At 62.9% G+C, this 57,671-nt stretch carries 55 protein-coding genes (2 of these 55 only partly in view); 17 read left to right on the top strand and 38 right to left on the bottom strand.

The features are described from left to right. From AC1VON_RS29050 to AC1VON_RS29040, 3 genes are all read right to left on the bottom strand, one after another. Positions 1-649, bottom strand: partial view of an ABC transporter ATP-binding protein gene (locus AC1VON_RS29050; protein ID WP_483125739.1) — the 5' portion only. It extends 305 nt beyond the left edge of the window; only the first 649 of its 954 coding nucleotides appear in the window; it begins with the start codon at positions 647-649; the stop codon falls past the left edge of the window. Beyond that, a complete protein-coding gene (locus AC1VON_RS29045; RefSeq protein ID WP_483125738.1) occupies positions 646-1,572 on the bottom strand; it encodes an ABC transporter ATP-binding protein in 927 nt (308 codons plus the stop codon). Before AC1VON_RS29045 ends, AC1VON_RS29050 begins: the two co-directional genes overlap by 4 nt. Before the next feature lie 241 nt (positions 1,573-1,813). Beyond that, the gene (locus AC1VON_RS29040; protein ID WP_483125737.1) at positions 1,814-2,779 is read right to left on the bottom strand and encodes a LysR substrate-binding domain-containing protein; all 966 of its coding nucleotides are present in this window, start codon (positions 2,777-2,779) and stop codon (positions 1,814-1,816) included. Between the two features lie 207 nt (positions 2,780-2,986). On the opposite strand from AC1VON_RS29040, the gene AC1VON_RS29035 reads away from it, so the two are divergent. From AC1VON_RS29035 to AC1VON_RS29015, 5 genes are all read left to right on the top strand, one after another. Then, positions 2,987-4,825 (top strand): ABC transporter substrate-binding protein, encoded by a 1,839-nt coding sequence (locus tag AC1VON_RS29035; RefSeq protein ID WP_246740934.1) that lies wholly within the window; start codon positions 2,987-2,989, stop codon positions 4,823-4,825. A gap of 71 nt (positions 4,826-4,896) precedes the next feature. Further along, the gene (locus tag AC1VON_RS29030) at positions 4,897-5,934 is read left to right on the top strand and encodes an ABC transporter permease (RefSeq protein WP_483125736.1); all 1,038 of its coding nucleotides are present in this window, start codon (positions 4,897-4,899) and stop codon (positions 5,932-5,934) included. Then, positions 5,931-6,803 carry an ABC transporter permease gene (locus AC1VON_RS29025; protein ID WP_056570727.1) on the top strand — a complete coding sequence of 291 codons (873 nt, stop codon included), beginning with the start codon at positions 5,931-5,933 and terminating at the stop codon, positions 6,801-6,803. The genes AC1VON_RS29030 and AC1VON_RS29025 overlap by 4 nt, the downstream gene beginning before the upstream one ends. A gap of 74 nt (positions 6,804-6,877) precedes the next feature. Then, positions 6,878-8,491: a serine hydrolase domain-containing protein gene (locus AC1VON_RS29020; RefSeq protein WP_483125735.1), complete on the top strand. Its 1,614-nt coding sequence runs from the start codon at positions 6,878-6,880 to the stop codon at positions 8,489-8,491. 110 nt (positions 8,492-8,601) lie between these two features. Continuing rightward, positions 8,602-9,399, top strand: coding sequence for a M55 family metallopeptidase (locus tag AC1VON_RS29015; protein WP_483125734.1), 798 nt, complete (start codon positions 8,602-8,604; stop codon positions 9,397-9,399). A 234-nt stretch (positions 9,400-9,633) separates the two neighbouring features. On the opposite strand, the gene AC1VON_RS29010 is transcribed toward AC1VON_RS29015, so the two are convergent. Continuing rightward, positions 9,634-10,893 carry an amino acid deaminase gene (locus AC1VON_RS29010; RefSeq protein WP_483125733.1) on the bottom strand — a complete coding sequence of 420 codons (1,260 nt, stop codon included), beginning with the start codon at positions 10,891-10,893 and terminating at the stop codon, positions 9,634-9,636. A gap of 151 nt (positions 10,894-11,044) precedes the next feature. On the opposite strand from AC1VON_RS29010, the gene AC1VON_RS29005 reads away from it, so the two are divergent. After that, positions 11,045-12,514, top strand: coding sequence for a M81 family metallopeptidase (locus AC1VON_RS29005; RefSeq protein WP_483125732.1), 1,470 nt, complete (start codon positions 11,045-11,047; stop codon positions 12,512-12,514). On the opposite strand, the gene AC1VON_RS29000 is transcribed toward AC1VON_RS29005, so the two are convergent. The 6 genes from AC1VON_RS29000 to AC1VON_RS28975 form a co-directional block, all read right to left on the bottom strand. Beyond that, on the bottom strand, positions 12,511-13,521 hold the full coding sequence (locus tag AC1VON_RS29000) for an ABC transporter ATP-binding protein (protein WP_483125731.1): 1,011 nt from the start codon (positions 13,519-13,521) through the stop codon (positions 12,511-12,513). The two genes, AC1VON_RS29005 and AC1VON_RS29000, sit on opposite strands and share 4 nt — an antisense overlap. Further along, entirely contained in the window at positions 13,518-14,513 is a 996-nt protein-coding gene (locus tag AC1VON_RS28995; RefSeq protein WP_483125730.1) for an ABC transporter ATP-binding protein, read from the bottom strand. Before AC1VON_RS28995 ends, AC1VON_RS29000 begins: the two co-directional genes overlap by 4 nt. Then, positions 14,510-15,394, bottom strand: a complete 885-nt coding sequence (ddpC, locus tag AC1VON_RS28990; protein WP_140774318.1) for a D,D-dipeptide ABC transporter permease — start codon at positions 15,392-15,394, stop codon at positions 14,510-14,512. The genes AC1VON_RS28995 and ddpC overlap by 4 nt, the downstream gene beginning before the upstream one ends. After that, entirely contained in the window at positions 15,394-16,410 is a 1,017-nt protein-coding gene (locus tag AC1VON_RS28985; protein WP_202326445.1) for an ABC transporter permease, read from the bottom strand. The genes ddpC and AC1VON_RS28985 overlap by 1 nt, the downstream gene beginning before the upstream one ends. Positions 16,411-16,427: 17 nt before the next feature. Further along, entirely contained in the window at positions 16,428-17,975 is a 1,548-nt protein-coding gene (locus tag AC1VON_RS28980; RefSeq protein ID WP_172349219.1) for an ABC transporter substrate-binding protein, read from the bottom strand. A gap of 127 nt (positions 17,976-18,102) precedes the next feature. After that, positions 18,103-18,771 (bottom strand): helix-turn-helix domain-containing protein, encoded by a 669-nt coding sequence (locus AC1VON_RS28975; protein ID WP_172349220.1) that lies wholly within the window; start codon positions 18,769-18,771, stop codon positions 18,103-18,105. A 12-nt stretch (positions 18,772-18,783) separates the two neighbouring features. On the opposite strand from AC1VON_RS28975, the gene AC1VON_RS28970 reads away from it, so the two are divergent. Next, positions 18,784-19,944 carry an NAD(P)/FAD-dependent oxidoreductase gene (locus AC1VON_RS28970; RefSeq protein ID WP_483125729.1) on the top strand — a complete coding sequence of 387 codons (1,161 nt, stop codon included), beginning with the start codon at positions 18,784-18,786 and terminating at the stop codon, positions 19,942-19,944. Positions 19,945-20,051: 107 nt separating this feature from the next. Next, positions 20,052-21,068 (top strand): D-cysteate sulfo-lyase, encoded by a 1,017-nt coding sequence (cuyA, locus tag AC1VON_RS28965; protein WP_483125728.1) that lies wholly within the window; start codon positions 20,052-20,054, stop codon positions 21,066-21,068. A 37-nt stretch (positions 21,069-21,105) separates the two neighbouring features. Here the strand turns inward: cuyA and AC1VON_RS28960 are convergent, their stop codons facing one another. From AC1VON_RS28960 to AC1VON_RS28875, 18 genes are all read right to left on the bottom strand, one after another. After that, on the bottom strand, positions 21,106-21,585 hold the full coding sequence (locus tag AC1VON_RS28960) for a hypothetical protein (protein WP_483125727.1): 480 nt from the start codon (positions 21,583-21,585) through the stop codon (positions 21,106-21,108). 141 nt (positions 21,586-21,726) lie between these two features. Next, complete coding sequence (locus tag AC1VON_RS28955) at positions 21,727-23,331, bottom strand: acyl-CoA synthetase (protein ID WP_483125726.1); 1,605 nt, start codon at positions 23,329-23,331, stop codon at positions 21,727-21,729. Then, a complete protein-coding gene (locus tag AC1VON_RS28950) occupies positions 23,328-24,497 on the bottom strand; it encodes an acetyl-CoA acetyltransferase (RefSeq protein ID WP_483125725.1) in 1,170 nt (389 codons plus the stop codon). Before AC1VON_RS28950 ends, AC1VON_RS28955 begins: the two co-directional genes overlap by 4 nt. Positions 24,498-24,576: 79 nt before the next feature. After that, the gene (locus tag AC1VON_RS28945; protein ID WP_483125724.1) at positions 24,577-25,941 is read right to left on the bottom strand and encodes an aminotransferase family protein; all 1,365 of its coding nucleotides are present in this window, start codon (positions 25,939-25,941) and stop codon (positions 24,577-24,579) included. A gap of 39 nt (positions 25,942-25,980) precedes the next feature. Continuing rightward, positions 25,981-26,790, bottom strand: coding sequence for a TetR/AcrR family transcriptional regulator (locus AC1VON_RS28940; protein WP_483125723.1), 810 nt, complete (start codon positions 26,788-26,790; stop codon positions 25,981-25,983). Positions 26,791-26,801: 11 nt separating this feature from the next. Beyond that, a complete protein-coding gene (locus tag AC1VON_RS28935; protein ID WP_483125722.1) occupies positions 26,802-27,653 on the bottom strand; it encodes an ABC transporter ATP-binding protein in 852 nt (283 codons plus the stop codon). Continuing rightward, the gene (locus AC1VON_RS28930) at positions 27,634-28,584 is read right to left on the bottom strand and encodes an ABC transporter permease (protein WP_483125721.1); all 951 of its coding nucleotides are present in this window, start codon (positions 28,582-28,584) and stop codon (positions 27,634-27,636) included. The genes AC1VON_RS28935 and AC1VON_RS28930 overlap by 20 nt, the downstream gene beginning before the upstream one ends. Positions 28,585-28,595: 11 nt before the next feature. After that, positions 28,596-29,561 (bottom strand): ABC transporter substrate-binding protein, encoded by a 966-nt coding sequence (locus AC1VON_RS28925; RefSeq protein ID WP_483125720.1) that lies wholly within the window; start codon positions 29,559-29,561, stop codon positions 28,596-28,598. A 532-nt stretch (positions 29,562-30,093) separates the two neighbouring features. Continuing rightward, positions 30,094-30,888, bottom strand: a complete 795-nt coding sequence (locus AC1VON_RS28920) for an SDR family oxidoreductase (protein WP_483126392.1) — start codon at positions 30,886-30,888, stop codon at positions 30,094-30,096. Between the two features lie 2 nt (positions 30,889-30,890). Next, on the bottom strand, positions 30,891-31,778 hold the full coding sequence (lsrF, locus tag AC1VON_RS28915; RefSeq protein WP_483125719.1) for a 3-hydroxy-5-phosphonooxypentane-2,4-dione thiolase: 888 nt from the start codon (positions 31,776-31,778) through the stop codon (positions 30,891-30,893). A gap of 30 nt (positions 31,779-31,808) precedes the next feature. Next, entirely contained in the window at positions 31,809-32,444 is a 636-nt protein-coding gene (gene dhaL / locus AC1VON_RS28910) for a dihydroxyacetone kinase subunit DhaL (protein ID WP_483125718.1), read from the bottom strand. Positions 32,445-32,449: 5 nt separating this feature from the next. Continuing rightward, complete coding sequence (locus AC1VON_RS28905; protein WP_056570756.1) at positions 32,450-33,403, bottom strand: dihydroxyacetone kinase subunit DhaK; 954 nt, start codon at positions 33,401-33,403, stop codon at positions 32,450-32,452. 43 nt (positions 33,404-33,446) lie between these two features. Next, positions 33,447-33,650, bottom strand: coding sequence for a hypothetical protein (locus AC1VON_RS28900; RefSeq protein WP_172349226.1), 204 nt, complete (start codon positions 33,648-33,650; stop codon positions 33,447-33,449). After that, positions 33,650-34,756, bottom strand: a complete 1,107-nt coding sequence (locus AC1VON_RS28895) for an ABC transporter ATP-binding protein (protein ID WP_483125717.1) — start codon at positions 34,754-34,756, stop codon at positions 33,650-33,652. The genes AC1VON_RS28900 and AC1VON_RS28895 overlap by 1 nt, the downstream gene beginning before the upstream one ends. Then, positions 34,753-35,841 (bottom strand): ABC transporter ATP-binding protein, encoded by a 1,089-nt coding sequence (locus tag AC1VON_RS28890; RefSeq protein WP_483125716.1) that lies wholly within the window; start codon positions 35,839-35,841, stop codon positions 34,753-34,755. Before AC1VON_RS28890 ends, AC1VON_RS28895 begins: the two co-directional genes overlap by 4 nt. Then, a complete protein-coding gene (locus AC1VON_RS28885) occupies positions 35,841-36,791 on the bottom strand; it encodes a carbohydrate ABC transporter permease (protein ID WP_483125715.1) in 951 nt (316 codons plus the stop codon). Before AC1VON_RS28885 ends, AC1VON_RS28890 begins: the two co-directional genes overlap by 1 nt. A gap of 3 nt (positions 36,792-36,794) precedes the next feature. After that, positions 36,795-37,667: a carbohydrate ABC transporter permease gene (locus tag AC1VON_RS28880; protein WP_172349230.1), complete on the bottom strand. Its 873-nt coding sequence runs from the start codon at positions 37,665-37,667 to the stop codon at positions 36,795-36,797. A gap of 103 nt (positions 37,668-37,770) precedes the next feature. Further along, positions 37,771-39,180 (bottom strand): ABC transporter substrate-binding protein, encoded by a 1,410-nt coding sequence (locus AC1VON_RS28875; protein ID WP_172349231.1) that lies wholly within the window; start codon positions 39,178-39,180, stop codon positions 37,771-37,773. A 371-nt stretch (positions 39,181-39,551) separates the two neighbouring features. On the opposite strand from AC1VON_RS28875, the gene AC1VON_RS28870 reads away from it, so the two are divergent. The 8 genes from AC1VON_RS28870 (at position 39,552) to AC1VON_RS28835 (ending at position 47,720) form a co-directional block, all read left to right on the top strand. Beyond that, on the top strand, positions 39,552-40,337 hold the full coding sequence (locus AC1VON_RS28870) for a DeoR/GlpR family DNA-binding transcription regulator (protein WP_483125714.1): 786 nt from the start codon (positions 39,552-39,554) through the stop codon (positions 40,335-40,337). Between the two features lie 32 nt (positions 40,338-40,369). Continuing rightward, positions 40,370-41,167, top strand: a complete 798-nt coding sequence (locus AC1VON_RS28865; protein ID WP_483125713.1) for a class I fructose-bisphosphate aldolase — start codon at positions 40,370-40,372, stop codon at positions 41,165-41,167. Between the two features lie 113 nt (positions 41,168-41,280). Next, a complete protein-coding gene (locus AC1VON_RS28860) occupies positions 41,281-42,243 on the top strand; it encodes a LysR family transcriptional regulator (RefSeq protein ID WP_483125712.1) in 963 nt (320 codons plus the stop codon). Between the two features lie 120 nt (positions 42,244-42,363). Further along, on the top strand, positions 42,364-43,530 hold the full coding sequence (locus tag AC1VON_RS28855; RefSeq protein WP_172349235.1) for a CaiB/BaiF CoA transferase family protein: 1,167 nt from the start codon (positions 42,364-42,366) through the stop codon (positions 43,528-43,530). Continuing rightward, complete coding sequence (locus AC1VON_RS28850; RefSeq protein ID WP_483125711.1) at positions 43,527-44,861, top strand: MmgE/PrpD family protein; 1,335 nt, start codon at positions 43,527-43,529, stop codon at positions 44,859-44,861. Before AC1VON_RS28855 ends, AC1VON_RS28850 begins: the two co-directional genes overlap by 4 nt. Continuing rightward, positions 44,861-46,018 (top strand): acyl-CoA dehydrogenase family protein, encoded by a 1,158-nt coding sequence (locus AC1VON_RS28845; protein ID WP_172349237.1) that lies wholly within the window; start codon positions 44,861-44,863, stop codon positions 46,016-46,018. The genes AC1VON_RS28850 and AC1VON_RS28845 overlap by 1 nt, the downstream gene beginning before the upstream one ends. Before the next feature lie 11 nt (positions 46,019-46,029). Next, positions 46,030-46,893, top strand: coding sequence for an HTD2 family dehydratase (locus AC1VON_RS28840; protein WP_483125710.1), 864 nt, complete (start codon positions 46,030-46,032; stop codon positions 46,891-46,893). A gap of 38 nt (positions 46,894-46,931) precedes the next feature. Next, positions 46,932-47,720: an HpcH/HpaI aldolase/citrate lyase family protein gene (locus tag AC1VON_RS28835; protein WP_483126391.1), complete on the top strand. Its 789-nt coding sequence runs from the start codon at positions 46,932-46,934 to the stop codon at positions 47,718-47,720. 244 nt (positions 47,721-47,964) lie between these two features. Here the strand turns inward: AC1VON_RS28835 and AC1VON_RS28830 are convergent, their stop codons facing one another. The 9 genes from AC1VON_RS28830 to AC1VON_RS28790 are packed head-to-tail and all read right to left on the bottom strand — an operon-like array spanning position 47,965 to position 56,389. Next, on the bottom strand, positions 47,965-48,978 hold the full coding sequence (locus AC1VON_RS28830) for a zinc-binding dehydrogenase (protein ID WP_483125709.1): 1,014 nt from the start codon (positions 48,976-48,978) through the stop codon (positions 47,965-47,967). A 56-nt stretch (positions 48,979-49,034) separates the two neighbouring features. Beyond that, positions 49,035-50,603 carry a class I adenylate-forming enzyme family protein gene (locus AC1VON_RS28825; RefSeq protein ID WP_483125708.1) on the bottom strand — a complete coding sequence of 523 codons (1,569 nt, stop codon included), beginning with the start codon at positions 50,601-50,603 and terminating at the stop codon, positions 49,035-49,037. Between the two features lie 39 nt (positions 50,604-50,642). Continuing rightward, on the bottom strand, positions 50,643-51,269 hold the full coding sequence (locus AC1VON_RS28820) for a VOC family protein (RefSeq protein ID WP_483125707.1): 627 nt from the start codon (positions 51,267-51,269) through the stop codon (positions 50,643-50,645). A 14-nt stretch (positions 51,270-51,283) separates the two neighbouring features. Further along, positions 51,284-51,706, bottom strand: coding sequence for a PaaI family thioesterase (locus AC1VON_RS28815; RefSeq protein WP_483125706.1), 423 nt, complete (start codon positions 51,704-51,706; stop codon positions 51,284-51,286). Further along, positions 51,699-52,424, bottom strand: a complete 726-nt coding sequence (locus AC1VON_RS28810) for an ABC transporter ATP-binding protein (RefSeq protein ID WP_172349244.1) — start codon at positions 52,422-52,424, stop codon at positions 51,699-51,701. Before AC1VON_RS28810 ends, AC1VON_RS28815 begins: the two co-directional genes overlap by 8 nt. Further along, on the bottom strand, positions 52,421-53,209 hold the full coding sequence (locus AC1VON_RS28805; protein ID WP_483125705.1) for an ABC transporter ATP-binding protein: 789 nt from the start codon (positions 53,207-53,209) through the stop codon (positions 52,421-52,423). The genes AC1VON_RS28810 and AC1VON_RS28805 overlap by 4 nt, the downstream gene beginning before the upstream one ends. Next, a complete protein-coding gene (locus tag AC1VON_RS28800) occupies positions 53,206-54,132 on the bottom strand; it encodes a branched-chain amino acid ABC transporter permease (RefSeq protein WP_483125704.1) in 927 nt (308 codons plus the stop codon). Before AC1VON_RS28800 ends, AC1VON_RS28805 begins: the two co-directional genes overlap by 4 nt. After that, a complete protein-coding gene (locus tag AC1VON_RS28795) occupies positions 54,129-55,142 on the bottom strand; it encodes a branched-chain amino acid ABC transporter permease (RefSeq protein ID WP_172349247.1) in 1,014 nt (337 codons plus the stop codon). The genes AC1VON_RS28800 and AC1VON_RS28795 overlap by 4 nt, the downstream gene beginning before the upstream one ends. A 5-nt stretch (positions 55,143-55,147) precedes the next feature. Further along, positions 55,148-56,389, bottom strand: a complete 1,242-nt coding sequence (locus AC1VON_RS28790) for an ABC transporter substrate-binding protein (protein WP_483125703.1) — start codon at positions 56,387-56,389, stop codon at positions 55,148-55,150. A 154-nt stretch (positions 56,390-56,543) separates the two neighbouring features. On the opposite strand from AC1VON_RS28790, the gene AC1VON_RS28785 reads away from it, so the two are divergent. Then, complete coding sequence (locus AC1VON_RS28785) at positions 56,544-57,572, top strand: TetR/AcrR family transcriptional regulator (protein ID WP_483125702.1); 1,029 nt, start codon at positions 56,544-56,546, stop codon at positions 57,570-57,572. Between the two features lie 41 nt (positions 57,573-57,613). On the opposite strand, the gene AC1VON_RS28780 is transcribed toward AC1VON_RS28785, so the two are convergent. After that, positions 57,614-57,671, bottom strand: partial view of a MarR family winged helix-turn-helix transcriptional regulator gene (locus AC1VON_RS28780; RefSeq protein ID WP_483125701.1) — the end only. The gene runs 596 nt beyond the window's last position; the window shows 58 of its 654 coding nt (coding positions 597-654); its start codon lies beyond the right edge, outside the window; the stop codon is at positions 57,614-57,616.

The following is a 57,671-nucleotide window of genomic DNA, read 5'->3' as shown; positions in this document are numbered from 1 at the left end:
TGGCGATGCCCATGTCGCGCTGCAGGTCCATCAACAGGTTGATGACCTGGGCCTGGATCGTAACGTCGAGCGAGGCGACCGCTTCATCCGCGATGAGGAGGCGGGGATCGAGGGCCAAAGCCCTGGCGATGCAGATGCGCTGCCGTTGGCCGCCCGAGAAGGCATGAGGGTAGCGTTCGAGATATTCCGGCGGCAGATGCACTTTTGCCAGCAGGTCCGCCGCCCGTTTCTGCAACTCACTGCCGCGCGCGATGCGGTGGACGCGCATCGGGTCGGTCAGGGCCTGCCCGATCGTCATCCGCGGATTGAGCGAGGAGAACGGGTCCTGGAAGACCATCTGCACCTCGCGCCGGAAGCCCGCAAGGGTTGCCCGTCCTGCGCCGATCATCTCCTTGCCGTCATAGCGAATGGCGCCGGACAAGGGCTTGTCCAATTGCATGATGCTGCGCGCCACGGTCGACTTGCCGCAGCCCGATTCCCCCACCAACGCCAGGGTCTCGCCCGGGAAAATATCGAAGGAAACGCCCTCAACCGCATGAACCCGGCCGGCGACGCCGCCGAAGATACCGCCTCTCAGGTCGAAACGCGTAACAAGCTCGCGGACTTCGACCAAGGGCTTTCTGTCCGCTGCGAGCGGTGCGGCGCTCATGCCGAGACCTCCGGCTGCGAGACTTCGGCATTGTATATGACCAGCGGGAATTTCTCGGGCCCATCCTTGTCGGCCATGCTGCCCAGCCTCGGCACCGCCGAGATCAGCGCGCGTGTGTAGCGGTGTCGGGGGTCTACGAGGATCTGGTGCACCGAGCCTGATTCCACGATCTCGCCCTTCAGCATGACACAGACGCGATCGGCGATTTCCGCGACCACACCCATGTCATGGGTGATGAAAAGAACGGACATGCCGATATCGCGCTGCAGTGCCCGGACAAGGTCCAGAATCTGCGCCTGGATGGTGACGTCGAGCGCGGTGGTCGGCTCATCGAGGATCATCAAGGAAGGGCGGCAGGCCAAGGCAATGGCGATCATGACGCGCTGGCGCATGCCGCCGGACAATTGGTGCGGGTATTGGTCGAGCCTGAGAGCAGCGTCCGGCACGCGCACAAGCTTGAGAACATTCAGCGCGATGTCGCGCGCCTCGCGCGGCGACTTGCCCTGGTGTCTCGTGACCACCTCCGCAATCTGGTCGCCGACGGTGAACACCGGATTGAGGCTCGACATCGGGTCCTGGAACACGATCGAGAACTCAAAGCCACGGAGCCCCTCCATACGCTTTTCGGAAAGCTTTGCCAGGTCGGCTACACCGCCGTCCTTGAGCCTCATCAGGATGCGGCCGCCCGTGATCCTGGCGCCGTCATATTCTGTCAGACGCATTACGGTCATGGCCGTGACCGATTTGCCCGAACCCGACTCGCCCACCAATGCCACCGTCTCGCCGCGCTTGATCTGGAACGATACGCCCTGAACAGCCCGCACCGCTTTTGTCGCCGTCGACCCGAAGCAGACTTCAAGGTTCTCGACTGACAGGATCACATCGTCGGGAAGGCTCGCGGTGGCGGCGGACTTGACGGTCAAAAGGCACTCCAGGCGCAATGGTCGCGACACCCGGTATCGAACGCAGTGAGCATGCGGGCTGTCAATAGGGCCCCGTCACCAGGTCGCCTGGAAGCCGTGCTTTGGAATGCCCCGGAATGCCTCGCCAGACGGCATCTGCCCTGTGATTGTCAGGCTTCCCGGTCTCTCCACCAGAGTTATGCAATCTCTGCATCGCCCTGTCGGATTTCGCATTAAACGCGCGAATGGGCCCTCGGTCCACTCAGCGCATGGTCAGTGTCGGATCAACCAGGTTGCGTCCGCGCGTCTGCTCCGCGGTTCGCGAGAGATATTTCCACAGCGCTTCGCCGTCCCGGCTGCGCGCGCCCACACGGCGGAAAATCCTGATCTCGATCTCCAGGGACAGCTGTTGTCCGCCAATCTGGATGAGTTCACCCTGGGCGATCGATTTCTGAACACAGATCTGCGGCAGCCAGACCACGCCTTGCCCGGCGATCGCCATCTGCTTCAGGCCTTCGGCAAGCGAGGACTGGTAGACGATGCTGAGATTGAGAGGACGCCGCCAGCGCGACTGGATGAGCGAGATCAGCTTGCCGAGATAGCCGTCGCTCCAGGAATAGGCGAGGTAGGGAATCCTGGTGCCCTCCGGCACATCGACATCGAAGAGCGGCGCTCCCATCTGGTCGACACCAGACACCAGAACGAGGCGATCCCTGCCGATTTGAAGCGATTCGAAGGGTCCGCCCTCAAGGACCGGCGGACCGTCGGGGTGATCGTAAGTGATGGCGAAATCGCATTTGCCGGACGACAGGTGCTCGACGCATTCCAGGAAGTCGCCAGTGTGCATGCTGCTGCGGACCGGCGCATTTGGCATTTCGGGCTGGCTGATCCACCGGGGAAAAAAATAGATGGCCAGCGTATGAAGCGCGGCGAAAGTGAGAAGCCGTGAGCTGGCGCCGGCGGCGTTGCGGCAGTCCGTCCGCAGGCGGTACATGTCGCGAAGCATTTCCTGGCAGCGCGGAACGAAAATGTTGCCCGCGCTGGTTAGGTGCACCGGATATGTACTGCGGTCGATGAGTTCGGCGCCGACCCAAGCCTCCAGCGCCTTGATGCGACGGCTGAAGGCCGGCTGCGAGATATTCCGGGACGCGGCGGCGGTCGAGAAATTCCGCGTCGCGGCGATCTTGAGGAAGTCTTCAAACCACGCCAGCTCCACAGTCGACCTCATGCATTATTCGCATAACTGATCCTATCTACGCATTGGACAGTGGCGCAAGCCTCCTCCTAGCTTTCGCACGCAACGATAAAAAGACCTCGAGTCAATTGTGGGAACATACTCATGAAAATGAAACGTGCCTTGGCACTAGCGTTCTGCATGGGCATAGGCGCTTTTGCGTCGCCTGCCGTGGCAGAAACCAAGAATCCCGGAACGTTTGTGTTTCTTTGGACTGACGATGTTCAGTCCTTTGATCCGGCCTACATTGCAAACACGCCGAGCTCCTACGGCGTGCTCAACGTCTACAGCCGCCTGTTGAATTACAACGGCTCCCAGATTTCCGAATTCGTGCCTTCCTTGTCGTCGGAAGTGCCGAGCCTCGAAAACGGCCTGATCAAGCAGAATGCGGACGGTTCGGTCAGCTACACCTTCCCGATCCGGAAGGGCGTCCACGCACACAAGGTCGGCATCAAGGGCGATGACGGCAAGATCACCTGGCAGTACTATGACGGGCTGAGCGACGAGCAGAAGGCCAAGATCGAGCCGGGCTATGGCGAGATCACCGCCGAAGACGTGCGTTACTCGCTGCTGCGCGCCATCCTGATGGGCCAGTCGTGGATGTCCAACGCCATCACCGAGGTGGTGACGGCGAGCAAGTACACCGACGTCGCCAAATGGGTCGAAGCCGAAGGCAAGGTGTCGGACATCAAGGATGCCAGCCCCGAAGCGCTGCGGAAGGTATATGACGAACTCGCGTCGCAGATCACCGTCGAGGGCGACAATGTCACGCTGAAGCTGCCGAAATCCTTCCCCGCCACGCTTGGCGTTCTGGCGCTGCCGTTCGGTGCCTCGATCGTCGACAAGGAATGGGTCGCCTCCGTCGGGGGGTGGGATGGCGACGGGAATACCTGGAAGAAGTACTACCGTCCCGAACTCGGCGACGATCCGCTGTTCGCCCAGGAAAACGGGACCGGTCCGTTCATGCTCGACGAATGGGATCGAACCGATCGCCGCATCACGCTGAAGCGTTTCGACAATTACTTCATGGGCAAGGCCTCGCTCGAGCGCGTGGTCATGCGCACGGTTCCGGAATGGACCACGCGTCGCCTGCAGTTGCTCTCCGGCGATGCCGACTTCGTGACGACGCCCGTCGAGTTCCTGGACGAGCTCAGCAAGACGGACGGTGTCAAGGTCGTCGACGGCCTGCCCAAGGTGTTCAGCCGTGGCCTGTATTTCGCGTGGCCGCTGGATGATGCCGACAACCCCGCCATCGGCAGCGGCAAGCTGGACGGCAACGGCATCCCGCCGGACTTCTTCTCCGACATCGACGTTCGTCAGGGCTTCAACTACGCCCAAAACTACGATGCGCTGATAAAGCAGGCGCTGCTCGGCAAGACCGTGCAGGCGCGCGGTCCGACCGTGCGCGGCATCATGGGCTACCGCGCGGACTCGCCGATCTACAGCTACGATCCGAAGAAGGCCGCGGAGCACTTCAAGAAGGCCTTCGGCGGCAAGCTTTGGGATACCGGCTTCACCTTCACGGCCTATGTGCAGGAAGGAACGCCGCAAGGCACGGCCGCACTTTCCGCGCTCCAGCAAGGACTGCAGCGGATCAACCCGAAGTTCAAGATGAAGATCCAGTCGCTGCCCTGGGCCTCCATCTCGGACAAGCTCAACAATCGTGAAAAGCCTGCCTCGCCGCTCACCTACATGGGCTGGGGACCGGACTATTCCGACCCGGGTGGTCCGCTGGGTGCGGCGACCTACTATCTGTCCCCGACCGGTCTTGTCGGTGGCATGCTCGGCCAAGGCTACCGTGACCTGATGACGGAGAAGTTCAAGCCGCTTCTCGACCAGGCTTGGGCCTCGAGCGATCCCGCCGTGCGTGAGCCGATCTATGCCAAGCTGCAGGAGATGTCCTACGACTATGCCACCACGCAGTTCCTCTGGGAGGACTTCGGGTACATCGTCACCCGCAGCAACATCGACGGCTACGTGCACAACATGATCCTCTACGGCGCCTGGGATTTCTATCCCGTCACCAAGAAGGCCGACTAGAGAGCTTCGGGTTTCGCCGGGTGCCATCGTCGCCCGGCGAAACGGCTATTCCTCATGGTGCGGATGCTGATGTGCTGAACTACGCTTTGCGGCGGCTCCTGATGTTGCCGGTCGTTCTCTTCGCCCTGTCGCTGATGCTTTTCGCGCTGCAGATGTCGCTGTCGCCGACACAGCGTCTGGCGGCGTACGCGCCGTCCCCGGATTTCCTCAAGGGCGGCCAGGACAGCATTCGCAGGATGATCGAGCAGTATGGGCTGAACGATCCCTTCTACATTCAATACGGACGCTGGATCGGCAATATCCTGAGCGGCAACCTGGGCTGGTCCGAGACCGCGCGCCAGCCTGTTGCTCACGCGCTGGCTTCCCTGCTGCCCGCGACGCTGGAACTGGTCCTGCTGGCGTTCATTCCCGGCTTTCTGCTCGCCATCTACCTGGGCTCGCGGGCCGGCATCCATCTCAACCGTTGGCCGGACCATGTGATCCGCATCTTCACCATCCTGGGCTGGTCATTCCCGGTCTATGTCTTCGGACTGCTGATGCTGCTGATCTTCTACTCCGCGCTTGACTGGTTCCCGCCCGGGCGCCTCAGCCAGTGGGCCCAGGCCGCCGTCACCTCGCCCGGCTTCACCCGCTACACCGGCGCGAACACGATCGACGCGCTGCTCAACGGCAATCTGGCCATTTTCTGGGATTCGCTCAGGCATCTCGCCGCCCCCGTCATAACCCTGACCTACGTCAATCTTGCCAACATGACGCGTGTCATGCGCACGTCGATGCTGGAAACGCTGCGCCAGGACTATGTCCGCACGGCACGCGCAAAGGGCATGCCCCGGCGTGTGGTGGAACTGCACCATGCCAGGCGCAACGCGCTGCTTCCTGTCACGACGATCGCCGGAATGGAACTCGCCGCCATGATGGGTGGCGTCGTCATCACCGAAACCATCTTCGACTATGCGGGCCTCGGCCAGTTCGCGGCCAAGACGGCCGCCAACCTGGATTTTCCGGCCGTGCTGGGCTTCGGGCTCTACTTCGCGGTCGTTCTCGTGGTGCTGAACCTGGCCGTCGACATGATCTATCCGCTGCTCGATCCGAGGGTAAAGACGCGATGAGAGCGCTTGGCTATCTGAAGCGTAATCCGATCTCGCTGGTTGGTGTGCTGCTGTTGCTGGCATTCGTGCTGATCGCGATTTTCGCGCCGGTACTTGCACCGCCGCAGGAATTCCAGATGTCGGTATACGACACGCCGAGAGCGGGTTTCCTGGCGACGCCGCAACCGCCGTCGCCCGAGGCGATCTTCGGAACAACCGAGGGCCAGTACGACATCTACTACGCCGTGATCTGGGGCACCCGCACGGCATTCAAGATCGGCCTCGGCGTCGTCGCCATCTCCGTGCTGATCGGCACGATCATCGGATCGCTCGCGGCCTTTTACGGCGGCATCGTGGACGAAGTGCTGATGCGTATCGTCGACGTCTTCATGGCGGTTCCCTTCCTCATCGCCGCCATGGTCCTGACCGCCCTGCTCGGCAAGGGACTCGGGCCGATAACCGTCGCGCTGACGACTTTCGGATGGATGGGTTATGCGCGTGTGGTGCGCAGTGAAATCCTGCGGATCCGCGAGATGGATTTCGTGAATGCGGCGAGAAGCTACGGCGCCGGCGATTTCAGGCTGATCGTATTCCACATCCTTCCCAACGCGTTCTTCCCTGTGCTGGTTCTGGCTACCATGGCGACGGGTTCGATGGTGCTCACCGCGTCCGCCCTGAGCTTCCTCGGAGTGGGCACGGAGGAAGGCTACGCCGATTGGGGGCAGTTCATCGCCTATGCGCGCAACTGGATCGTCGGCCAGCCCGGCAATCCGTTCCAGTACTGGTACACGCTCGCCTTTCCCGGAGCCGCGATCTTCCTGTTCGTGCTGGCGTGGAACCTCGTCGGCGACGCCTTGCGCGACATTCTCGATCCCCGCCATACAAACTGAAATCAGGGAGTATCCCCCGTGTCTTCGCTTTCCCCCACGCCATCGAGCTTCTTGAAGACCTTATCCGCCACGAGGTGGAGGACAAGGCGATCCCGTCGATCTCCTATGCCCTGGTCGACAGGGACGGCCTCATGACGCACGGCCACATACAGCGGCACGATCGCCACTTCGACATGAAGGACGACACCTGTTTCCGCATTGGTTCGATCACGAAGACCTTCACATCGGTTGCCATCATGCAACTCGTGGAGAAGGGACTGGTCGACCTTGATGTCGATGTCTCGGAGTATCTGCCCGGTTTTCACCCGGTCAATCCGTTCGCCGGGCGTGAAAGCGGACCCCACGGCTCGCATGTGAGCCTGGGCAAGCTCATGAGCCACACCGCCGGGATCGTGCGCGAACCCAAGAGCGGGCACTATCTGGATTCACACAAGCCGCCGCTGGCCGACACCGTCGCCGAGCTTGCCACATCCACGTTGAAGCAGGATCCCAGCGCCGGCATCATGCATTATTCCAATGCCGGCATTGCCGTGGTCGGCATGGTGATCGAGCGGGTGACGCGAAAGAGCTACTCCGACTACATCACCGAGAACATCCTGAAACCGCTGGGCATGAACGACACGTCGTCAGGCATGGCCCCGGGTATCCGTGAAAGGCTGGCGCCGGCCGACATGTGGACGCTGGACGGGGACAGCCCCGCGCCGGTGTTCAATCTGGGCGGATCGCCCGCCGGCAACATCTTCTCCACCACTTCCGATATGGCCAACTACACGCGGTGCCTGCTGCGGGGCGGCTTCGCGCCCAACGGCGATTCCATTGTCAGCCCCGCATCGCTGCGCAAGATGTGGACCCCGATCGGCAAACGCCCCGAAGGTCACAACAAGGACCTCAACGGGTATGGGCTGTGCTTCGGTGTCGGTGACATGGACGGGTGGACCTCCGTCGGCCATGGCGGCGCGGTTTACGGCTATGCGTCGCAGATGATGCTCCTGCCGAGGGCCGGCTTCGGCGTCCTGATCTTCGCCACGCTTGATTTCGCCAACCAGATAGCCTCCCGGCTCGCGGGCGATGGCTTGCGCATCGCCCTTGCCGATAACGGCATGGGACGCATGCCGCTTCGCAGCCAGACCCCGCCGCCCATCACCGAAGACCAGTTCGCAAGCCTGCCCGGCCTCTATCGTCATGAGGTGGGCGGCGAGGTCGTCGAGGTGAAGAACAAGGACGGCAAGCTCTATCTGATGGGGGAGGGCGTGCCGCTGCAGATCCGTCCGGTCTCGGGCAACGACTTCGTCATCGACGGACGCATCTACGGTCGCGGCGCCGACTACGCGCATATGAATCTCTCCTTCTCCAAGGCCAACCAGCTGACCTGGAAAGGAGCGAACTGGTCGCGTGTCGATAGTCTGCCTGTCGAGAAGGTGCCGCCGGAGATCGCGCCGCACCTCGGCGAGTACGGCCCGGATTTCAACATCACCTATCTGACCTACAGCCACGGCCAGCTGAAATGCCTGATCGAGTATTTCTGCACCCATACCTGCGAGCCCGTGGATGCCGGCCGGTTCCGCATGCACGGGCTGCTCTACGAGGAGGAGATTCTCGAGCTGGACGCCGTCGACGACAATGGACGCCGCGGCATTCGCGTCGGCCCCATGTTCCTGGAGCGACGGCGGGCTGAAATGGCAGCCTGAGACGCCTCGGCCCGGGCAGCCACGCTGCGCGGGCCGCCTCCACCGCACGAGCCCGGACGCCATTGAAGCCGTGTGCGCGGTGACCTTCTCTGAAATCGAAAGGCAAGCACATGAAAGTCTTTATCAGCGCCGACATCGAAGGTACGGCGGGCATCACCAACTGGGACGAGGCGCGCAAGGGCAATCCCGACTATGCCGAGTTCCGGGAATACATGACCGACGAACTGGTCGCAGCCTGCGAAGGCGCCAAGGCGGCGGGTGCGACCGAAGTCGTCGTCAAGGACGCCCATTCGACGGCGCGCAACCTTATCCTGTCCAAGCTTCCAGCCTATGTCCGCATCGTGCGCGGCTGGAGCGGCCATCCGGATGCGATGATGTTCGGCATCGATGACACCTTCGATGCCGCTCTCTATACCGGCTACCACAACAAGGCCGGCACCGACACGAATCCGCTGGCACACACGTTGACCGGCACCGTGTCCAGGATGCTGATCAACGGGCAGGTGGCATCCGAATATACGTTGAACGCGCACTGCGCCGCCCGTTACGGCGTGCCTTCGGTCTTTCTGTCTGGCGATGCCGGCATGTGCGGCGAGGCGAAGGCACTGGTGCCCGGGATATCAACCGTCGCAACCAGCGAAGGCTTCGGACCGGCGACCTCGTCCCTCTCGCCTCAAGGCTCGGTCAAGGCCATACGCGAGACCGTGGAGGCCTCGCTTTCGCGCGATCTGTCGAAATGCCTGCCGAAGCTGGCCGACCGGTTCGAGCTCATCGTCGAATACACCACGCCTATCGAGGCCTACAGGGGAAGCTGGTACCCGGGCATCGAACATCCCGCCGCGCGCACGCTTCGCTTCGAGGCGGACAATTTCTTCGACATCCAGCGCGCGATACGGTTTGTCGTATGAGTTGGAGCAATTCCAGGAAAAGTGTGAGCGGTTTTCCGTCCGGAATTGCCTCAAAAACAAAGAGATAGAGCGTTTCGCCGTTTCCGTGAAACGGCGAAACGCTCTAGCCCGCCAGTGTGATCGACTTGTTTCCGGCGCGGCCCGTTCGATCGTCGACGGGCTGTTGCGACATGTCGTCGGAGTAGAGTGAAGTTGTTTCGACGGCTCGATGATCGCGGTGTCGCTGGCTTCCGATCAGAAATAGGTCTTGAGCGCGCCGACGATCTCATAGGCATCATCGACCAGCAAAAGAATCTGCCATTTGTCGAAGGTTGTGCAGGGATGCGACACGCCCAGTCCGATGCGATCGCCGACTTTTACCGAAACCGTCGCCGGAACGCGCATATAGGCGTGCTGGTCGTTGCTTGCGAAGATCTCGCAGCCCGCCAGCGTTTCGGGCGAACCACCCTTGCGCGAAATGAGCAGAGGCACCGGCAGTCCGGAGTCGGTTCCGAAATCCCGCTTGCCGGCGGTCAGGATGGCCAGCCCCGGTTCAGGGCAGGACTGGACATGGGTCCATACTTCCAGCGCGTTGACCAGACCTTCGTTCTCGCCGGTCGCGGCGAGGATGCGTTTCTGCTCGGCCTGGTAGATGCCGCTGTCATGGCTGACATAGCAGCCGCTGCGCGTCATCACCTGCGCGCCGCTGCCGGAGAGGCGATCGAGCACGATGTCGTAGAACGACGAACCGCCGGCCGTCACGATCGGTGGCGCGCGCTCAAACAGGTTTTCGCCGGCACATGCTTCGTAGAGTGCGCCGATCTCGTCGACGAAATCCGCAACTGCCTGTGCCGGGCCACCGTCCTTCGGCTTGATCAGTCCCTCGAAAGCCTCGACGCCGCAGAGCCGCAGTTGCGGCGCCGCATGCGCGGCGCGCGCGACCTCGAGCGCCGTGTCGTTGTTGCGGCAACCGGTGCGGCCGCCCGGATAGCCGCGCTCGACCAGCACCTGGATCGGCCGCGAGGCCGGTCCGGCGCGTCCAACCGCCTCGCTCGCCAGGCGCACGGCATCGAGGCTGTCGATCAGCATGTAGAAGTCGAGGCCGGGCGAAGCGTTCAGCTCGGCGACCAGAGCGTCCAGTTCCAGCCGTCCGACAAGCTGGTTGGCGAGCACGATGCGATCGATGCCGAACCGACGGCAAACCTTCATCTGGTGCAGCGTGGCGACGGTCACGCCCCAGGCGCCGTCGCGCAATTGCCTCTGCATGATCTGAGGGCACATCGTCGTCTTGACATGCGGCGCGATGACCGCGTTGCGCTTCGCGAGGAAACGCTGCATCCAACGCGAATTGTGGTCGAGCGCGGCTTCCCTGATGACCGCTGCCGGCAGTGGAACATCACCGCGCAGGAGGTTCCAGCCCATCGAACCGACATCATGAAGACGGACCGCGGCGCCAGGCGGAATGGCCTTGGTGGTTTCGTCCAGCACCAGATCGTCGAGCGGGTGAAGATGCATGTGAATTTCCGATTCTGTGCCACCCGCCGGAGACCGCGTGAATGCGGCTTGGCGCAGCTCTTACATGGTCCAGGTGCTTGCGGAAATTATATAATAGTTTGATGATGAGAAAAGATTTTTCTTAAACGAAAGACGAGTTGAGGGCGAAAGAATGCGCATTTTCATAGCGGGCATGGACACCGAGACCAACACCTTCGCGCCTATCCCGACCGGCTACCACAGTTTCGAGGAAATGGGCATCGCGCGGGGCGACGCCACCTCGAAGGCATTGAACGAGCCGTCCTGCCAGCTGTTCGTGTGGCGTCAGCGCGGCGAAGCCGACGGCCACGAGATCGTGGAAAGCCTGTGCGTTTGCGCCGAGCCCGGAGGCATAACCATCCGCAATGTCTATGAGCAGTTCCGCGACGAGATCCTCGACGAGCTCAAGGCGGCCATGCCGGTGGACTGCGTGCTTCTGGCGCTGCATGGCGCTTTCGTCGCGGAAGGCTATGACGATACCGAGGGTGACCTTCTCGCGCATGTCAGAGCTATCGTCGGCCCCGACATTCCGATCGGGGCAGAGCTCGATCTGCACTGCCACACAACCCAGAAGATGGTCGATAACGCCACCGCTATCGTCGCCTACAAGGAATATCCGCACACCGACATCATGGACCGTGCCGGCGAGCTCTACCGCATTATCGTCGACACGGTGGAGGGCAAGGTCACGCCGGCGATGGCGCTTTACGACTGCCGCATGATCAGCACCTTCCGGGTGCAGGAGCAGCCGATGCGCGGCTTCGTTGACGGCATGAGTGCCGCCGAAGCCGAGCCAGGCATATTGTCAGTGTCGCTTGGACATGGCTTTCCGCATGGCGATGTCGAGGATGTCGGAGCCCGCATGCTGGTCGTCACCGACAATGACAAGTCGCTTGCCGAGCGGACCGCCGAAAGGTTCGGCAAGCAGCTTTTCGCATTGCGCAACGACCTGATCCCGAAATTCCTGGGCATCGACGAGGCGCTCGACATCGCGCTCGCCGAGCCGCATGGGCCGGTCGTCATCGCGGATGTTTCGGACAATGCCGGCGGCGGCGCACCGGGGGACTCCACCTACATCCTGCGCCGGCTGATCGAGCGCGGCATTGGGAACGTGGCCAGCGCCATGTACTGGGATCCGATCGCCTATCGCTTCTGCGTCGAGGCAGGGATCGGCGGTACCATAAACCTGCGGGTCGGCGGCAAGTGCGGCGTGTTCTCGGGTATGCCTGTCGACCTGCGCGTTACAGTAAAAGGCCTCGGCCGCGAGCTGACGCAGCTGTTCGGTACCATGCCGTGGCCGCTCGGGGATGCGGCGTGGGTCACCACCGACGGCGGCATTGACCTGATCATCAACACGGTACGCACGCAGGTCTTCCATCCCGACTGCATGACCGCGCTCGGTCTCAATCCAAGCGAGCGACGCATCGTCATCGTCAAATCCAACTACCATTTCCAGGCTGGTTTCGCGCCGATCGCCAAGCGCATCCTGTTCTGCGCCCCGCCCGGTGCGACGCAGCCCAACTTCGCCGCGATCCCCTACACAAAGCTCAAGACGCCCTATTGGCCCAAAGTGGAAGACCCATTCGCGGCCGACGCGGCTTAAGCAATCGCATCATTCGGGGAGGAAAACGCCGGTCGCTGCGCCGTGCGCGGTAGCGCGGCGTCGTTTGCGCGCGTGACCAGATGACAGCGGACTGTTCGCGATCCGTCGGCGGGTACCAGAACCTGCGGCAGTTCGCAGCCGCTCGTCGCGGAAGGGCAGCGCTCCCGGAAGAAGCAACCGGTCGGCAGCGTCCGGTTGCTCGGCAATTCGCCGGCGCGCGGTGCGATCGAGTTCAATGGACGATCGAAACTCGGAACGGCATCGAGGAGCGTCCTGGTATAGGGATGCCTGGGAGCGTCAAGCACGTCGAGCGTCGGGCCTTCTTCGACGATCTGGCCGAGATACATGACGGCGACACGATCGGCCACGTGGCGCACCAGCGACACGTCATGCGAGATGAGCACATAGGATAGTTTGCGCTCCGCCTGCAGCGACAGCAGCAGATTGACGATCTGCGCCTGCACCGACACGTCCAGCGCCGAGGTCGGCTCATCGAGGACCAGCAGCGCCGGTTCGACGGCGAGTGCCCTGGCAATCGCGATGCGCTGGCGCTGGCCGCCCGAGAACTCGTGTGGATAGCGATCGACATGCTCCGGCCGCAAGCCGACCGATACGGCCAGTTCGGTTGCCCGCTCGATCAGTTGTTTGCGGGTGTAGCCGCCGCGAATGTGCAGAGGCTCGGTGATCAGGCGCCAGACCGGAAGACGCGGATCGAGCGACGATTGGGGGTCCTGGAAGATGATCTGCAGCTGGGTGCGCCGTGCGCGGTCCCGTTCGGTTCCCCTGAGTTTGATCGCGCCCGCGGAAATGTCGGTCAGGCCGAGGATAGCCTGTCCGAGCGTGGTTTTTCCGCAGCCGGATTCCCCGACAATGCCGATGGTCTCGCCTTCGGCCACGCTGAACGACACGCCGTTGACGGCATGGACGTCGGCGCCACCGAACCAGCCCGAGGTGACGCGGTAGCGGACTTCCAGGTTCTCGACGGAGAGGAGCGGAGGCTCGGTCACGCGGCTTGCGTCTCCTCGATACGGCGCCAGCAGGCGGCGCGGCGGGTAGGCTCCATGGCAGCCAGCGGCGGCACCGAGACGCAACGATCATCCGCCTCTCGGCAGCGCGCTCGAAAGAGGCAGCCGGCAGGCGGATCAAGCAGGTCGGGCAAGGTACCGGGAATCTGTTCCAGCGGCTGCTTGGGTGGTGCCAGCCCCGGCAGACAGCGTATCAAGGCGCGCGTGTAGGGATGGGCTGGCGCCGCCAGCACCGACGCGGTCGTTCCGGCTTCCGCGACCCGTCCCGCATAAAGCACGTAGAGCCGGTCGCAAAGCTGCGACACCACGGCCATGTCATGCGATATGAAAACGACGGCCGTTCCCGTGCTCATCGCCTTGTGTTTGATGAGGCCCAGGATCAGCGCCTGCACCGTCACATCGAGTGCCGTCGTCGGCTCGTCGGCGATGATGAGCTTGGGTTCGCAGGAGAAGGCCATGGCAATCAGCACGCGCTGCCGCATGCCTCCGGAAAGCTCGAACGGGTAGGCCTGCATGATCCGCTCCGGCTCGCTGATCAGCATGTCGCGCAGCAGGCCCGAGGCCTTGCTCGTCGCTGCCGCGTTGTCGAGACGCTGGTGACGGCGGATGACCTCGACGATCTGCTCGCCGATCCGTCGGGTCGGGTTGAGGGCGTTCATCGGTTCCTGGAAGATGGTCGACACCAGCCGCCCGCGCACATGCTGGAGTTCGCGCTCGCTGAGCTTCATCGGATCGCTGCCGAACAGGCGGATGCCGCCGCCGGTAATGTGCGCGCTGCCTTTGGGCAAAAGCCGCGTCGCCGCCATCATGGTCACCGATTTGCCGCACCCGGATTCTCCCACGATGCCGACGATCTCGCCGGCACGGACATTGAGGCTGACCCCGTTCAGCGCCTTGATCGGCCCGCGATAGGTGCGGAACTCGAGCGAAAGGTCGGTGATTTCGAGCAGGACATCGCCGGAGGGTTCGGTCATCGGCCACCCAGCCTCGGATCGAGCATGTCGCGCAATCCGTCACCCAGCAGGTTGAAACCCATCGCGCTGATCAGAATGGCCAGGCCGGGAAAGGTGACATACCACCACTGGTCGAGGAAATAGTTGCGCCCGCTCGACACCATCGAGCCCCATTCAGACGTCGGCGGCTGGGCGCCGAGGCCGATGAAGCTCAAGGCCGCGGCCGTCAGGATGGTGCCGCCGAGATCCAGCGTTGCCTGAACGATGATGGGTGACAGGGCATTAGGCAGTATGTGCCAGCGCAGCATATAGGCAGGCGAAGCCCCGAAGCTGCGCGATGCCTTCACATAGGTGCGGTTGCGCAGCGACAGCGTCTGCCCACGCGCCAGCCGCACATAGGCGGGCACCCGCACCACGGCAACGGCCAACATGGCGTTGAACAGGCTCGGTCCCAACGCGGCGGCCAGCGCCATGGCGAGGATGAGTGCCGGGAGCGCCAGGAAGACATCCATCAGCCGCATGATCGCGGTATCGACGATGCCGCCGACAACGCCGGACAGGCAGCCGATGATCGAGCCGATAACGGTCGAGATGATGACGATGGCAAAGGCGATGCCGCAGGACGCGCGCGCGCCGAAGAGGACCCGCGAGAACAGATCACGCCCAACCTCATCGGTGCCGAAGAGGTGCTGCAGGCTGGGCGCGGCAAGCCTTGCCGAAAGTGAGATCTTGTCGGGCGGGTAGGGCGCCAGCAGGGGCGCGGCCACGATCACAAACAGCACCAGCAGCGCGATCGCGGCGCCGACCAGGGTGAGGGGGCTTCCCTTCACGCGATACCACAACCGTCCCATGCGAAGCCGCGATGCCGGCCGGGGCGATGTGGCGATGCCATCCGCCGCCATCAGCCGAGTTCCCTGATCTGTGGGTCGAGCACCATGTAGGTCAGATCGACCGCGAGATTGATCAGCACGTATCCCAGCGAAGCGACAATGGTGAAGCCCATGATCGCGGGAAAATCCAGCGTCTGGATCGATGACACCACATAACTCCCCATGCCAGGCCACGCGAAAATCGTTTCGGTCAGCACCGCGCCGTAGAGCAGATCGCCGAAGGCGAGGCCAAGCAGCGTCACCGACGGGATCAGGGCATTGGGCAAGGCGTGCCGCAGGATGACCGCCGACCGCGACAAACCATTCGCACGCGCGGTGCGCACATAATCCTCCTGCAGGACGTCCAGCATCGAGGCCCGGATCTGGCGCGTGATGATGCCGAGATTGGCGAAGGCGAGGACAAAGGCCGGCAGGATGAGGTGATAGAGCGACGACCAGAAGGCCTTGAGGTCGCCGGCGACAAGCGAGTCGACCAGGAAGAAGCCGGTGATGCGCGGCGGCGCGGCGATGCCAAGCGTGATGCGGCCGCTGCCCGGCAGGATCGGTATCTTGACATAGAACAGGAGGATGAGCGCCAGCCCGAACCAGAATACCGGCATTGAAATGCCGGCGACCGACACGACGCGCGCTGCCTGGTCTACCGGTCCGTCCTTGTAGATTGCCGAAAGCACGCCGAGCGGCACGCCGATCATGATCGCCATCACCAGCGCGGCGATGCCGAGCTCAAGCGTGGCGGGCAGGAACAGGGCAATATCGCCGGCCACCGGGCGCCGCGTCCGCAAGGACTGGCCGAGATCGCCCGACAGGAGCTGCTTGACGTAGATGACAAACTGCTGGGTAACGGGTTTGTCCAGCCCGAGCTCCTGGCGCACATGCGCCAATGTCTGGGCTGAAGCCTTGTCCCCGGCGATCAGCTGCGCCGGATCGCCGGGGATCAAATGCGAAATCGTGAAGGTGATGATCGCGACACCAGCCACCACGAACACCAGCAAGACGAGGCGCCGAAGGATCGTTGAAATTAGCGACATACCTTCGGCGCCGATTTCTATTCGGACTTGGACATATCGGCGATGTTGTAGACCTGGATCAGCATCGGATTGTAGACGTACCCCTTCACCGAGGATCGCATGGCGAAGATGTCGTTCTTCTGGAACAGAAGGACGTATGGTGCATCCTCGTTGGTGATTTTCTGCGCGTCGATATAGAGCTGTTCACGCTTCTTCTGGTCGACGGTCGCCAGCGCCTGGGTGATCAAATCGGTCACTTTCGGGTTTTCATAGAAGGCCCGGTTGCCGGGAGCCCCCATCTTGGTCGGGTCGAACCAGATGTTCATGAACATGAACGGATCGGCGAAATCGGGCGTCCAGGCGCCAGTCGCGATGTCGTAGTCGCCCTTGGCGACCAGCTCGCGCTTGGTCGTGTCGGCGACATTCTTCATATCCATCGTGACGCCGATTTCGGCGAGCGAAGCCTGCAGCGCAAGACCCACCGGCTCCCAGGCGGAGTCAGCCTGCGAATAGGTGAAGCTGATGTGCAGATTGGAAACACCGGCGTCGGCTAGCAGCTGCTTGGCCTTCTCCAGATCGTAGGTGTACTGCATGCCCTGCGGGTCATGGCCCCACATGCCGTCCGGAACAGCCCCGCGCATCTGTTCGGCCTGGCCCTGCATGACGCCATCGACCAGCCCCTTGTAGTCGGCTGCATAGGAGATGGCCTGACGGACCTTCGGATTGTCGAACGGCGCTTTCTTGTTGTTCAGATAGAGATAGACGACATAGAGGCTGGGATTGCTCTCGATGACCACCCCCGCGCTCGATTTCATGGCCTCGGCCTGGTCGACCGGAACCTGGTCGATCAGGTCGGCGTCTCCGTTCTCCAGTTGCAAGCGACGCGATGACATCTCGCGTACGATCTTGAAGATGACCTGCTTGAAAGCCGGCTTCTTGCCGGCATAGTGGGGATTGGGATCGAGCGTGATCTGCTGGTTGCGCTCCCAGGCCGAGATCTTGAAAGCGCCGCTGCCGGCGGTGTGCTCGGCGAGCCAGGCTTTCGCGTCGTCGCCGTTGACCGCGTGCTCTTGCGCCTTCGGATTGATGATCGACCCGGCCGAAGTGGCGAGCGCCGACAGGAACGGTGCGAATGGCGCCGACAGTTCGAACTTCACGGTCTGCGGGTCGACAATGACGACGTCCTTGACGGTCGGGAACATGTCGCCCGGGCCAGCCGCCAGCTTTTTTACGCGGTCGAATGAATATTTGACCGCGGCGGCATCGACCGGCGAACCATCGTCGAACATGTGTCCCGACGCCAGCTTGAATGTCCAGCTGAGGTTGTCGGGCGCCGTGGTCCAGCTCTCGGCAAGCTCGGGAATGACCTCGGTCTTGGCGCCGTCGTATTTCACCAGACGCTCGTAGGCCGGAAAGATCAGCGTATAGCCGTTGTTGGAAACCTCGACGCCGGGGTCGGCCGTGGGCGGATCCTCGGCCTTGTCGATAACCAGGACATCCTTGTCGGTGGCCCAGCTCGGTCCCGCAAAGGTCAAGGCTGTCAAAGCGGCAAATGCCGCAAAAGTCGGCAGGCGACGTAACAACATGATGCGCTCCCCTCGAGCTTGTGTTTTGCATCTCTCACGGGATCACCGAGGGATGCCTTTCGCACACGCTAACACCCGCATTTCGGATGGCAAGCCGATTTTTCTGATAGGAAAGCGATTTTTCTAATTAGCCAAGTGTCATTTCAGCTTCGACAGTCTCGCGCTCGTCATGAGGGCGCACGCTCTTGGCGCCGCTGATGAGGGTCTGCTCCGACTGGCCGGATGCCGACGTGCACACGCACAGGATCCGGGCCGGCGTGTCGCCGACGCTGACATAGGCGTGCCCCATTGTGCTTTCGAAGTAGACCGACTCTCCCGTTTTCAGCCTCAGCGTTTCGTACACGTCGGTGTGCAGCTCGACTTCGCCTTCGAGAACATAGGTGAACTCCTGGCCGGGATGACGGATGAGCTCGCCGAACGTTTCGATGCTTTGCTGGGTGATTGCCCCCAGCATGGGAATCATTTCCTTGCGCGACAGCTCGGTGCATAGAAAGCGATAGACGTAGTTGGGGGTCTCGACGATCCGCCCATCCTCAAGCCGGCTGACGGCACGCGCGCCGTGCGCAATGGGAGAGACGCTGGCCTTTCTCACGCCGAAGAGCTCGGTTATATCGACCTTGAGCCCTTGGGCAAGCTGCAGCAGCTTGTCATAGGTCAGCGACATCTGGTTGTTCTCGACCTTCGACAGGGTGGAGATGGCGAGCCCCGACATCTGGGCGACCTGCGTCAGTGTCCAGCCCCGCTCCCGGCGCAGCAGTTTGAGGCATTCTCCCAGACTTGGCTTCGAATCGCTCATGGCGGACCCTTCTTGCATTGGCCGCAGTCTAGGGTTGAGACCGAACAAAGTCGACTCGCAAGCGACGCCGCCTTTATCATAGGAAAGATGTTTGACCGATCGGAAATATTCTGCTTGGCTGCCGGCGCTTGCGCGAGGGAGGCTATGCAGGACGTTCTTATCATCGGCGGCGGCATGGCTGGCGCTTCGGCGGCGTTCTTTCTTGCGCCCGGTCGACAGGTGACCGTGCTTGAAGCCGAAGCCCATTGCGGCATGCACACAACGGGACGGTCCGCCGCTCTCTTCATCGAGGGTTACGGAAATGCCGCTATCCGCGCGTTTACGCGCGCCAGCCGGCAGTTCTTCCTTGAGCCGCCGTCCGGCTTCTGCGACGTCCCCTTGCTGACACCTCGCGGCACCATGTTGATCGGCACGGCCGCGCAGAGGTCCAGGCTGGAGGCGCTGTTTGCCGAGAGGGTCGCGGAATCGGCAACAGCCATGGAATGGCTCGACCCCGACGCGTGCCGATCGGTCATTCCAATCCTGCGACCTGACTACGAGGCGAGTGCGTTCCTGGACCGTTCGGCGATGGACATTGATGTCGACGCTCTTCACCAGGGCTTTCTGCGGGGCGCACGCCGTCAGGGCGCGCGGGTCGCCACCAATGCTCGGGTCGAGGCGATCGAGCGGGTCGGTGGCAAATGGATTGTAACGACCACGGCCGGTGTCTTCGAGGCGCCTACCCTTGTCGACGCGGCGGGTGCATGGGCGGACCAGGTGGCCGCGATGGCAGGAGCCACGCCGCTTGGCCTGGTCCCGAAGCGACGAACGGCAATGCTGGTCGAAACGCCACCCGGCATCAACGCCAGGGACTGGCCGGGCGTGATCGATGTCGACGAGATGTTCTATTTCAAGCCATCCTCGGGAATGCTGTTGCTTTCACCTGCCGACGAGACGCCGAGCGAACCGTGCGATGCACAGGCCGAAGAGATCGATATCGCCATCGCGGTCGATCGCGTTCAACAGGCGGCCGCACTGCCGGTAACGCATGTTTCACGCAGTTGGGCGGGGTTGCGGTCGTTCTTTGCGGACAAGACGCCGGCGGTTGGTTGGGACACCGTGTCGAGGGCTTCTTCTGGCTGGCCGGGCAAGGCGGCTACGGCATCCAGACCGGACCCGCGCTCGGTCAACTGACCGCGGCGCTCGTGACCGGTAGCGACCTGCCAATGCCATTTCCTGGCGAAGGCGCTGATCCCAGCCTATTGTCGCCGGCCCGCTTTCATGCACCACGGCCGAACTGAATGACTGTTGAGGCGCCCATGTTGCCGGATACGATCCCTCGATCACGCTTCTGTCACACGCCCACGCCGCTTGAGCCGATGGCTGCGCTGTCGCGCCACCTTGGCGGACCCAACCTCTTCGTCAAGCGCGACGACTGCACGGGTATGGCGCTCGGCGGCAACAAAACGCGCAAGCTCGAATTTCTCGTTGCCGAGGCCATGGCTTCTGGTGCCGACACATTGGTGACGGCTGGCGGCGTACAGTCAAACCATTGCCGTCAGACCGCGGCGGTCGCGGCGCGACATGGATTGCGCTGCGAACTGGTTCTGTCGCGCAACGTCGCGCGCAACACGCCGGGCTACGACCGCACCGGAAATGTTCTGCTCGACCGGATGTTCGGGGCTGAACTGCATTTCGTCTCCGGCGATTCAATCCCCGCGATCGAACTTGAACGTGTTGCCGAGGACATCCGTGAGCGCGGCGGAAGGCCTTTTGTCATGCCAATCGGCGGCTCGACCGCGACCGGAGCGCTTGGCTATGTCGGCTGCGCCGAGGAGCTTGTTCGACAAAGCAGCGACAGCAGCTTGACGGTCGACGCGATCGTCCACTGTACCGGCAGCGGTGCCACGCAAGCCGGCCTTCTCGTTGGCCTCGCCGTCCTGGGGCATCAGACGCCCGTGGTCGGCATCAGCTCTGCGGAACCGAGCGATGTGATCGAGGCGCGCGTGCACGAATTGTGCGGCGAGACGGCCACCAAGCTCGGAGCTTCCGCCGTGATAAAGCGAGAGCAGGTGGAGGTTCTCGACGGGTACGTGGGACCAGGCTATGGGCTGCCGACCGAAGCCATGCGCGAAGCCATGGACCTGTGCGCAAGGCTTGAGGCGCTGCTCCTCGATCCGGTCTACACCGGCAAGGCCATGGCCGGCCTGATCGATCTCGTGAGAACGGGACGCTTCTGTGCGGATCAGAACGTGGTCTTCGTTCATACGGGTGGCGTGCCCGGCCTGTTTGCCTACGAAGATGTGCTGAGCCCGTGACCGGCCGGGAGTTCGTTGCCTCGCCTGGGCTGCGACGTTAAGACGTCTCGTTGCCGCCGAAAGAGGCCGCACCGTCGCGGTCGATGCGGCCAGCCTTGGCAAGCTCGGCAAGCAGCTTGGTCGCCGCCTCGAGGTAGCTGGCGCTTATCTGCTCGGCCATCGGCAGCGCGCACCAGGCGCTGAGTTCGGCGATCAGAGCGTAGCTGCCTCCGTCGACTGGCGCTGAAGCAAGTCCTCCGTCCCTGTCCATGACGACCGCGACGACGCCGTCCGCCCCGTAGCCGATTGCCGCGATCCGTTGAATGCTGGGATCGCCGTCGACGCGAACGTCGAACAACACGCAGCCGGCCGTCTTCTGCGCAATGTCGCCCACACGATCGGAGAACGGGCGATTCAAACCCCCAGTATCGGCCAGCGACTGCTCAAGTAAAACGAGATCAACGTACTGCGCCCCCATCCGCGTGACTATGGACGCGTTCGTGCAATCGGCAATCCCTCCCTTCAGCCTTTCACACAAGAAAACATCATGGGACCCGGCCGCGCCAGCAAGCTTGTCAACACCGCTGCAACTGCCAGTACTCCACGACTATCGCTCCGTTGGAAAGCAGTGTCGCCTCCACGGCCTTGTCGTGCCAATCCCCTATCGTCGCTCATCGTCCTAACTCGACTGGATCTGGCTGGCGAGCAATTCCCTGAGCGTCTTCTTGACCACTTTGCCATAACCGGACTTTGGCAACTCGCTCCAGAACAGATAGCGCTTGGGCAGCTTGTAGCGTGCGATCTTGTCAATCAGCCAAGCATCGATGTCCAACGTTGCGGCGTCGGTGCCTGGCGCGGCGACACAGACGGCAATCCCAACTTCGCCCCAGATTGGGTCCGGGAAGCCAAGCACCGCCACCTCGCTGATGCCGGGATGGGTAAGGATCTTCTCCTCGATTTCGCGCGGGTAGATGTTCGAGCCACCGGAAATATACATGTCCGACACACGGCCGGTTATGTACAAGAAGCCTTCGCGATCCATGTGCCCGATGTCGCCGGTGCAGAACCAGCCGTCGCGGAAGGCCTTCAAGTTCGCTTCCGGATTGTGGAAGTATCCGGGAAAGACGGCCGGGCCGATCACGCAGATTTCTCCCGTTTCGCCGAGCTCGAGTTCCTTGCCCTCGGGTGACCTGATGGCAATTTGCATCCCCGTCCGCTCGAAGCCGCAAGTGCCGATCCTCGCATCGGGGCCGTCACCCGGTCGATGGTGGTTGGGCGGGAGAACGGTGATGTTGCCTGTCACCTCGCCGAGCCCGAAATACTGGACCAGAACAGGCCCGAGCTTCGTCAGCGCGTGTTCCTGATCCGCGCGATACATCGGGGCTCCAGCATAGATGACATGGCGCAGCGATGAGTGGTCATACCGATCCACGGCCGGATGCTCGACGAGCATCTTGAGAATTGTCGGGACGGTGAAGACGTTGGTGATGCGCCACTTTTCGATCAGGGCCCACGCTGCTTCGATGTCGAAGCGATCTGTCGCCAGCAGCACTGTCTTGGCGCCTCGCGCCACCTGTGTCAGTTGGTGAACGCCGGCGCCGTGGGACAGTGGCGCCACCACCAGCGATGCGTCGTCTTCCGTCGTCCCTGGCATGAGATCGCAGAGATGGTTGGTGATGACGAACGCCATCTGTCCGTGCGTCAGCACCGCCGCCTTTGGCCGTCCTGTCGTGCCTGATGTGAACAGGAACCAGCAGGGGGCGTCTCGTTCAACCGCCGCCGTCTCGACGCGCTTGCCGTCGTGCTGAGAAACCACCATGTCGTAGTCCGCACCGAAGGCAGCTTCGCCGATGGATATGAAGAAGCGCAGAGGCGCGGAGGACGCTGCACAAGCGGCCTGATGATGCGCAAACATATTGCCGCAGATCATTCCCACGGCGCCGCTTGCCTCTGCCTGGTAGGCCACTTCCTCCGGTGTTTGCCGGAAATTGGTGGGGACCCATACCGCACCAATGCGGAAGCAGGCGAACATCGACTCGAACATCTGGTTGCAATTCTGCGACTGCACGAGAACGCGATCGCCTTTGTTGACCCCGTAAGTTCCGGCAAGCGCGCAGGACATCGCATCGACGCGCCGATCGATCTCGCGCCATGTCCAGCTTTTATCTCCCCAGACAAACGCAATCCGTTCGGGAAATCGGCGCGCTGCCTGGGTGAGGAAATGCGACAGGTTCATCACGCGCCGGGACACCGGTTCGATCGAGCCTTCAGCTGGCCTGCTCATCGGGACCGCTCCAGGATCGAGACGTAGTTGGTGACGGCGGCACCCCCCATGTTGAAGACACCGGCAAGGCTTGCATTCGAAACCTGCATTGCGCCGGCCTCGTTCATCAGTTGCTGTGCCGCCATCACATGCATGGAGACGCCGGTGGCGCCGAGCGGATGACCGCGCGCCTTCAGGCCTCCGGAGGGATTGACCGGCAGCCGGCCGGAGCGTTCAGCGACCCCTTCGCGCACGATGCGAAACCCCTGGCCGGGGGGCGCCAGGCCCATCGCCTCGTACTCGATCAGTTCCGCTATGGTGAAGCAGTCATGTGTCTCGACAAGGTCGAGATCATCGATGGCCAGCAGGGAGGTCCCGAGCGCCGTTGCCCAGGCCCGCCGCGCGCCATCAAAGGCGATCGGATCGCGCCGGCTCAGCGCCATGAAGTCATTGGCATGGCTTCTGGCGCGAAATGCGATCGCACGAGACATGTGGGCCGCCGTCTCCTCGTTCGCTATGACGATGGCGGCAGCCCCGTCCGACACCAGGGAGCAATCGGTTCGCCGCAGAGGGGCGGCGACATAGGGGTTGCGCTCAGACACCGTATTGCAGAAGTCGAAGCCCAGATCCTTGCGCATATGCGCAACCGGATTGGCGACTCCGTTGCGATGGTTCTTCGCGGCGATCATCGCCAGTTCCTCGGATCTGTCGCCATGCCGCTGGAAATAGGTCTGCGCGATGCGCCCGAATACGCCCGCGAAGCCGCCTTCCACATCCGCCTCTTCCTTGCGATAGCAGCCGGACATCAGGACATCGCCAACCTCGCTGGAAGGCAGGCCGGTCATCTTTTCCGCGCCGATCACCAGGGCGATCCGTCCGCGACCGGCCTCGATGAAATCGAGTGCGCCGAAAAGTGCCGCTGAACCCGTCGCGCAGGCGTTCTCGAAGCGCACGGCAGGGGTCGCGGCAAGGCCGTGATGACTCATGCCGACAAGTGCCGCCTGAAAATCCTGACGGGAAAAGCCATTGTTGTAGACGCCGACGAAGATGCCATCGACATCGGCGGATCCGACGCCCGCATGGTCGAGCGCCGGGCCAACGACTTCTGCCATCAGTGTCTCGGTGTCGGGCGCGGCGGACTTGCCGAAATCGCCGTGAGCCCAACCGATCATCCGTGCTTTGGCCATGCCAGTTCCTTTCGGCACCCGACGAGCGCCGTCCAATCAGCCGTTCTTTTGCTTGCGGCACGCACTGCCGCCATTGCGGTCAGGCGCTTGCGCGCCATTCCGGCTTTGCCGAAATCTCGCTCTCGAAAGCGCGGATGCCGGCGGTGAAAGATTCCATCAGTTCCTCGATTTCCGCTTCGCTGATCGTCAGGGGAGGGCAGACCATCAGCCATTCTCCAAACGAACCGCCCGCGGTGCGCCGCGAGAACAAGAGCAGTCCGTGGTCGCGGCAGATCATTCCGATCCGTTCGCTTGCCCGCATCTCTGCCGGGAACGGTTCCTTGGTGATCTGATCCGCGACGATCTCCACGGCCATGTGCAGTCCAAGGCCGCGAATGTCGCCGATAATGCCGGTCTTGCCTTTGATCTCCTCCAATCGGGACTTGATCAGCGCGCCCAGATTCCGCGCCCGTTCCATCAGGCCATCTTCCTCGACAACCCTCAGGACCATATCGGATGCAGCGCAACTGACGGGATTGGCCGAATAGGTATGGCCGTGCTTGAAGCCGCCCGAACGGCGCACATCGCTGACCATGTCCGCCGACGCCAGGACCACGCCAAGTGGTGCATAGGAGCCGCTGACGCCCTTTGCGAGGGTGACGATATCGGGCCGGCAATCCGGCCAGTGATGGCCGGCGAGAAACTTGCCCGTCCTGCCGGCGCCGCTCATGATCTCGTCGTAGATCAGCATGACGCCATAACGGTCGCAAATCTCGCGGATGCGGGTGGAATAGCTGTCCGGGGAAACCAGGGCTCCGGTTGATACGCCACCGACCGGTTCGATCATGAAGGCGAGGATGGTTTCCGGACCTTCCCTGAGGATCGTTTCTTCCAACTGCCGTACACAGCGGTCGACGACATCCTGCTCACTCTCGCCAGCCGGGCGCCGATACATCAGCGGCGCGTCGATCTTTGGCATGTCGACAAACATCGGCCTGTAGGCTGCCGCGTAGTCCGGGTCACCCGTGATGCCGAGAAGCGCCGTTGTCGCGCCATGATAGGACGGGATGCGGCTGATGATCTTGAAACGCGATGCCTGGCCTCGCGCCACCGCCACCTGGCGGGCGAATTTGATCGCGGCTTCATTGGCCTCCGAGCCGCCGGAGACGAAGAAGGCGGCGCCGTAGTTCCAGTTGCTCAAGCGCTCGAGCCTGGCGGCCAGGCGCTCATTGGGGTCGTTGTCCCACCGCATCGAATGCGCGTAGATGATGCGCCCCATCTGGTCGCGCATCGCCTCCAGGACCCTTGGATGGGCATGGCCGACATTGACCGAGATGGCACCCGACGATCCGTCCAGAAGACGCCGGCCCGTGCTGTCCCAGATATAGACGCCTTCACCGCGCACGACCTTGGGAAATTCCTTCGTGCCCTCGGGCGTGATGAAATGCTGATAGCGCAGTGTCATGAGTATCCTCGCACGGTTGCCTGCGGGAGGCGGGTCTCTTCAGGACCGCTTGGCAGGGTAGGAGAAGCCATTGAGTGGGGAATTCGCCGTCAGCAGCTTCGGGTCGGGGTCGGAGCCGAACAGCATGCGATGGCGCGTGAAGGCCAGGAGTTCGGCCACGTGCTCGTCGTTGCGCGGATCGTCGGGGAAAGCCGCGCCAAAGATCTCGTCGACATAGATGCGCGTCATGATCTCGTCGGCGAATGCACTCGTTGCGTGCCCGATGAACCGATCGAAGGCTGCGGGAACCGGCTGCTTGGCATGATCCCTGGCGATGGTCGAAAGTACTTCAGCCCACTGCGCTGTCAGCCTCAACCAGACCGCGTTGGCTTCCGCGTCCTGCCGCTTCATCTGGAACAGCGACCGGAAGAACATCCGGCGGCGGCGGAACGCCCCCACGATTTCGATGAATGTCGCCTTCATCTGGGAGAAGAGGTCGACAAATTCGTCGCCCTCGGGAATCGCCGGCGCGATGTCGACCGCGGCAAACTCCGAAAACACCTCGAGCACCAGGTCACGGATGCTGTCGAAATGCAGATAGAACGTTCCCGCCGCGACCTTTGCCTTGCCGGTGATCGAGCCGATCGTCAGGCTGGCAAGGTCGCTTTCCGTCAAGCAATCGAACGCCGCCCGCTTCAGCTTTGCGCGTGTGCGCGCACTCTTGCCTTCGCCACCGGCGCCCTTGATCTGGGCATTGAGCGCGGCAACGTAGCGGTCACCCAATGCCAGATGGGATCCGGCAGGACCTGTTTGGCCCTGGCTTGCGGAGGTTCCAGCCGGCGAGGCATTTGGCGCGTTGCGGTCCGTCATCTTGTCTCTCATCAGGAAGCCGCCGCAAGCAGCGTGCGGTCGGGCAGTGCCTCGCCGACCAGCCTCTCGAATTGGGCGGCCAACTCGGCCACGTCGAGCGCTGCTTTCTTCTCGCCCGACAGATCCATCACCACCTTGCCGCGATGCATCATCAGCACGCGATCGGTGTGGCTGAGCGCATGACCAAGATCATGCGTGACCATCACCGTCGTGATGTCTTGCGCGCGCACGATCTCTCCGGTGACATCAGCCACGATTTTCGCGCGCTTGGGGTCGAGCGCCGATACGTGCTCATCCAGCAGCAGAACGCGCGGGTTGCGGACCGCGGCCATCGCCATCGCCACAGCCTGGCGCTGCCCCCCGGAGAGGGTGCCCGTCGATTCCCCGAGCCGGTCTTCCAGCCCCATGCCAAATCGCTGAAGCGCGCTTCTCGCCGCCAGCCTCACGCCATCGCGGTCATAGCGGCGAAGGCGGAAGGCACGCTCCTTTCCCATCACGGCCAGCGCGAAATTCTCCTCGATGCTGAGCGAGGAAAGCACGTTGTGCTCGGGGTTCTGGCGAACGAGCGCAATCTTGGAAGCCCTCTGCCACGACGGTTTCTCGCTCATGTCCTCGTCGTCGATGTGCAGGGATCCTTCATCGAGGAGCAATGTCCCCATGAGGATTGAAAGCAGGGTGGACTTGCCAGCACCGTTGGAGCCGATGAGCGCAACGTAGGAGCCGCGTGCGATATCAAGGGTCAGATCATCCAGCGCGGTGAAGACTTCCTTCTTGCCAAGGCCGGCGAAGCGCTTCGTCGCATGGCGAAGCCGTATGGCTGGTGGTGCGCCACCAATGCGTCGCTCAGAGAAGGGTGGTGACACGATCGTTCTCCAGGAATTGCACATGTTTGCGCCGACGGGCCCGCCAGCCTTCGAACCCGGAAAGCGTAAGCGTGCCCTTTCCGTGAATGCGGGCCGCGATGAAGGCGAAGACCAGGAGCGCGGTGATCAACCGAACGGAGTTTGGCGGAATGCCCATTCTGAGGCTCAGCGCCACGATACAGCGATAGATGATCACGCCGACGATGACTGAGGCCACCCCTACAGCGACCTTGTCGGAACGAATGACGCTGGTGCCGATCGTCAGGGCTGCCAGGCCGACCACGATCACGCCACCCTGGATGGAGACATCCATGAAACCCTGGCTCTGCGCCACCAGCGCGCCCGATGCAGCCGCCAGTGAGTTGGCCAGCATAAGGCCAAGAACCTGGTGCATCTCCGTGCGGATGCCGAGACTTCGCGCGGTCTGTATGTTCAGCCCACTTGCGCGCGTCGCGAGGCCGTATCCGGTATGCAGGAGCCAGACCAGGAGAGTGGCGAAAATCAAGGTCACGAAGCCCGCTACAAGTATCGAAGCGGACTGGTTGCCGAGGCCCAGACGCTCCGCCCAGGTGAACAACGTTTCCACCCGCACGAGCGAGACATTGCCCGTGCCCATCACCGCGATGCTGACCGACCATGCCGCCGTGGTCATCAGAATGCCCGCGAGCAGGACGTTCATCTGCAGGATCACGTGCAGCAGAGCCGTCACAAGTCCGGCAAGCGCGCCGGCACACATGCCGAGCAACAGCGAACTGATAGGATCGAACCCCATGAGCAGGCTGCTCGCGGCTGCCGCACCGCCGAGGCCGAACGAGCCTTCAAGTGTCAGATCCGGCAGGCTGAGCACGTTGATCGCCAGGTAAATACCGAGCGCCAACGGTCCATAGAGGAGCCCGATCTGGGCTCCGATCACAAGCACATCGATCAGCATCGAAATTCGCCTCAGTAGGTTTTGACTGCCGAGGTCATCATAGTCTCGGGAATCTTGAGCCCCAAAGCGCCCGCTTCGGTCTTGTTGATCTCGAAGCCGGCAATCTTGGGGATGATGACCGGTGTCGTGGCGGGGCTGGCGCCCTTCAGCACCGCCACCACAAGGTCGGCCGCCTTCTCCCCGACGGTCACATAGCTGTAGCTGCCCGCCAGGATCGCACCACCCTTGACGGCATCGGATGTGCAGCCGAACACGGGAAGCTTGGCGTCCTTGGCGACCTTCAGCGCTCCCGCCATGCCCGAGATCGTCGTCGTATCGCAGGGGAACTCGATTGCCTGGACGCGCCCTACAAGCGATTGCGCCGCCTGGGTGGTTTCACCGGCATTGGCGATGCCCGCGGTGACGTGCTTCAAACCCTTGCTTTCAAGGTGCGCGATAGCGCGCGCAGCCAGCGGATCGCCGGCGGGATCACCAACCTTGTAGATGAGGCCGATCGTCTCGATCGTTGGCAGGATGTTCAGCATGCCGTCGATTTCCGATTCGACGGGGAGGGGATCCGAAACCCCGGTCATGTTGCCGCCGGGCTTTTCGAGGGACTGGACAATGCCGGCCTCGACGGGTGTCGACACTCCGACGAAGACCACAGGCACGGTCTTGGTCGCCTGCTGTATGGATTGCGCCGCGGCGGTGCCGATGACCACGATAAGATCGCAACCACCATTGGCAAATTGCTGCGCTATGGTCTGCTGGGTTGCGGCGTCAGCCTCGGGGTTCTGGATGTTCTGGACGATCTTTTCGCCGCCCGAAGCCTTCAGGCCGTCGTTCATTCCCTTCAAGATGTCATCGATGACGGGCGCCGAGGCATATCTGTTCACACAGACTGTCTTGCCGGAAAGTGCGGCATCCTCCGCCTTCGCGATTCCCGAGCAGGCGAGAGTCAAACCTGCAACCGTCGACAATGCGATCAGTGCCTTCATGTCAGTTCCCCATGTTTGGCTGCCTTGCCGGCGGCGCTTGTCTGTTCCAATTATGAAACTGAATGCAGTTTCATAATTTGTCAATCCTTGTCGCGAAGGATTTGTTGCAGGCTGGTCCATTGTTCCAGCCCAACGGGGGGGGTAGCTGAAGCAGGATGGTTGCTTACCTGCGAATGTCGCCGAAAGCAGACGACCGATCTCAGCGCCCCGAACCAGCCGCGTTCGTCGCGGTTCATCGACCCATTTCGTGGGATGACGAGACACCGCGTGGAGGGAAAACCAGTCGTCCTCCTGGTACTTGGGTTCGTCAGGCCATACGAGGGAATACGAAGGAAATGGGTTGCGAACCCACCGCCAACGTATTGATTTTTTGTGGAAAATGATGCCCCTCCGGCTGCCGGATTGTTCTGCATCAATATGCTACGCTCAGTTCTTCGAGGTGAATTGAGCGACAGCTCCGCGCTGCACGTGGCGTCGCGAAAGGCGCGAGCCTCCGACCCTGGCAATGCGCCTGGCTGTTCGAAGCTGCAAGCTATCGCAGTGATGTCGCCATGACGCCGCCGTCGACGGTGAGGACGGCCGCGTTGACCTTGTCCATCTGGGCCAGATGCAGGAATGCGTTGGCGATATCGCTTGCCGTTACCTCCACTCCGAGCAGATTGCCGGCCATGTATTCGTGCGGGGTCATCCCGCGCGCGCTGGCACGCTCAACGATCATCTGATCGGTCATCAGGCCGGAGCGGATGCGCCCCGCATTGATGCCATTGGCGCGGATCCCCTCGCGGCCATGGTCGACCGCATATTGCTTCATCAAGGCCAGCGTCGCGGCCTTGGGTATGCCGTACGGACCGAAATCCTTTCCCGGATTGACGGACTGGTTGGAGATGTTGAACAGGATCGCGCCGCCCCTGCCTTGGCGTCGAAAGATCCGTATCGCCGCCTGGCAGGCGTTCTGGTGGCCGAAGAAGTTCAGTTCGAAGCTTCGCCGCAACTCCTCCATCGGCAGGTCGCCGATCGCGCCTTGCTGGGCGGAACCGGCGTTGGAGACGAGGATATCAAGGCCACCCAGCTCATCCGCCGCCAGTTCGACCACGCGCTTCACAGACGCCGCATCCGTCACGTCGCACCGGTATGGCCGGCAGCCATATTCCGCGGCGAGCGACCCGAGTGCGGCATCGTTGATGTCCAGCGTTGCGACAGCGGCACCCGCCTGGGCAAAGACGCGCGCAATCTCGCGGCCTATCCCGCTCGCCGCGCCGGTTACAGCCACGACCTTGCCCTGCATCGGCTTGAGGGCCACGTCGCGTGATGCCTCATCGAGGGTCATCGTCAAGCTGCCTCTGCCGTTTCCAGATCGCGGAACATGGCATAGGCCTTGTCCGCTTTCTCACCGCGATGAACGATGGCGGCGAGCGCCTTGAGCATGGCGACGGGGTTCGTCGACTGGAAGACGTTGCGGCCCATGTCCACGCCGGCCGCGCCCTGGTCGATCGCCAACCACGCCATCTGAAGCGCCTCGCGCTCCGGCAGCTTCTTGCCGCCGGCAATCACGATCGGCACCGGACAGCCAAGCACGATGCGCTCGAAGCCCTCGTCGACATAGTAGGATTTCACGAACTGAGCTCCGAGCTCTGCCGCGATGCGCGTCGCCAGGCCGAAATAGCGGGCATCGCGCACCATGTCCTTGCCGACGCCGGTAACCGCCATCGTGGGAATGCCATAGCGTGTGCCGGTGTCGATGAGCTTGACGACGTTGGAAATGGATTTGTGCTCGTATTCGGCACCAACATAGACCTGGGCGGCCATGGCCACCGCGCCGAGGCGGATCGCATCGTCGATGTCGACCGCCACCAGTTCGTTGGACAGTTCCGTCAGAATCGAATTGCCGCCCGAGCAACGCAGCACCACGGGCTTGTTGACTTCCGGCTGTATCGTGGCGCGCAGGCCGCCGCGCGTGCACATCAGCACATCGGCGTGCTGGGCAAGCGGCGCGATCGTCAGGTCCATCCGCTCAAGGCCAGTCGTCGGACCCTGGAAATAGCCATGGTCGAAGGCGAGCATGACTGTCCTGCCACTGTCGGGATTGAAGATGCGCGCCAGCCTCGCCTTCATGCCCCAGTCGTGATGCGCCGCTCCCTTGAGGTAGAAGCGGCTGGTGTCGGCGGGACGGTCCCGGCCCCAGTCCTTGCCGTCCTTGATGTCGTCGAGATCAGCCATGTCGAAGTCCTTTTCCCGTAACCGGCAGGGTCAAGCCCTGGCCGTGAAGTCCTGCATTGCCTTTAGAATGAGCGAAACCGAGATCGCGCCTGGATCCGGGTAGCCAATGCTGCGCTCGCCAACCGAGCGCGCCTTTCCCGTCGTCGCTATCATTGCCTTGCTGGCCTCGACCCCATCCAGCGCGCCCTGGGTGGCGGCCGCCGTCGCGGCGGCGAGGCCCTTGCCAACGGCGGCGCGCGCGGCGCGCGCGGCTGGGGCAAGCGCGTCGACCATGGTCTTCTGGCCCTCGGTCACGCCGCCGCGCTTCAGCACCGCCGCTAGGCCTTCTTCCAGCGCCGCCGCGAACGAGGCGTCGTCGATGACATCGGATGCCGCGAAGGCCTTGGAGCCGGCGCGAAACAGCGTGCCGAACACAGCACCCGCCGCACCGCCGGTATTGGACAGGATGGCGGTGCCGACCGCCTTATAGGCGGCTTCGGCGCTTTCGGCGGCGCCGGCGTCGAGCGCCTCGAGTGCGGCCTCGAAGCCGCGGCGCATGCCGACGCCATGGTCGCCATCGCCGATGGTCAGATCGGCCTCGGTCAGCACGTCGGTCTGGTCGATCAGGGATTGCGCGACGGAGCGCATCATCTCGCGCGCAGCGTTGGCATCGAGCGTTTCGATCATCGCCGTTACATCCTTGAATAGCCGAGCGATTCCGCCGGCATGTCGAGATAGTGTTTCAACTCGTCGTCGAGCTTCATCAGCGTCACCGAGAAACCGGCCATTTCCTGCACGGTCAGCCATGTGCCCACATCGGTGCGATGGACCGAGATGCCTTCACGCTCCAGGATCGCACGGATGCGGCGGTTGACGATCAGCATCTCCATCATGGTGGTGGCGCCGAGATTGTTGATCATCAAGGCAACCTCGTCGCCCCTGGCGAACGGCAGATCGGCGAGGATCTTGTCCATGAGCTCGTCGGCGATCGCATCGGCCGATTTCAGCTTCTGGCGCGCGATGCCGGCTTCGCCATGGGCTCCCATGCCGACCTCGATCTCGTCGTCCCCGAGTTCGAAGGTCAGCTTGCCGGTCTCCGGGATCGATCCCGCTGAAACCGCCACGCCCATGCTGCGCACCCAACCCTGCGCCTTGCGCGCGACGCGTTCGACCTCGTCGAGCGTGTCAAGCTCGCTGGCCGCGCCGCCGGCCACCTTGATCATGTAGATGTCGCCCGCGATGCCGCGGCGGTCGTGCATCCGTTCCGGCGGCGCGGCCGCGACATCGTCGCAGACGCGCACGGTGCGGACCTCGATGCCGTCGTCCTCGAGCAGTTCCACGGCCATGTCGAAGTTCATGTTGTCGCCGGCATAGTTGCCGTAGAGAAACAGTACGCCCTTGCCGCGATGCACCGCCTTGGCCGCGGCCGCGATCACATCGGGCGAGGGCGCGGCAAAGACGTTGCCGCAGGCGGCGCCGTCACCCATGTTCTTGCCGACGAAGCCATGGAAAAGCGGCTCATGGCCGGAGCCTCCGCCGATGAGCAGCGCCACCTTGCCGTCCGGGATGTCCTTGCGGATCAGCGCCGGCTTGCCGTCGAGCTTGTAGACACGGCCGTCATTGGCAAGCGCCAGCCCCTCGATCATTTCTGGTACGACGCGCTTGACGTCGTTAAGGATTTTCTTCGGATTAGCCACGGTCTTCCTCCTCGGTTTCCGGCCGCCCGTCGGGCACGTGATCCAGGATCATGAAAAGCACAACCCCGGCAAGCAGCACCGGGAAACCGATGACGAAAAGCCTGTGCGTGAAGGGCTGGCAGAGCATGGCGAAGCCGCCAAGGATCAGCACGCTCGCCAGGCGATAAAACCATTTCTTGCTAAGCAACGGACCCATCAGCGGGAACCCTCCGCCTGCGAGATGCGGCGTCCGCCGGCTGCGTCGAACAGGAAGCCGCGGCCTTCCGGAATGCGGAATGAACAGGCATCGCCCTGCGTGAAGCGCATCGAGAGCGGAACGACCTTGCGGAATGAGCCACCTGATGTTTCGACCTGGATGGCGCGCTCGAAGCCGCGATTGTCCACGGCATAGATCGTGCCCGTGCTGGCGCCGGCGGCATCGGCGGAGCCGACCTCGATGTCCTCCGGCCAGACACCCAGCAGCACCTTGCCGCTCCCGCTGGCGACCGTGCCGAACTCGCCGATCGGGATGCGCTGCCGCGCACCCTTGACGATGACATGGCCGTCCTCGATGCCGGCCTCGAAGAAGGCCATCGAAGGGCTGCCGACCAATCGGCCGACGACGACGTTGGCCGGGAGCCGGTATATGTCCTCTATCGTGCCCGCTTGCTGGATGACGCCGCCGTCGATGATGCCGATCCGGTCGGCGATGGCGATGGCGCCATGATAGTCGTGCGTGGCGTAGAGCATCGTCGAGCGATGCTGGCGGTGGATCTGGCGCAGTTCCGCGCGCAGGCCCTCGCGCAATTTGAGATCGAGCGCCGACAGCGGCTCATCGAGCAGGAACATCACCGGGCGGCGTACAAGCGCGCGGGCGATGGCGACACGTTGACGTTCGCCGCCCGACAGCGTGTCCACGTCGCGATCGAGCAGATGAGAAATGCGCAGCAGTTCCGCGGTGCGGCCGACGCGAAGGCTGATTTCGCCTTCGGATTCGCGGAACGCTGGCGAGCGCAACGCAAAGGCAATGTTGTCCTTTACGTCGAGCACCGGCAGAAGGTTGAAGCCCTCGAACACGATGGCGATGTCGCGGCTGCCCGGGTCGGAGTCGGTCACATCGCGCCCGGCAAGGTCGACGCGCCCGGCATCGAGATCGATCAGGCCGGCGGAGGCGAGCAGCGTCGAGCTCTTGCCGGCTCCGGTCGGTCCGAGGAGCGCGAATATCTCGTTGTCATTGACGGTGAGGTCAAGGTTGCGAAGAGCCGTCTTTCCGCGATAGGACTTCTTCAGTCCCTTCAGTTGGAGCATTGGCCTGGGGGTCATGCCGCGACCTCCGCGTCGACACGCCGGCCGGTGGCGGCATCGAAAAACAGCAGGCCATCGGGATCGAAATGCACGCGCATCACGGAGCCCGATGGCGACCGGCGCTTGTCGACACCCTGGTGGATCGTGTCGCCGATGCGGAACGAGAAGAAGCGTTCGCGGCCGATGGAAAAGACATCGTCCACCGCGATCGCGACGCCGGAGGCCGGATCGTCGGTCAGGTGCACGTTCAGCGGGCGCACGCCGAGCTTCAACGGCCGCTTCGACGACAGAGCCCAGTCGGGAAGTCGGTCGCGCGCCGCGGTCAGCGTGACGTCGCTGTCGCCCAGCCGCAGGCCGCCCTCGACAGGCGCGAGGTCGATGAGGTTCATCGATGGCGAGCCGATGAACTGGCCAGCGAAGATGTCGACCGGTTCGAAGAACATGCGGTCAGGGTTCGAGACCTGGACGATGCGGCTGTTGTTCATGAGCACGATGCGGTCGGCGAGCGACATGGCCTCGCGCTGGTCGTGCGTGACATAGATCGTGGTGACGCCGAGCTGGCGCTGCAGATGCCCGAGCTCCCAGCGCATTTCCTCACGAAACTGCTCGTCGATCGCCGATAGCGGCTCGTCGAGCAGCAGGACGGCCGGATCGCGGATGACGGCACGCGCAAGCGCCACTTTCTGCCTTGCGCCGGGTGGCAGCGCGCCGGGATAGCGGGCAAGCTCGTCGCCGAGCTTGAAGATGTCGGTGACCCAGTCGAGCTTGCGCGCGATCTCGGCCCTCGCGACGCCGCGCGCCTTCAGCGGAAAGACGATGTTTTCCTTGATGCTGAGATGCGGGTAGAGCGATACGAACTGGAACACCATGGCGATGTTGCGCTCGCTGGCGCTCAGATCGTTGACGGCCGTACCGTCGAACAGGACGTCGCCGCTGGTCGCCTTCACCAGGCCCGCGATGCAGCGCAGGGTCGTCGTCTTGCCGCAGCCTGAAGGCCCGAGATAGACGACGAACTCGCCGTTCTTCACGGTCAGGCTGACGTCGTCCACCGCCTTGAAGGCGCCGAACTGGATGCTCAGGTTCCTGAGAGTGATCTCGGCCATCAGTACTTCTCGCCCATCTTGGTCAGGTGCCGGACAAGGATCATCGACAGTCCGATAATGATGACCAGAAGAATGACCGCGAGCGCCGACGCTTCCCCGGTGTAGAAATAGCTGAATGCCGTCTTGGCCACCGAGAAGGATACAGTCTCCGTGCTCGATCCGGGACCGCCGCCCGTCAGCGCGACGAAAAGGTCGTACTGCTTGAAGCTGTCGATCAGGCGCAGGATCAGCGCGATGAACAGCACAGGTGCCGACATCGGCAGCGTGATGCGGAAGAAGCGATAGGCGGGGCTGGCGCCGTCCACCTCGGCCGCCTCGTAGATGGTCTCGGGGATGCCGCGGAAGGCAGCGGTCGCCAGAAGCACGATGAAGGGCGTCCACATCCAGGTGTCGGCGGCGGCCGCCGCCCAGAGCGCCGGGCTGGTCTGGCCGAGCCAGTCGACCTTGCTGAAGCCGACCGACGACACCAGGAAATTGATGACGCCCCACTCCGAATTCAGCATGTAGCGCCACAGGAAGCCCACCACGACCGGGGACAGCATCATCGGCATCATCAGCATGGTGAAGATGACGTCGCGGCCGCGGAAATTCTTCTGCATCTGGTAGCCGACGAAAATGCCGATCAGCATCTGCAGCGTGACGCAGATGAACACGAACTTGCCGGTGAATATGAAGCGGTCCCAGAGATCGGGATCCGAAAGCAGGAACTTGTAGTTGTTGAAGCCGACCGGCTTCATCGTGCCTTGGCGCAAGGCCGAGAAATTGAAGAAGGAATAATAGATCAGCGAGAAGATCGGATAGGCGACCATGAATATCAGGATCGCCAGCGTCGGCGACAGGAAGCCGAAGATCATCATGCGGCCAGAGGAGCGCTTGCGCAGTTGCGTCTGCCTCGCCGCGTGGGCGGCGGCCTGCGTTTCGGGTGCAAGAGGCGTGTTGGTGGCAGTCATGGTCTACCTCCTTCCCAGCACGCCGAAGGTCATCCCCATCAGCAGATGTTTGCGGATGAGATAAAAGAAGATCAGCACGGGAATGATGAGGACGACGCCGGCCGCGCATATCTGCGTCCACTCGATGCCGGTTGCGCCGGAAGCGGCCGAAATCTTGACGGGCAGGGTCTTGGCCTGGGTGGTCGTCAGAATGGATGCGAAGGCGAACTCGTTCCAGGCGAAGATGAAGCAGAAGCCGGCGGTGGCGGCGATGCCGCCCTTCACCATTGGCAGCACCAGTTTGAGGAATGCGTACATGCGCGTGTAACCGTTGACGATGGCGATCTGCTCGACCTCCTTCGGCACGCCGTCGAAGAAGCCCTTCATGATCCAGGTGGCCAGACCGACATTGGCGAAGATCGAGACGAGAACCAGACCGATACGCGTGTCGGCGAGCCCGAGCCGCGCGAACATCAGATGATAGAAGACGAGAACGGCGACCGGCGGCAGCATGCGGGTCGACAGGACGAAGAACATGAAGTCGCCCTTGCCGACGAAATTGAAGCGCGAGCAGACATAGCCGGCCAGCGTCCCGAAGAAGACGGCGAGAGACGTGCCGGCGACAGAGACGATGATGCTGTTGATCAAAGAGTCGAGGACTCCGACCGCCGAAGCGCTGTCCTTGGCCGCACCGATGCCGAAGACCGCCTGGTAGCCGCTGAAGTCCGGCGTGAAGAAGAGTTTCGGCGGCATGGTGAAGAAATCCATGCGGCTCTTGAACGAAGACAAAAGCAGCCAGAAGATCGGGCCGACATTGTAGACCGTGTAGATGGCGAGCAATCCCAGCACAAGCCATCTGCCGGCGAGGTCCATCGTCGATGTCTTGGAATGCGTCATGACGACCTGTCTTTGAGCCGGCGCGGTGCGGGCTCTGCTGCCTGGGACGGGGATGAGAAAGGGCACGCGGAAGACGCTCCGCGTGCCCTTCGGGTCAAGGCGGTTATTCGACGGGAACGACCGCGTCCACGCCAACCGGCGATATGACCTCGTCCGGCACTTCCGGGGTCTTGTCGCCACGCTTGATTTCGTATCCGGCGCGTTGGAGCGTGCGCTCGTTCTTTTCCGCGGCGTCCGAAAGGGCCTGCTGCACCGTCTTGGCGCCGGTGGCGGCGTTTGAGATCTCCTGCTGCAACTCGTCGAGCAGCACCGGATATTCAGGCAGGTGCCAATAGTCGTTCAGATATTGCAACGCGGTGGAGAACTGCCGGTTGTAGGAATTCAACCCCTGCCAATCCGGGCTTTCCAGCACCTGCTTCAGGCCGGTCTGGCAGACGGCGGCATAGCGCTTCTGCTGCTCGGGCTGAAAATACCATTCCATGAACTTGGTCAGCTCGGGCAGTTTCTTGGAGTACTTGTTGATGCCCATGCCCTGGCCGCCGACCGAGAACTGGCGACGGAACTTCTTGTCGCGGCCGATGGCGCCCGGCAGAACCCCAAATGCGATCTTGTCGGCGAATTTGCTGACCTTGGGATCGACATTGGACCCGTTGAAATAGAACCACTGCATCGCCATGGCGACCTGGCCTTGCTGGATCGCGGTGTTGACCTCGTCGAAGCCCCAGTTGGTCGATCCGGGCGGACCATACTTGAACATATCGACATAGGCCTGCACCCCATCCACCGAAGCCGGCGAGTCGAGATAGCCCTTCACTTCCATCGTTTCCGGATTGTAGAGCTCGCCGCCGAACGACCAGAGGAAGGAGTTGGAAGCCGTGGTCGCGAAGTCGTAGTCGCGGCCGCCCATCTGGCCCCAGCCATAGAGCCCCTGGTCGGGACGCGTGAAGAACTCGGCCACCTGCTTGGCGTCCTGATAGGTCTGCGGCACCACCAGGTCCCTGCCGTACTTGGCCTTGAAGGCTTCCTTCTCCTTGGGATCCTCGAACAGGTCCTTGCGGTAGGTCAGGCCATAGGCATCCTGGTTGGCCGGCAGGCCGAAGAACTGCCCGGAGCCATCCGGATACTCGCCATAACGCGAGAGCGAAGCCGCCGGGAAGATGTCGGCCTTCAGGTAGGTCGACTTTTCGAAGATGTCGTTGAGCTTGACGGCATGCTGGGCGAACTCGGCGGTGGATTGGCTGTCCCACATTGCGAAGTCGAAAGCGTCGCCCTGGATGGCGAATTCGGACGCGATCTTGTCGTGCCACTGCGGGCCATAGGGGACAAGCGCGGGCACGATCCTTACCGATTTGTCCGGGTAATCCTTGGCGATGGTCGTCAGCGCGTCGGCGCAAGTGCCTGCGTGCCAGACGAAAGTCAGATCGGTGGCGCGGGCAGAACCCGCGGTTGCAGCGAGCGCGGCTGCAAGCGCTGCGGCTGACGTCAACAGACGCGTGCGCATGGCCATGTTCATGTTCTCCTCCACTTGTCAGTTCAAGGGGGCAATGGTCGGACCCGACCCTCTCCTACCCCTATCCGAAGCCTATGCACGGGCGTTATAAATATCAATAGAAAAGTTACAAACAGTGCTTTTTGATGTTAAATATGGTTGCGCGGTTTGCACGAAACATTTGCTAACACGCCCCATTCCTGGCTCGTGCTGCACTGCAAAAAACCATTTAAATCCATGATTTTGAGATGCTTCGCGCTGAGACCACGGAATCCGGATGTTTTCTCGCGGCGCAGTGCAGCATCGAAATTTTGATATCTTAACATTTTTCTCTGGCATGGTTTGTCAATGATGTTAAAACAGGCAAGGGGCAAATCGCCGGAGGGACAAGCAGCTTGGAATCCGAAGAGGCGCAACATTTGTCGAAGGCGGACCATCGCCGTTCGGAAATCATCCGCATTCTGATGGAAAGCGGAACGGCGCAGATCAAGGACCTTGCCGTCCTGCTCGACGTATCGCTGATGACCATCCACCGCGATCTCAACGATCTGCATGACCAGGGGCTGGTGCGACGTATTCGTGGCGCCGTCTCGGTGGAGAAGTCGATGCTGTTCGAGAGCAGCTACCTCTACCGGGCGCGCCAGCACGTGGAGGAGAAGCGCCGGCTGGCGCGTGCCGCGGCCGCCCATATCGAACCCGGCAACGCCATCGTCTGGGACGACAGTTCGACCACCTTCCATGTCTGCGATTTCATCGAGCAGGTGACGCCGATAACCGTCATCACCAATGCACTACCCGTGATGGAGCGGCTGCGCGACAAACAGGACGTCGAACTGATCGGACTGGGCGGCAAATACCACCGGGTCTACAACGGCTTTTTCGGCATAGCCTGCGAAAGGGCGATCCGCTCCTACCACGTCGATGTGGCGTTGATGTCGACGACCACCATCCAGGGCATGTCCCTCTATACCCAGGACGAACAGGTCGTGCGCTCCAAGCAGGCCATGATGGAGATCGCGCGCAAGAAAATTCTTCTTGTCGACGAGAGCAAATTCCACTTCTCGGCACTCAATTACGTGGCCGAACTCACGGCATTCGACGTGGTCCTGGTTTCGCAATCGGTGGACCGCGACATCGTGCAGAACATGAAGGAAGCGGGCGTCAGGCTGGAACTTGTCTGACTGGCCGCATCCCACCCAAAGGAACGAAAGAAATGTCCGAAATCGGTAAGGCACGCCGGCTTGCCCGGTTGCTCAACAAGAATTCGGGACGAATGCTCTGTGTTCCGCTCGACCACGGCATGCAGGTCGGACCGATCGCCGGTATCACGGATCCCGCGCCTTTGATCGACATGGTGGCGGAGGCAGGGGTCGACGCGGTCATCGTCAATCCCGGCATGCTCTTGCGCCATGGCCGCCGCCTGGCAGGCGGGCCCGCCGTGATCCTGCGCCTCGACCAGACGACCATGTGGCGCCACGGGACGCCGACAGGGTATCCGGACACGCACAGTCGTCTCGTCGCGACGGTGGAGGAAGCCGTGCAAATGGGCGCCGAAGCGGTGATCACCTACCTGTTCACCTGCAACAACCGCCCGGAAGAGGAAACGAAATCGTTCGAAACCGCCGGCATTGTCGCTTCCGAATGCCGGAAATGGGGTGTCGTGCACGTCATCGAGGCGATGGCGGCAAAGGGTGGCTTCGCGCGCGCTGACGACCCGGCCGTGGTGGCGATGAACTGCCGCATGGCAGGCGAACTCGGCGCCGACATGATCAAGACCGACTGGTGCGAACCAGAGCGCTTCGCCGACATTGCCAGGCAATCGCTGGCGCCCATCGCCGTCGCGGGCGGTCCGGCCTTGGCCACCCTGGCGGGTACGCTGCAGTTCGCAAAGGACACGATCAGCGCCGGCGCGACCGGCCTGATGTTCGGACGCAACGTGTTCCAGCAGGCGGATGTCGCGGCAACTCTGGCGAGATTGGCGGACGTGGTTCATGATCGCTCGGAATTCTAGGGCGATCCTTGCGCGATGCCGTCGGGGCCGGGGTAGACGGAGGGCCGGTTTTTGCCGTTGCCTCAATAACAAAATGTTATACGGTGGTCCTGCATCAAGCGTAGGGAGCCGGTTTGGACCTTCGTCAGCTTAGATATTTTTCCCAGGTCGTGGAGAGCGGCTCGTTTTCCAAGGCCGCGACGCAGCTGCACGTGGCGCAGCCGGCGTTGAGCCAGCATGTCCGGCACATGGAAGAGGAGCTTGGCCTCTCTCTTCTGCATCGCGGGCCGCATGGGGTCAGCGCGACGGAAGCCGGCGCGCGGCTCATGGTGCACGCCAAGCGCATTCTTGCCGAATTCGCCGAAATCACCGACAGCGTCAGGGGCGCCGCCATCGCCCCCCGTGGCGAGGTGCGCTTCGGATTGCCGGGTACAGTCAGCGAGCTGCTCGCGGCGCCGCTGATCGAGGCCGCCCGCGAGCGCTTCCCCGAGGTTCGTATCCGCGTTGTGGAGGCGATGAGCGGCTACATCCTGGAATGGCTGAAACGCGGGGAAGTCGACCTTGCGATGATCTACGCGACGTCGGATCCCCGGGGACTCGCGGTACATCATGGGCTGTCCGAGGAGATCTGTCTCTTTGCCAGCCCGTCGATGCCCGGGTCGGACGCCTTTCGGGGCTCCTCCGTGGAGCTTCGCGACGTCGCCGGATTGCCGCTTGTCGTACCAGGCCCCGGGCACGGCCTGCGGGAACTGATCGAAGCCGTGGCGACATCGGTCCAGGCCGTCATCAACCCGGCGATTGAAATCGACTCCTACACCCAGATCAAGAGATTGGTGACGCGCGGAATCGGTTATGGGATCTTGCCGAGGATGGCGATCAACGCGGAGGCCCAGGCCGGACTGTGCCGGGCGTGGAGTTTCAAGAACCCTCCGATTACCCGGAAAGTGTATCTGGCTTACTCGACGGAACGCCCCTTGCAAACCGCACCCCGTGCCGTCGGGCAGTTATCGTGGGAAATCCTTCGCCAACTGGTCAAGGACCAGATCTGGAGCGCCGAGCTGTCCGACGAAAATCAGCGCCCCGACCTCTTTGGCTAGCGTGTTGCGGGCGGGCGGACGACTGTACCGTTTCGCTATACCTCCCATTACAAAACGCTATTTGACGCAGTGGCCCCTTCCGGTGCGATGGTGTCGGAAAAGCAGGACAGGGAGCATGCCATGCCCGGCGCGCTGGAGGGAACGACCGTCATTTCGCTGGAGCAAGCCGTGGCCGCGCCCCTGGCGACGTCGCGGTTGGCCGACGCGGGCGCACGTGTCATCAAGCTCGAACGTCCCGAGGGTGACTTCGCGCGAGGGTATGACGACTACGTTGACGGCCTCTCCAGCTATTTCATCTGGAACAACCGCGGCAAGCAATCCTGCACCGTCGATCTGAAGCGGCCTGATGATCTCGCACTGGTCGAGTCCATGCTTGCCTCAGCCGATGTGTTCGTGCAGAACCTTGCGCCTGCCGCGACCGACAGGCTGGGCATCGGCAGCGCCGATCTCAGGAAGCGGTTTCCCAGGTTGATCGTGTGTGACATTGGCGGCTATGCGCCGGGAACACCCGACCATGATCGCAAAGCCTACGATCTGCTGATCCAGGCTGAAGCGGGTTTGGCAGGAGTGACGGGATCCGCTTCGTCGGGCCCGACCCGCGTCGGCATATCGATATCCGACATCGCCACCGGGCAGGGGGCCTACGCCGCTATCCTTGAAGCGCTGATCGTGCGCGCCCGAACGGGGGAAGGGGCTCACCTGCAGGTTTCGCTATTCGACACGCTCGCCGAATACATGAACGTGCCCTATCTGGCGCGGCGCTACGGCGGCAAGGAGCCGCGACGGCTCGGCCTCGCCCATCCCTCGATCGCGCCCTATGGGCTGTTCAGGGTGAGCGACGGCGAAATCCTGATCGCCGTCCAGAATGAGCGCGAATGGGCCGTGTTCTGCGACAGTGTCCTGCGCCAGCCATCGATCGCAACGGACCCAAGGTTCGAACGCAACGTCCTGCGCATCAAGAACCGCGAGACGCTGGACGCATGCGTACAGGCGCTTCTGGCGACCTATACCATGGCTACGTTATGCGAACTGCTGGACCAGGTGCGCATCGCATATGGGCGTGTCTCAACCATGGCGGATCTGGCGGTGCACCGCAGCGCGACCAAAGTCCCGGTCGAGACATCGGTGGGGCCGGTCGAGCTTTTTGCCCCGCCTGTCACGGTCAACGGCAGGCGGCCGGTGCTTGGCAGGGTGCCGACGCTTGGCGAGCACGACCTGGCCTTGCGGCAGGAGTTCGGCACTGCCGGCAGGGTGGATGCCAAACGGATAGGAAATACAGCGCCATGAGCTTGACCCGTAACCTGACCCGCCTGATCCGCGAAAAGCCGGTAACCGCACGCGACCTCGAATGGGCGTCGCTGTTCGTCCTTGATACGCTTGCCTGCGCCCTTGGCGCGCTGCCGACCGAGCCGGCCCGCATGCTCAGGACGGTCGCGCCGCCGACGCAAGCGGACACCGCCCGCAAGGCGTTTTATCTGGGCGGTCTGTCCCATATCCTGGAGATGGACGATCTGCACCGGGATTCGGTGACCCATCCGGGCAGTGTCGTCATTCCCGCGGCCTGGGCGGTGGCTCATGACCTCGATCTTGGTGGCGAAGCTTTTCTCAGGGCAGTTCTCGCGGGGTATGAAGCCTGTTGCCGAATAGGCATGTCCGTAGGCAAGAAGCATTACCGGGTCTGGCACAATACCTCGACCTGCGGTCCGTTCGGCGCCGCTTTTGCCGCGGCTGAACTCATTGGCCTCGACGACACCAAGACCGTGTGGGCGCTCGGCAATGCGGGCACGCAGTCGTCAGGGCTCTGGGAATTCCTCGCCGAAGGGGCCATGAGCAAGCATCTCCACACCGCCAGAGCCGCGGAATCAGGCCTTCTCGCGTCATTCCTGGCCAAGGAGGGATTCACCGGCGCGGAGAATATCCTCGAAGGTGAAAAGGGGTTTTACGCCGGCCTCTGTCCGGACCCGATCCCGGAGGCCGTGACAAGCGGACCCGAGCGCCCGTGGCAGCTGATCAACACCTCGATCAAGCCCTGGCCTTGCTGCCGGCATACCCACCCCGCGATCGACGGCGCAATCGCCTTGCATCACGAGATCGCCGGCGAGGCCATCGCACAGGTTCACGTCGGAACGTATCGTGCCGCCCTCGACGTGTGCGACCGCCCGACCCCGGAAGATCCATACAGCGCCAAATTCTCGCTGCAGCATACGGTCGCGATAGCCTTGGCGGACGGCCGCGTCGACCAGGCCAGCTTCGATGTCGATGCACGGCAACGGATGGTCGGCGAACGCGGCAAGGTCAAGGTCGAACTCGCGCCCGGGATTGAAGCGGCCTATCCCAGGTCATGGGGAGCCGAGATCGTGGTGGAGACCGCTTCCGGGAGGCGCCTTTCGGCCACGCGCCACGATGCCAAGGGCGATCCCGACAATCCGGTGACGACCGCCGAACTGTCTCGGAAAGCCCGCGCGCAACTTGTCGAAGGCGGCTGTTCGGAAGGCCGTGCCGACGACCTGATCAGGGCGATCCTTGGCCTGCCCGATAACCGTCCCGTGCGCTCGCTGGGATTGTTTGAAATAGCTGGCGATGCGCGTGCCGCGGTCCGCGCCGCACGGAGTGCTTGATGTTCAAGGACTTTGACAATGAAGACATCCGCGACGCCGTGCGTCGGCTCTGCGAGCAATTTCCGGGCGAATACTGGCGCAAGCTCGACGCGGACCGCGCCTACCCGGTGGATTTCGTCAACGCGCTGACGGAGGCTGGTTATCTCGCGACCTTGATCCCCGAGGAATATGGCGGGTCCGGCTTGACGCTGTCGGCCGCGGCCGCCGTGCTCGAGGAGATCCAGCGAGCCGGGTGCAACGGTGCCGCATGCCATGCGCAGATGTATGTCATGGGGACAGTCCTGCGGCATGGCAATGCGTCTCAAAAGGAGCGGTATCTTCCGAAGATCGCCTCCGGCGAATTGAGACTGCAGGCGTTCGGCGTCACCGAGCCGACCAGCGGCACGGACACGACTTCGATCCGGACCTTCGCCCGCAAGGAGGGCGATCATTACGTCGTCAACGGCCAGAAGATCTGGACAAGCCGAGCGGAATATTCCGACCTCATGCTCCTGCTCGCGCGGACCACTCCAAAGGACCAGGTGGCCAAACGAACCGACGGCCTTTCAGTGTTCATCCTGGACATGCGGGCGGCGCTTCAAGAGGGGCTGTCGATCCGGCCGATCCGGACGATGATGAACCACTCCACGACCGAGGTCTTTTTCGACAATGTCAAAGTCCCCGCCGAGAATCTGGTCGGAGAAGAGGGCAAGGGCTTCCGCTACATTCTGTCCGGGATGAATGCCGAGCGGATCCTGATCGCCGCCGAGTGCGTTGGCGACGCCAAGTGGCTGATCAACAAGGCTTCCACTTACGCCAGTGACCGCAACGTCTTTGGCCGGGCCATCGGCGCCAACCAGGGCATCCAGTTTCCCATCGCCAAGGCCTATGCCAACATGCGCGCGGCCGAACTCATGGTCCGCGAGGCGACGCGGCTCTATGAAGCGGGCCTCGACTGTGGTGCCGAGGCCAACATGGCCAAGATGCTCGCAGCGGATGCTTCGAATGAAGCCGCCAACGCATGTGTCCAGACCCATGGCGGTTTCGGTTTCGCCGAAGAGTACGATGTCGAGCGCAAGTTCCGCGAAACCCGGCTTTACCAGGTCGCGCCGATCTCGACGAACCTCATCCTGTCCTACCTTTCCGAGCATGTGCTCGGAATGCCACGTTCCTATTGACGGGCGGTCAGGTGGACGCGACCGAACAGAAACCATTCGCGGAATGGATTGGCCGTCAGAGCGAGAGCTTCGATGTCGTCTCGGAACGTCTCGTGCGGAGTTTCAGGGCAATTTTTGAACCCAATCTCGCACCTTCGGCGGCACGCCAGGCGCCGCTTGGCATCCACTGGTGCCTGTCGCCGGCGATAGCCGGCATGGACCAGCTGGGTGCCGATGGCCATCCTGCCAAGAACCTGTCGCTGCCGCCCGTCCCGTTGCCGCGCCGCATGTGGGCGGGAGGTGAAATCCGGGTGCTCGATGCTTTCCGAGTCGGCGATGAAGTTCGCCGAGTCTCCACCATCCGCGACATTGTCCGCAAGCAAGGCCGGTCTGGTGAGCTGTGGTTTGTCGCTGTCGGCCATGACTATCACTCAGATCGTGGCCTGGTGCTGAGCGAACGGCAGGATATCGTTTACCGGGAAGCGGCCACGCCGGGGGACGGTGCTCGTCCCAACAATACACCCGCGGCGCCGGCGATACTCCAGCCCGCTGGAAAGGTATGGTCGGTCGTTCCGTCGCCCACGCTGCTCTTTCGCTACTCGGCCATCACTTTCAATGGCCACCGCATCCACTATGACCTGCCTTACGCGACCAAGGCGGAGGGATATGAAGGGCTGGTGGTCCACGGCCCCCTCCAGGCGACGCTGCTCCTGAATCTCGCGGCGTCCCGACGCGCGGATTTACCCTTGACGTTTCGCTACCGTGGCCTTGCCCCTGCAATCGCGGACCGTGAACTGACCTTCAGGGCCGGCATGGATGGGCAGCGGTTCTGGGCGCAAGGCGGGAATGGCGCCGTGCACATGGAAGCTGATATCGACCAGGGACCGGCCCGATGATCGCGCCCATATCAAGTGCGCCTGTCGCGCCCTTGTTTGTGCCGGCCGACCGCCCCGAGCGTTTTGAAAAGGCAGACCGGTCTGGAGCCGACGCGGTCATTGTCGATCTCGAGGACGCTGTTGCACCCGCCGCCAAGGATGGCGCCCGCTCGAACCTTTGCCATGCCCTGAGATTGCAGAACCCCACCTTCGTCCGGGTGAACAGCGAAGACAGCGGCTGGTACCATGCCGACCTCGCCGCCGTCAGGGCATTCGGGCTTCGACGTATCTGCCTGCCAAAGGCGGAGTCCGTGGCAACGCTCGACGCGATCATCGAGACCCTCGGTGAGGACGTCGAGATCATGGCGTTGATCGAGACCGCCAGGGGCCTGGAGGCGGCGGCCGCCCTGGCCGCCCACCCGCATGTCGCAAGATTGGCGTTTGGCCCCGCGGACTTCGCCCTGGACCTGGGTGCGGCAGCTTCCGATGCGATCAAAGCGCATGCCTTGATGCGGCTGGCTGTCGCAAGCAGGGCCGCCGGGAAGGCCCTGCCGTTGGACGGCCCGTCCTTCGAAGTCGCGGATACCACCAAACTGGCCTCCGAATGCCGGCAAGCCTTGAATCATGGGGCCGGCGGGAAGCTTTGCATACACCCCGCCCAAACGTCGGATGTCATCGCGGCCTTTCGGCCAAGCGCCGAGCAACTGGGCTGGGCGCAGCGTGTCGTCGACGCGGCCCAGGATGGCGCGGCGCGCCTTGTCGACGGCAAAATGATCGACGCTCCCATTATCGCCCAGGCCCGGGCGCTTCTCCTGCGGGGCCGTTCGCAATCCGGCAAAGGTGTCTGAACAGGGCCGTATCCGCGACACTTCCCGGCAAGATCAAAGACAAGGATCCACGGCCCGATGCGCTGCCGCTGGCCCATGGCGTCTCATTCGACATCGAGTGAGACCGCCGGGCCGGCGATTTCGCCATAATCGCACGACGTTGCGATGCAGGCTTCAAGGAAATGTTGGGCGCGGTCGCCCGCCCAACAGCGATCCGATCACCGTTGGGATCGCAAAGGATCGGTTTTCCGGCCAGGTGTTGCTGTCAGGGTTCTATGACCACCTTGCCGTAGACCTGCCGGTCGTCCAGCAGTCGCATGGCCTCGCCGGCCTCCTCGAGGGAAAACCGCCGTGGGTGGAGCGCCGGCTTCAGCTTGCCGCCCTTGACAAGGTCGAGCAGTGCCAGCACGTCGTCGCGCGACCAGCCGTTCGAGCCGACAATGTTCAGTTCGAAGGTCCAGATCAGGCGCAGATCCTCGTGTGGATCGTAGCCGGCCGTGGCACCGCATGTCAGCAGCCGGCCGTCACGGCGCATGACGCGAAGCGACGGCACCCAGGTGTCGCCGCCGGTGAAGTTGACGACGACATCGATGCCGCCTTCGTCGCGTCCGAAGACCCGCGCCCGGCCGAACTGTCGCCGGCATTCCGCGACCCAGTCTCCCTGCGCGTAATTGATGCCGACATCGGCACCCAACGCCTTCAGGCGATCGATCTTTTCGTCACTCGACGCGCAAGCGATCACCGTCGCGCCGGCCTGTTTGGCAAGCTGCACGCAACACGTGCCGACGCCGCCGGACGCACCGAGGATCAGCACCTTCTCGCCCGGCTTGATCTTGCCCCGCGTCATCATCATGCGATAGGCGGTGCCATAGGCCACGGGCAGTGCGGCGGCGTCCGCGAAGCTCACGTCGTCGGCCAGCGGAATGATCATGTGGGCGGGAACCCGGACCAGTTCGGCGAGCCCGCCGTCGAAGGTCTCGCCCAGCAATCCGCCCTTGACGCGGTCGATCGGGTCGACAAGCACGCGCTGCCCCGCGCTCAGGCCCTGGACATTCGCGCCCACAGCCGCGATCTCGCCCGCGACATCGATGCCGAGGATGAGCGGCATGTTTATCTTGATGCCCGGCATGCCCTTGCGGGTGAAGACGTCATGATAGTTGAGCGTGCAGGCGCGCACCCTGACCACCACGTCGTCCGTGCCGGGTATCGGATCGCTGTAGGACGGCTCATGGACCATCCGGTCGAGACCACCATGTTCATAGGTTACGACGGCACGCATGCTGATCTCCCTTGTATCGTTTCTTGTCTTGTCTCGAGTGGCGACGAGCCAGCTGACTAGCCCAGTGTTCCAAAGCGCTCGATCATCATCCGCTGCACGACCTTGCGGTCGATCTTGCCCGGCCCATTGAGCGGCAGCTCTTCGGTGAAGACGATCTTGCGCGGATGGGCATAGGCAGGGCCGACCGATAGGCAGAACTGCTTGAGTTCCTCCTCGGTGATATCGCGGCCCTTGGCCTTGACCACCATCGCCACGGGCACTTCGCCCTTGATGCGGTGCGGAACCGGCACCACCGAGGCTTCGGCGACGGCGGGATTGCGCAGCAGCATGTTCTCGATCTCGAGCGGATAGACATTCTCGCCGCCTGAATTGAACATGTCGTCGGTGCGGCCGCGGAAATAGAAGAAGCCGTCGTCGTCCTTGGAAAAGACATCGCCGGTGCTGAGCCAACCGTCCTTCAGCCTTTGCCTGTTGACCTCCGGCAGCTTCCAGTAGCCAGGCGTCACGCCCGGATTGCGTACCAGCAATTCGCCGTAGGACGGGTCTTCATTGCCGGCCGCGTCAACGAGCTTCACTTCGCCCTCGGGCCAGATCACGCCGCAGCTGCCATGTGGAACGGCGCGTCCATCCGTCGGCGTGCCGATCATCACCGGTCCGCCTTCGGTCAGGCCGTAGCTCTCCGAGGCAGCGACACCGAAGGCCGCTTCGACGGCGTCGAGCAGTTCCTTGGGCGTGGGCGCCGAGCCGATCTTCAGGCCCTTCAGCGCCGAGAAATCGAGCGTCTCGATCAGGTCGCGCTCCTGGAGGAGCAGCGTGAACACCGCCGGAACCGCGCCGGCATGGGTGCAGCGGTAATCCGCCAGGGTCTGGAGGAAGCGGCGTGGCTCGAAATTCGGCAACAGCACCACCGAGGCGCCCCAGCTCAACATCGGCTTGATGGCGCCGGCCATGGCGTTCTTGTGGTAGAGCGGAACCGCCGCCAGCGCCCGGTGCTCGGGCAGACCCGGCCAGTATTTCTGCAGGCAGCGAAGCCACCACACTTGTCCGGCATGGGTGAGCACGACGCCCTTGGGCCGGCCGGTCGAACCCGACGTGTAGGGCTGGAAGGAGGGATGGTCATCCGACAGCCGGGCTGGATCGAACCGCGGCTCGGTTGCCGACAGCGCCGCCTCGTAGTCCAGCCAGCCGGGCCGCGACGTCTCGAAGGCGATTTTCACCTTGCATCCGATCAGCTCCGCAAGCGGGGCGACGTGCGGATTCGCCGCTTCCTCGACGAGGGCGCCGACGCATTCGGCATCCCGCATTATGTACTCCAGCGTGTCGGCGCCGAGCTTGGTGTTGAGAGGAACCGGAACGATGCCGGCGCGCATCGCGCCGAAGAAGGTTTCGACAAATTCGAAGCGATTGCTGACCGACAAAGCCAGCCGGTCGCCGGGCTTCAGGCCGCTGTCGACCAGAAGACGGGCCGCCCTGTCGAGCCGGTTCTCAAGTTCGCGATAAAGCACCTCGCGTGGCTGGTCGCGCGACAGGTCGATGATGGCGATGTTGTCGGGGTAAAGGCCGGCGGCATCGTGGTTCCAGTAGCCAAGATTGTTCCAGCGCGGATTGTCTGGCGTGATCGGCATGGCAGGCTCGCTTTCGAAAAATCGTATGGTCTGGCGCGGTCAGGAGGCCGTGAGAACGACCTCACCCCGGGGTGATTGCAGGACGGCGAGGAACCCCGGTTGGGCAGCGAGCCGTACGGGCACGTCGATGCCCATTTCGCTATAGATCCGCGACAGCGCTTCGGCTTGCGGATGCAGCACGATGAACTCGCGCAGTGTACAGCCGACGGGCGTGCTCGCGGCGGGATGCGGCGATGCCTTCCAGTCGATGGCAAAGGGGATCATCTCGCCGAACGCGGTATCCTCGATGTAGAGACAGGCCCAGTCGAGCCGCACCCCGTCAGGCCGCGTCCTGCCCATTTCGATCGGGCCCCTGGTGCGGATGCCCGCTCGGCTTGCCGCCGCCGCATAGGCGTCGAGGTTCCTGGTGCGCACGGCAAAGGTGGCAAGCCCGGGGTGGGCGAGGGCGGCGATGCTGCCGCCGCGATTGCCTTCGAGCGATTGCGCCGGATCGGGCGAAATGATTTCCAGATAGGTGGCGCCAAGCGAAAGCAGGCTGTTGCGCGTGCCGAAGCCGGGATGCGAGCCGCCCCGGGCCGGATCGACGCCGGTGAGCTTGCCGATAAGTGCCGACCCGGCATCGAGATCGGGCGCCGCCCACAGAATATGATCGAGTTCGACGCTCATGTCGGTCCTTCCTGTCAGTCCTTGCGCGACAGCGTCAGGTAGACGCCGCGCCCGCTGGCAACGAGCCTGTCCTGTTCATCGAACACCTTGGCTTCGGCGGTCGCCAGCGTCCCGCCCAATTTGATGATGGTCGCACGGGCCACGAGGGCGCCGGGCAAGGCGGCGCGATGATAGTCCACCCGCATATCGACGGTCGGCACGCCTCGGCCGATCTTCGCGGCGACCGCATAGTCGCCGGCAAGATCGATCAGCGCCGCCAAGATGCCGCCATGTGTGTAGCGCACAACCGGATCCGACACGAACTCCTCGCGCCACGGCAGCAGGATTTCCACGCCGTCCGCGGACATCGACTTGAGGGTCACCCCGAGCCATCGATGAAACGGGGCGTCGCGAACCATGCCATCCAACGCCTCGAAATCCACTGCGGCGTCAGCCATGAAATCCTCCCAGATAAAGATCGGCGACCTTCGGATCGCGGGCCAGGGCCGGCCCTTCGCCCTCATAGGCATTGCGGCCGAGGTCCAGCACATATCCGCGATGCGACATGGCCAGCGCCCGGGTGGCGTTCTGCTCGACCATCAGGATCGTGACGCCGGACTTGTTGATCGCAGACACCTGTTGGAACATCACGTCGACGAACCGCGGCGCAAGACCGGCTGTCGGCTCATCGAGCAGCAGCACCTTCGGCTCCGGCATAAGCGCCCGCGCCATGGCCAGCATCTGCCGCTCGCCGCCCGAAAGGCTTCCGGCCATCTGCCGCCGCCGCTCGCGCAGCCTCGGAAAAAGCTCGTACATGAGTTCCAGCCGCTGTTTCAGCTGGAGGTCGCGACGTGGCTTCAGGCCGATCTCGAGGTTCTCCTCGACAGGCATCGTCTCGAACACGTTCTCGCGCTGCGGGACATACCCCAAACCCTGGCGGACGATCGTGCTCGGCGGCAGGCCGGCTATATCCTTGTCATCGAGCGCAATCGTTCCGCTCTTTGGCGCCACCAGGCCGACAAGCGCCTTGAGCAGCGTCGATTTGCCGGCGCCGTTGGGGCCGACGACGGTGACGATCTCGTGCTGCCGCACCGTGATGCTGACGCCGTTCAGAATATCAAGCTGAGGCACGTAGCCGGCAATGAGAGAGGCGATGGTGAGCACATTGGGCTTCATGCCGCCGCCTCCGGGGACGGACTGCCGAGATAGGCTTCGACGACACCGGGATCGGCGCGCACCTGCGCCGGCGTGCCGGCCGAGATGACACGGCCCTGAGCCATCACGACGACGCGGTCGGCGCGGCTCATCACAATGTCCATGTCGTGTTCGACGAACAGGAAAGTGGTGCCGCGTTGTTCCCGCAGCGCGGCGATGTGGTCGAGAATGGCGCGGCCAAGCGTCGGATTGACTCCAGCCATGGGCTCGTCGAGCAGCACCATGGAGGGCTCGGTCATGAGCGCCCGTGCGATTTCCAGAAGCTTGCGCTGGCCTCCCGAGAGCGCGCCGGCATAGTCCTGTGCCTTGTCGCGCAGACCAAATGTCTCGAGCAAGCCCGCGGCCCGTGCGTGCGCGGCGGCCTCGGCGGCCCTGGCGCGTCCTGGCCCGACAAGCAGCGAGATGAGGTGTTCGCCGGGCTGGCGCGGCGCGGCGAGCAGCATGTTGTCGATGACCGACATGCCGGCAAGGACCCGAGTCAACTGGAAGGTACGCACCATGCCGAGCCGTGCAATCCTGTGGGGCGCCATGCCGCCGATCGATCGTCCGGCGAAGCGGATGGCGCCGGAGTCCAGCCTGGCAAAGCCGCTCAGCAGATCGAACATCGTCGTCTTGCCGGCGCCATTGGGGCCGATCAGCGCCGTGATCGAGCCGCGCTCGACGCTGAAACTCGCGCCATCGACGGCGCGAAGGCCGTCGAAATCCTTGACCGCGTCGGCCACCTCCAGGATGGTTTCGGTGCTCATGGCCGCACCTTCATCTCGTTGACATTGCCGAGCAGGCCTTGCGGCCGCAGCCGGCTGATCAGGAGCAGAAACAGACCGACGATGACGAAGCGCAGTGAGGCCTGCTGGCCGGCCGACAGCGATGTCTCGATCAGCCTGGTGCCTTCCAGGAGCATCCAGAACAGCACGCTGCCGAGCGCCACGCCGCCATAGCTGGCGAAGCCGCCCAGCACCAGCAGCGCATAACCGAAGAAGGTGAATGTCGGATCGAAGACGGTCGGGTAGAGATAGGTGACGTTGAGCGCGACGAAGAAGCCGGCGACCGCTGCCAGCGCCGCCGCCAGGGCGAGCGACTGTAGCTTGTAGGCGAACACGTCCTTGCCAAGCGCGGCGGTGGCATCCTCGTCCTCGCGAATGCCGCGCAGCACACGGCCCCACGGCGTTGCCTGCAAGGCCCTGAGCATCAGAAGAAGCGCGATGAAGACCAGCCACACCACGATGAACAGCGGCAGTTGCGTGTAGCTGCCGAGCCCGATCATGGCGAGCCATGGGAGCATCCAGTCCGACACGGCGCGCCATTCGGCGTCGAAGCCGAGAACACCCTGGTTGCCGCCTGAGAAGGCCGCGTTCTGCAAGGTGTATCTGACGATCTCGGCGAAGGCGATGGTTGCAATGGCGAAGTGGTCCGAACGCAGGCGCAGCGACGCGATACCGACGAACAGGCCTGCCAGAACGGCCAGCACAATGCCCGCCGGCAGCGCCAGCCAAAGCGACCAGCCGCGGTCGACGACCAGGATGCCAACCGTATAGGCGCCAATCGCCATGAAGCCGGCCTGGCCGAAGTTCAACAGGCCTGTGAAGCCCGCATTGAGCTGCAGGCCGAGCGTGAATATGCCGTATATGCCTGCAAGGACGCCGACATTGATCCAGAAATCGATGCTCATGAGCGGCGCTTTGCCCGACCGAATATGCCTTGCGGCATGAACATCAACATCAGGATGAGCAGTGCGAAGCCCACCGCGGGTTTCCATCGCGCGTTGAACAGCAGGGTCGACCATTCCTGCGAGAGACCGATCACCAGCCCGCCGACAAGGGCGCCGTAAGGGTTGCCGACGCCGCCCAGGACGGTGGCGGCGAACAGGCTGAGCAGCAGCGTTATGCCGAAGTTCGGATTGAAACTGCCGATGGCGGTCGCATAAAGAATGCCCGATAGCGCCGCGAGGAAGCCGGCGGCGATCCAGGTGACGTTGATGATGTGCTGCGTGTCGATGCCGGACACCTCCGCCAGGGCGCGATTGTCGGCGAAGGCCCGCATCTCCTTGCCGATGCTGGTGAAGCGCAGCGCCAGTCCGACGATTATCATCGCCGTGAGGCCGACGACCAAGGCCAGAGCCTGCAACGTGCCGAGCCGAAGCGGCCCGATGGCGATCGAGGAGACGACATTGGCGCCAAGTGTCCTGACCTGGCTGCCGGCGAAAAATTGCACGGAAAAGCGCAGCACCAGGCCAAGCCCGATGGCCGACAGGAAAAGCTGCAGGCTGCCGGCTTTCGCCTGGCGCAGCGGTTGCCAGATGATCTTCTCGGTGAGGAGCGCCAGCGCCGCCGTCGCTATCATGGCCGCCAGCATGGCCAGCGGCAAAGGCAGACCGAGCCAGGCGAACAGGATCGTGAAATAGGCGCCGGTGACCAGCAGGTCGCCATGCGCGAAGTTGACCAGCTTGAGCACGCCGAGCACGAGCGTCAGGCCGATCGCCCCAAGGCCGGTATAGCTCCCTGCGACGAAACCGTTGATCGTGGCCTGCAATGCCGGCACCGGCCCGAAGGCGACAGCCAGCGCGCACAACAAAACGACCAGCACGGCCAGCAGCAAGGCCGGCCGTGGCAGAGCCGAAAGAGGGGATGAAAGGGCGGAAGCCTTGGCTTGCGCCCTTTCGGTTTGGGCAGTGGTAATCACGAACGCTACTTCACATCCACCTGTTCGATCTTGACCTGCTTGCCGCCCTGATACTGGAAGACGTCGTACAGGCTGGACGATGGATCACCATTGTCCTTGAAGCGGAAAGCGCCGGAAACGCCGACATAGTCGATCGGCTTGCCGGCGGCGGCGGTCTTCACCGCATCGGCCAGGGTTTGGATGGTGAACTGCGGCGCACCGTCCTTGGTCACCGAGCGAATCTTGTCGCGAATGGCGCCGGGCTCGGTCGAGCCGGCCTCAACCGCGGACAGGAAGCAAAGGATCGCAGCATCGAAACTGTTGGCGGTATAGGACGCATTGGCGACGCCGCCGGCTTCGTCCCAAAGCTTGTTGAATGCCTTGAACGCGTCGGTCCCGGTTGGTGATCCGCCGGCCACGCCATAGGCGCCTTCGAGCGCTTCAGGCGGGATATTGTCGGGAACCTTGGCAAAGGACAGCGCGTCGGCAACGAAGACCTTTTTCGCGTCGAACTTCCCGGTTCGCACCAGCGCGGCGCCGAGCTTCGCATAGGTTTCCGGATAGTCGATCACGACATAGGCGTCCGGATTGCCAGCCACGGCCTGACCGGCCTCGGAATCGAAGCTTTCCTGCTGCGGGTCGAAGGAAATCGTGGTCGATATGGTGCCACCCTCAGCCTGCCAATCCTGCGTGAAGCTCTTTGACAGCGCATCGCCATAGGGTTCGTTGCGGAAGATGATCGCGACGGCCTTGCCCTTGCCGACATGATTTTCGATCGCCTTGACCAGCGCCTTCGACTGCAGATCGTCGGCCGGCACGGGGCGGTAGATCGTGCCGTCGTCCTTGACCGTGCGCAACCGCGTGCTCGACGCAAGCGGCCATAGCGTGATCTTGCGCTGCATGGTGATGCCGTTGAGCACGGAGATGGATTCCGGTGTTGTCGATGGGCCCATGATGCAAGAAGCGCCCTTGTCGACCAGCGTACGCGTCGCCGACAGCGCGGCTTGAGGATCGCCCTGCGAATCCGCGGAGACGATGCTGACGGTGACCGCCGCGCCGGCGTCCTTGGCTGCCTGGTTGGCGACCTTGGCCGACAGGTTGATCGCCTTCTCGGCCGGCGGACCGAGCTCCGAAAGGGGACCGGTCGATTCGAGCAGTGCCCCGATTTTCAGATCAAGCGGTTCAGCATAGGCCCCCGGTGCCGAGGCCAGGATCGCGAGCGCTGAAACTGCCGCCCAAGCCGCGAGCCGTCCGATTTTGCACGACATTTCCATCTCCATGACGTTTGAAAACAAGCGATTGACAGGCACTACTGATCGTTCAGTAATGAAGCGTATCGGAGGCTTTTGAGTCAAGCGATTGGAATTCCCTTTTTTTGCAATATGAAGGACGTTTGTTGCGCGGCGGCGGCGAGGGAGGAACATGGGAAAGCTCGAAACGTCTTCGGCATGGTCGTCAGCGGTGACGATCACCTCCGCCGCGCCGGACAGTGTGGTCGGGCGCCTGACGGTCCCAGGCGGGCGTTCGGCAGGCTCGCCGCTGGGTCTGCTGACGGACTTCGCGGGCCAGCTCGCGTCCGCGGGTGCCGCCTCGGCACTTGGCCCGACGCGCAAGGCGCAAGAGATCGAATGCCGGACAAGTTTGTTTTCCCGCCATGTCGAAGGCCGGTTGAAAGGCGAGGCGACCTTGCTCTTCAGCGATGGCTCGACAATGAACTGGCAGATCCTGGTCCATGACGAGGAAGGCAAGGCGGTTTGCGCCGTCAGCATGACCCATCTGGTCGTGCAGGCCGAGCCGACGGCCATCGGCGAGCCGGCCGAACCCCTGTCGAATTCCGGCGCGCCGGTGTCCGATGACGCTTCGTCGGACGAAACGATGAGCCCGGCCGACAAAAGACGCGCCCAGATTGCCGCTGCCGCCGCCGCCGTCATTGCCCGCAAGGGCTTTGGCAATGCCACCATGCGCGAAATCGCGGACACGGCTGGCATGCATGTGCCGACGATGTACCAATATGTCGCCAGCAAGGATGAAATGCTCGAGCTGGTCTATATCTGGACGATGGCGCGCGTGCGCACCGACGTAGACCTTGCCACCGTCAATTGCAGCACGGCCACCGAAAAGCTTCGCGCCACCATCACGGCGATCATAGACAAGGGCGATCGCTTCGGCAGGGATGTCGGCGTGCTCAACCGCGAACTCAAATCCCTGTCGCCGGCCGCCAGGATTCGCGTTCTGGCAGAATATCGCAAGCTGCTGCTGCAGATCGCGCAACTCGTCAGCGAAGGAATAGCGGCGGGAGAGTTCCGTGCTGTCGAGCCCGAGATCGCCGCCAATTTTGTCGATGCGGTCTGCGATATCTGGGCATTGCGACCCTTCGCGGTCAGACAGTTCGGCCAGGCGGCATTTCACGACGAGGTCGCCGAACTCATTTTGCGTGGGTTGAGGAACTGATTTTTCGGGGGATCTCGTCTCGATGATCCTGGGCCCGGCGACTATTTCGCCTCGGGCGATTCCAGCACCGGTTCGGTCTCGTCCATCATCTGCTTGACG

The organism is Mesorhizobium sp. HAY1-8B, from assembly GCF_056868045.1.
The sequence above is the reverse complement of the archived record's forward strand: the minus strand, read 5'-3'. Positions and strand labels throughout refer to the sequence as shown.

Bases quoted from the DNA above. Each gene is read 5' to 3' on its own strand.
- AC1VON_RS28925 (WP_483125720.1), bottom strand. From the start codon at position 29,561: ATGAAGGCACTGATCGCATTGTCGACGGTTGCAGGTTTGACTCTCGCC.
- AC1VON_RS28855 (WP_172349235.1), top strand. From the start codon at position 42,364: ATGCCCGGCGCGCTGGAGGGAACGACCGTCATTTCGCTGGAGCAAGCC.
- AC1VON_RS28955 (WP_483125726.1), bottom strand. From the start codon at position 23,331: ATGAGCAGGCCAGCTGAAGGCTCGATCGAACCGGTGTCCCGGCGCGTG.
- AC1VON_RS29025 (WP_056570727.1), top strand. From the start codon at position 5,931: ATGAGAGCGCTTGGCTATCTGAAGCGTAATCCGATCTCGCTGGTTGGT.
- AC1VON_RS28930 (WP_483125721.1), bottom strand. From the start codon at position 28,584: ATGCTGATCGATGTGCTTGTGATCGGAGCCCAGATCGGGCTCCTCTAT.
- AC1VON_RS28850 (WP_483125711.1), top strand. From the start codon at position 43,527: ATGAGCTTGACCCGTAACCTGACCCGCCTGATCCGCGAAAAGCCGGTA.
- AC1VON_RS28920 (WP_483126392.1), bottom strand. From the start codon at position 30,888: ATGACCCTCGATGAGGCATCACGCGACGTGGCCCTCAAGCCGATGCAG.
- AC1VON_RS28885 (WP_483125715.1), bottom strand. From the start codon at position 36,791: ATGACTGCCACCAACACGCCTCTTGCACCCGAAACGCAGGCCGCCGCC.
- AC1VON_RS28905 (WP_056570756.1), bottom strand. From the start codon at position 33,403: ATGATCGAGGGGCTGGCGCTTGCCAATGACGGCCGTGTCTACAAGCTC.
- AC1VON_RS28985 (WP_202326445.1), bottom strand. From the start codon at position 16,410: ATGTCGCTAATTTCAACGATCCTTCGGCGCCTCGTCTTGCTGGTGTTC.
- AC1VON_RS29015 (WP_483125734.1), top strand. From the start codon at position 8,602: ATGAAAGTCTTTATCAGCGCCGACATCGAAGGTACGGCGGGCATCACC.
- AC1VON_RS28975 (WP_172349220.1), bottom strand. From the start codon at position 18,771: ATGAGCGATTCGAAGCCAAGTCTGGGAGAATGCCTCAAACTGCTGCGC.
- AC1VON_RS28815 (WP_483125706.1), bottom strand. From the start codon at position 51,706: ATGGCTGACGCCGCAGTGGATTTCGAGGCGTTGGATGGCATGGTTCGC.
- AC1VON_RS28805 (WP_483125705.1), bottom strand. From the start codon at position 53,209: ATGAGCACCGAAACCATCCTGGAGGTGGCCGACGCGGTCAAGGATTTC.
- AC1VON_RS28890 (WP_483125716.1), bottom strand. From the start codon at position 35,841: ATGGCCGAGATCACTCTCAGGAACCTGAGCATCCAGTTCGGCGCCTTC.
- AC1VON_RS28865 (WP_483125713.1), top strand. From the start codon at position 40,370: ATGTCCGAAATCGGTAAGGCACGCCGGCTTGCCCGGTTGCTCAACAAG.
- AC1VON_RS29005 (WP_483125732.1), top strand. From the start codon at position 11,045: ATGCGCATTTTCATAGCGGGCATGGACACCGAGACCAACACCTTCGCG.
- AC1VON_RS28845 (WP_172349237.1), top strand. From the start codon at position 44,861: ATGTTCAAGGACTTTGACAATGAAGACATCCGCGACGCCGTGCGTCGG.
- AC1VON_RS28880 (WP_172349230.1), bottom strand. From the start codon at position 37,667: ATGACGCATTCCAAGACATCGACGATGGACCTCGCCGGCAGATGGCTT.
- AC1VON_RS28950 (WP_483125725.1), bottom strand. From the start codon at position 24,497: ATGGCCAAAGCACGGATGATCGGTTGGGCTCACGGCGATTTCGGCAAG.
- AC1VON_RS29010 (WP_483125733.1), bottom strand. From the start codon at position 10,893: ATGCATCTTCACCCGCTCGACGATCTGGTGCTGGACGAAACCACCAAG.
- AC1VON_RS28995 (WP_483125730.1), bottom strand. From the start codon at position 14,513: ATGACCGAACCCTCCGGCGATGTCCTGCTCGAAATCACCGACCTTTCG.
- AC1VON_RS28940 (WP_483125723.1), bottom strand. From the start codon at position 26,790: ATGACGGACCGCAACGCGCCAAATGCCTCGCCGGCTGGAACCTCCGCA.
- AC1VON_RS28980 (WP_172349219.1), bottom strand. From the start codon at position 17,975: ATGTTGTTACGTCGCCTGCCGACTTTTGCGGCATTTGCCGCTTTGACA.
- AC1VON_RS28800 (WP_483125704.1), bottom strand. From the start codon at position 54,132: ATGAGCATCGATTTCTGGATCAATGTCGGCGTCCTTGCAGGCATATAC.
- AC1VON_RS28820 (WP_483125707.1), bottom strand. From the start codon at position 51,269: ATGAGCGTCGAACTCGATCATATTCTGTGGGCGGCGCCCGATCTCGAT.
- dhaL (WP_483125718.1), bottom strand. From the start codon at position 32,444: ATGATCGAAACGCTCGATGCCAACGCTGCGCGCGAGATGATGCGCTCC.
- AC1VON_RS28825 (WP_483125708.1), bottom strand. From the start codon at position 50,603: ATGCCGATCACGCCAGACAATCCGCGCTGGAACAATCTTGGCTACTGG.
- AC1VON_RS28810 (WP_172349244.1), bottom strand. From the start codon at position 52,424: ATGAAGCCCAATGTGCTCACCATCGCCTCTCTCATTGCCGGCTACGTG.
- AC1VON_RS28945 (WP_483125724.1), bottom strand. From the start codon at position 25,941: ATGACACTGCGCTATCAGCATTTCATCACGCCCGAGGGCACGAAGGAA.
- AC1VON_RS28875 (WP_172349231.1), bottom strand. From the start codon at position 39,180: ATGAACATGGCCATGCGCACGCGTCTGTTGACGTCAGCCGCAGCGCTT.
- cuyA (WP_483125728.1), top strand. From the start codon at position 20,052: ATGACTGTTGAGGCGCCCATGTTGCCGGATACGATCCCTCGATCACGC.
- AC1VON_RS28790 (WP_483125703.1), bottom strand. From the start codon at position 56,389: ATGTCGTGCAAAATCGGACGGCTCGCGGCTTGGGCGGCAGTTTCAGCG.
- ddpC (WP_140774318.1), bottom strand. From the start codon at position 15,394: ATGGCGGCGGATGGCATCGCCACATCGCCCCGGCCGGCATCGCGGCTT.
- AC1VON_RS28785 (WP_483125702.1), top strand. From the start codon at position 56,544: ATGGGAAAGCTCGAAACGTCTTCGGCATGGTCGTCAGCGGTGACGATC.
- AC1VON_RS28830 (WP_483125709.1), bottom strand. From the start codon at position 48,978: ATGCGTGCCGTCGTAACCTATGAACATGGTGGTCTCGACCGGATGGTC.
- lsrF (WP_483125719.1), bottom strand. From the start codon at position 31,778: ATGGCTGATCTCGACGACATCAAGGACGGCAAGGACTGGGGCCGGGAC.
- AC1VON_RS29040 (WP_483125737.1), bottom strand. From the start codon at position 2,779: ATGAGGTCGACTGTGGAGCTGGCGTGGTTTGAAGACTTCCTCAAGATC.
- AC1VON_RS28900 (WP_172349226.1), bottom strand. From the start codon at position 33,650: ATGGGTCCGTTGCTTAGCAAGAAATGGTTTTATCGCCTGGCGAGCGTG.
- AC1VON_RS28895 (WP_483125717.1), bottom strand. From the start codon at position 34,756: ATGACCCCCAGGCCAATGCTCCAACTGAAGGGACTGAAGAAGTCCTAT.